This is a genomic window from Kitasatospora sp. NPDC057738, from assembly GCF_042798815.1.
Lineage (GTDB): Bacteria > Actinomycetota > Actinomycetes > Streptomycetales > Streptomycetaceae > Kitasatospora > Kitasatospora lactacystinica.
Window position 1 is genome coordinate 49,215 of record NZ_JBHVJT010000021.1, and the last position, 56,100, is coordinate 105,314.

Sequence of the window (56,100 nt, forward strand, 5' to 3'; positions counted from 1 at the left end):
TGCGGGATTGGCTACCTTCGTGGGTACCTTCGGGGTCGTTGGGAAGTGAAAACTGTTCTCGCCCGCGGGGCGGTCTTTTCTCCCCGTCTCTCCGGACCCGTCGCTTCAGGTGCTGCGAGGATCCGTCAGGCCCTCGGCGGTCCGGTGGACCGTCAGCAGGGGCCGTTGTCGGTCCAGACGCCCCACTGGCCGCTCAGGCTCGGGTCGTCGCCCCTGGTCCACCACTTGTTGGTGTAGTAGTGGCCCTTCCACGAGACCTTGGTGCCGCCGGCCGCGTAGGTGGTGTTGGTGTCCCAGCTCGGGGCGGCCGGGCAGGAGGCCGGCGTGGTCGGGGTGCCGGTCGGGGTGCCCGTGGGGGTACCGGTCGGCGTACCCGTGGGGGTACCGGTCGGCGTGCCCGTGGGGGTGCCGGTGGAGGTCGGGGTCGGCGTGCCGGTCGGCGGGGCCGGGCAGGCGGACGCGGAGCCGTTGGTGGCGCTCACCATCTTGTCGAACAGGGCGGTCTTGGTGCCCAGGTCGTACAGCGAGAAGGCGAAGGAGCCGCCGAGGCCGTTGCAGTGCGCGTAGTCGAGCTTGGCCTGGATGGACTTGGCGTCCTCACCGCTCCAGAAGGTGTTGCCGTCGTAGAAGTACGTGGCCTGGGCCCCGTCGTCCCAGAAGGTCTTGGACGGGTTGTCGACGAAGCCCGCGAGCTCCTTGTACATCTGGATGCCGGGGACGTTGCCGGACATCGCCGCGCCGGCCGCCGGCTGGGTGGCGGGCTGGTACAGGCCGTGCTTGCCGTTGTCCTTCACGCCGGTCCAGCCGCGGTAGTAGAACGGCACACCCATGTTGATCTTGTTGGCGGGGAAGCCGCCGGGGATGCCGTACTCCTTGTCACCGACCGTCCACGCCTTGATCGCGTTGTCGATCGAGTACTTCCCGTTGCCCGGCTTGGCCGGGGTCGACGGGTCGTCCGGGGTCGAGTAGAGCGCGGCCTGGTGGTTGGTCGGCCCCTGGGCGTCCCAGCCGCCGTGCATGTCGTAGGTCATGACGTCGAGGAAGGTCAGGTACTGACCGACCTTGTCGGTCTCGACGTTCATGATCTTGTCCTGGCCGGCGCCGACCGCCGCCGACAGGGCGTAGGTCTTCTTGTCCGCCGCGCCCTGCGCGTCCAGCTGGGTGCGGAACTCCTTCAGCAGGGCGGTGAAGTTCTGCTTGTCCGCCGGGCTGGAGAGGTTGCCGGTGTGGCCGCCGCCGCCCGGGTACTCCCAGTCGATGTCGATGCCGTCGAAGACGCCGGCCGCCGAGCCCGGGCCGCCGAAGCCGGCGTCGCTGGGCAGGTTGCCCTTGATGAACATGTCGATGCAGGACGACACCAGGTGCTTGCGCGAGGCGTCCGTGGCGGAGGCCGGCGAGAAGTACTTGGAGTAGGTCCAACCGCCCAGCGAGAGCAGGACCTTGAGGTTCGGGTTCTTCGCCTTCAGCTTCTTCAGCTGGTTGAAGTTGCCCGCGATCGGCTGGTTCCAGACGTCGCCGACGCCGTCGACCGAGATGTCCGCGCCGAAGCTCTTCTGGTAGTCGGCGAACGCGTCGCCCGCGCCGTCACCCGCGTTCGGGTTGTTGTCGTTCCCGTCGGCGGCCTTGGTGGCCTCGAAACAGCCCAGGTCGGTCGGGTGGATGTTGGCGAAGGAGTAGATCATGTAGTCCAGGTTCTTGGCGACGCCGGTGTCCTGGATCGTCTTGGGGTAGTACGCGTTCGCGTAGACCGACCACTGGTCGAAGTAGGCGACCTTGATGCCGCCGCTGGTGGCGGGCGCGCCGGTGGAGTTGGTGGTCGCGGCGTTGGCCGCGCCGCCGCCGGACAGCGCGAGGCCGGCGCCGAGCAGCAGGGAGGCGGTGGTGCCGGCCGCGATGGCGGCCATGCTCTTCGGGCGGCGTCGGCGGCCGCCCTGCGGCGCCGGGGTCCCGGCCCTTTCAATGCGTGAGCGCAGCATGGGTGCGTGACTCCTGGTTGTGGGGGTTCCCGTCGTCCCGGGGGCGCGCGTCCGGGGTGGGGCCGGACGACCGGGACATGACAGGTGTGGGTGGGGAATCGAGCGGGATCAGACCATGACGGACTACCGGGATGTGCCGAACCGGCGCCCGCGGCACGAGGCCGCCGACGCCGGTTCAGGGGCTCCCTGCACCTGGGCAATAAAAATGGACTAGACCAACTCACCCGTCAAGGGGTGCCGTTGGGCCTTGAGACCCGCTTAAGGTTCCACCCCCGCGCTGAACTGGGCCGCCGCACCCCGGGACAGCCCCGGAGTCAGTAGCGGACGGCGTTGGCCACCTCGGCCTTGACCGTGCCGGAGAGGTCCCGGTGGGCGTGCGCGGTGGCCTGGGAGCTCTGCCCGACCGCCACGTCCTGAATGGTCACCGCGGCCGCGTCCAGCACCTTGCCCGACTCGTCGGTGAAGTTCACCTGGATCACGTACCGGTACGACTGCTGCCCGTGGTTGGTGACGGTCAGCGGCACCTGCGGCTTGCCGTCCGAACCGGTGGTCACCGCCCCGGCGGTGACGTCCCCCTTCGCGTCCAGCCCGCCCTTGATCCCGGAGACGGCCGAGGAGGCCGCCGACACCGCCGCCGAGGCCTGCGCCTCGACCGAGGCGATCGCGGACCCCGCCCCGCCGGCCGCCGAACCCAGCGCCGAGGCGGCGGAGGCGACGGCGCTCGCGCCCTTCTCCACCGCGGACGCCGCCGCGGAGGCCACGCCGCTCACGGTCTTCCCGGAGGAGGAACAGCCCGCGAGCGCCGCCGCGCCGACCACCGCCGCGACCAACACCCCCGCCACCGCCCGGCGTTGGTGACGCACCGGTGGTGCGTCCAGGTCCTGCGCGGTGACCCTCGGCGGGGTCGGGGAGCTGGCTCGGGTGAGCGGCTGGCGGTTCATGCGGTCCCTCGTTTCCGGTCGGCGCCGGGCTGCCCGGCACACCTCCACGCCCACCCTCCGAGGGCCGCGGGGCCGCCGCCAGCAGGGCTGCTGCCTCCGGGTGAGCCGAGCCGGGACAGCGCGTCAGGACAGCCCCGAGCCCTCCTGGGAGTCCGACTCCACCGCAGCCCGCTCCTCGCGCAGCCGCACCAGGTGACGGCGCCGCGCGACGACGCCGTACGCCCCGGCGGCGCTCGCCACGAAGGAGGCCAGGCCGAGCCACGGCCGGTCGAAGACGTGGCCGGTCAGGTGGTCCAGCGAGTACCGGCCGGCGCCCGCCAGGCCGAGCGCCAGGCCGGTCGCACCGAGGAAGGCCGGGTACTCGTAGCCGCCGGACATCGCGAAGAAGCCGGCCGGGGCGTGCACCGACACCGCGCCCGCCATCGTCCCCGCCACCACCGCGCCGGCCGCCGGGGTGGCCAGCCCGGCCACCAGCAGCGCGCCGCCGCCCGCCTCGCCGAGGCCGGCCGCCAGCGCGCTCTGCCGGGCCGGGTGGAAACCCATCTGCTCCATGGCGTGGGTGGCGCCCTCCAGGCCGCCGCCCCCGAACCAGCCGAACAGCTTCTGGGTGCCGTGCGCGATCAGCACGCCGCCGACCGCGCCGCGCAGGGCCAGCAGGCCCAGGTCCTTACGGTTCAGGCACATGTCGCATCCTCGCTTCCGCGGCGGAGTGACCCCGCTCGGTGACAGTGGTGACGGTCCTGCCTCCATAGCAACCGAGGGCGCCCGTGCCTTCGAGCCGGGGCCGCCATCCGGGCGAATTCGGCCGCGACCGGGAATGACCGGGAATGAACCGCCGGCGGGTGATCCACGCCGCGCCCGGCCGCGGGGCGTGGCGGACCGGCCGCCCGGGGCCCCGAGGTCATGCTTGGCCCATGTTCGTCTTCAACCTGGGCAGCGCCTTCATCACCTTCTTCGCCGTGGTCGGCCCGCCGAAGACCCTGCTGGCCTTCGCCCGGCTGGCCGGGACCCGCAGCAACCGGGAGCTGCGCCGGCTGGCCGCGCTGAGCACGGCCATCGCGGCGGTGATCGGCCTGGTGCTCGGCTTCGGGGCCGACGAGCTGACCACCCTCTTCCACATCAGCGACCAGTCGCTCCAGCTCGCGGGCGGGGCGATCTTCTTCGTCTACGCCGTCGCCCTGGTCTTCGGCGTCCACCTCGGCTCGGACGCCGACGACGACGAACACCTGTCGAACCCGCTGGTGGACGGCATCCGCGAACTGCTGCTGCCGTACATCGCCAGCCCGCTCGCCATCACGGCCGTCCTGGTCGCCTCGCTCAACCAGGACAACCTGGGCTGGAAGGCCGCCGTCGCCGGGGCGTACGTGGCCGTCGCGGTGATCAACTACCTCTGTGTGGCGGTGCTCGCGCCGCTGATGCGACGCACCCACCGCACCTCGCTGGAGGTGCTGTCCCGGCTGCTCGGGCTGCTGCTGGCGGCGGTCGGCGTCGAACTGTTCCTGGAGGGCCTGGCCGGGCTGGGAGTGCACCTGCCGGACGGGCACTGAGCCCGCCACCGCACCCGCGCCAGGGCCCGACGGGCGCCGAACGGCGCTCACCGGCGCTGAACGGCGCCGAGCCCGGCGCCCGCCCGGGTCAGCCGGCCGCGAGGCGTGCCAGCACCTCGCCGATCCGCCCGCGGACCAGTGGATCGGCGACCAGCCCGTCCGGGCCGACCGCGCCGCGCTCCAGCGGAAGCCGGACGCAGGCCTCGTCCAGCACGGCCGCGCCGGTGTAGCCGAGGACGGTGCGCAGGGTGGCCTCGGCCCCCTGGCCGCGGCCCGGACCGGCGGCGTTGATCCAGCCGGTGGGCTTGTCCGAGATCTCGATCCCGCCGACCGTCCAGTCCAGCAGGTTCTTGAACGCACCCGGCAGCGTCCCGGCGTACTCGGGGGTGCAGACCAGCAGCGCGTCGGCCGCCTCGATCGCGGCCCGCAGCTCGGCCACCGGCTCCGGCAGCGGGTCGGTGTCGTGGTCCGGGTTGAAGTGCGGCAGCCCGGCCAGCCCGGCGTAGTACGTGGTCCGCAGGCCCGGGGCGGCCGCGGCCACGGCGGCCGCGGTGCGCAGCACGGTCTCGTTGGTGGAACCGGCTCGCAGGCTCCCGGGCAGCAGCAGGATGTGGCGCTCGTTCGGCATGCCGGGCAACCTACTCCTTGACGTCCGCGTCAAGGACAGCCGCCCGCCGCCCGCCGCCCGCCACCGGTCATCGGCACCGGCCATCGGCACCGGCCGTGGACCAGCGGCAACGACAGCGGCAGCGGCAGCGGTCAGCGCGGCACCACCGGCCGCCAGGGCACCGGACTGGAGAGGATCATCGAGCTGGACGGCTGGCCGTAGCTTCCGAGCCGGTCGCACACCGCCTCGAACTCGGCCATCGTCGACACCGCGACCAGCAGCACGCAGCACGCCCCGCCGGTGACCCGGTGCAGCTGGACCACCTCCGGCCAGGTCGGCACCTCCGGATCGCGCAGCACGCAGCGCGGGCCGTAGCACTGGATCTGGACCAGCGCGGTGATCGGCAGCCCGGCCCGGGTGAGGTCCACGTGGGCGTGGTAGCCGCTGATCACCCCCTCGGATTCCAGCCGGCGGACCCGTTCGGCCACCGCGGGTGCGGACAGGCTCACCCGGCGGGAGAGTTCGTTGTACGAGAGCCGGGCGTCGGCCTGGAGCTCGGCGAGCAGGCGGCGGTCAACGGCGTCCAAGGCGACCTCCCGGGTGGTCGGGATCAAGGGATTTCCATTCGTAAAGCGAATCGGCGGAACGCATCGCGAACAACAGCTCCGAAGGCGGTTGCGATGCCCGTCGACCATTCAAACGGGGGGCACCGCCGCCGCACAATGGGCACCCGGTGGAACCCGGCAGTCCGGCTGGTTCACCGGACCGGGCGATGCGGCCCGGAGGATCAGGAGGATCGGGATGGGGCACGACACGGTGGAGACACCCAACCTGTCGTTCGGTCGGGGCGGAGCACCGGGCCGGGGCACCCCGTACGCCCAGTACGTGCGCCTGGAGGAGCTGCACGGCCTGCAGCACCCGCGCAGCAAGGAGCCGGCCGAGCTGTCGTTCATCGTCGCCACCCAGGTGATGGAGCTGCTGTTCGACCTGCTGCGGCACGAGTGGACGCTCGCCCGGCAGGCACTGCGCGAGGACGACCTGCCCGCCGCGCTGGCCGCGCTGCGCCGGGGCACCCACGTGCAGGACGTACTGGTGGAGTCCTGGGACCTGCTGGCCACCATGACCCCGCACGAGTTCAACTCCTTCCGCTCGCTGTTCGGCGAGGCCTCCGGCTTCCAGTCCGCCGCCTTCCTGCGGCTGGAGTTCCTGCTCGGCAACAAGAACGCCGCGCTGCTGAAGATGTACGACGGGATGCCCGACACCCAGGCCGAGCTGACCGAGGCCCTGCGCTCCCCCGGCCTGTACGACGAGGCGCTGGCGCTGCTGGCGCGCCGCGGCCTGGCCCCGCACCGGGCGCCCTCCGAGGAGCGCCACCAGCCGTCCGCGGAGGTCGAGGCGGCCTGGCGGCGGGTGTACACCGAGCCGGAGTTCGCCGCGCTCCAGCCGCTCGGCGAGGCCCTGCTGGACGTGGCCGAGCGGGTCACCCGCTGGCGCCAGCGCCACCTCTCGGCGGTCAAGCGGACCATGGGCGGCAAGCCCGGCTCGGGCGGCTCCAGCGGACTGACCTGGCTGCGCAAGTCGGCCGAGCAGGACGTGTTCCCGGAGCTGTGGACGATCCGGGACGGGCTGTGACGGAGCGGGCCGTGACGGAGCTCGATGCGACAAAGCGTGATGCGACAGAGCGCGATGCGACGGGACGGGCAGGGACGGAGCGGGCTGTGAGCGAGGGGAACGAGAGGACGGGCATGACCACGCGCGAGGACTGCGCGGCGCTGGACGCCGTCGACCCGCTGGCGGCGTTCCGCAAGGAGTTCGCCCTGCGGGACGGGGTGATCTACCTGGACGGCAACTCGCTGGGCGCACTGCCGGTGCGCACGCCCGAGCGGGTGCGCCGGGTGGTCGAGGAGGAGTGGGGCCGGGAGCTGATCCGCAGCTGGAACGACGCCGGCTGGTTCGAGCAGCCGTACCGGCTGGGGCGGCGGATCGCGCCGCTGATCGGCGCCGGTCCGGCGGAAGTGGTCGTCTGCGACACCACCTCGGTCAATCTCTTCAAGGTGCTGTCGGCCGCGCTGCGGCTGCGCCCGGGCCGGCGCACCGTGCTCGGTGACGCCGAGGCCTTCCCCACCGACCTGTACATCGCCGAGGGCGTGACCGGTCTGGTCGAGGGCTCGCGCAGCGCGCTGATCCGCCCCGAGGAGCTGGACCGGCACCTGGACGGGGACGTCGCCGCGGTCGTCCTCTCCCACGTGGACTACCGCACCGGCGAGTTGCTGGACATGCCCGGCATCACCGCCCGGGTGCAGGCCGCGGGCGCCCTGATGATCTGGGACGTGTGCCACTCGGTGGGCGCGCTGCCGGTCGAACTCGGCGCCGCCGGCGCGGACTTCGCGGTCGGCTGCACCTACAAGTACCTCAACGGCGGCCCCGGTTCGCCGGCCTTCCTGTACGTCGCCGAGCGGCACCTGGCGGCCGGCCCGCTCCAGCCGCTGAGCGGCTGGTTCGGCCACGCCCGGCCGTTCGCCTTCGAGCCCGGGTACGAACCGAAGCCGGGCATCGGCCGGTTCCTCACCAGCTCGCCCTCGCTGCTCGGCCAGGCCGCCCTCGACGCCTCGCTGGACGTCTGGGAGCGGGTCGACCCGGCGGCGGTGCGGGCGAAGAGCCTGGCGCTGACCGACCTGTTCGTCTCGCTGACCGAGGGGCTGGACGGTGTCGAGGTGGCGACCCCGCGCGAGCACGCCCGGCGGGGCAGTCAGGTCGCGCTGCGGCACGCCGACGGCTACCCGGTGGTGCAGGCCCTGATCGAGCGCGGGGTGATCGGCGACTTCCGCGCACCGGACCTGATGCGCTTCGGCTTCACGCCGCTCTACGTGTCGTACACCGAGGTCTGGGACGCGGCCCGGCAGCTGGCCGAGGTGCTGGAGAGCGGTGAGTGGCGGGCGGAGCGTTTCTCCCGCCGGGGCGAGGTGACGTAGGCCGGGGACCGGGACCGGGCCCGCCTCCTTTGCCATTAATAATGCGCAGCATTAATCTTGCTCGCATGGCAAGGACATCGGCGGGCCACGAGACCCGCGAGAGGCTGCTGCGCGCGGCGGAGGAACTCTTCGCCGCCCGCGGTGTGGAAGCCGCCCTGACCAGGGACATCACCCGACTGGCCGGACAGAGCAACCCGTCCGCCGTGCAGTACCACTTCGGCTCCCGCGAGGGCCTGCTCGACGCGATCATGGCCGGCCGCCAGGAACGCGCCGAGCAGGCCCTCGCGCCGCGTCTGCCCGCCCTCGCGGACGCGGACCTGCCCGGACTGCTCGGCGCCCTGGTCGCGGCCGAGGCCACCGAGCTGCGCACCGAACAGGGCCGGCACTGCCTGCGGATCTCCGCGCAGGTCAGCCACAACAGCGGCGTCCGCACCCGGACCCCGCACCCGACGCTGGCCGGCGGCGGCTACTGGCGCCTGATCGAGCTGGTCGAGGACCGGATCTCCGCGCTGCCGGAGCCGATCCGGCTGGAACGGATCGACCTGGTCCTCACCCTGATCGGCGCGGCCCTCGCCGACCGGGCGCAGCAGTACCTCACCGGCTCCACCCCCCTGACGGACGAGGAGACCTTCCTCGCCGACCTGGTGACGATGTCCGCCGCCATGCTCTCCTCCCCCACCCCCCGAAGGAGCAGGTCATGAACGACCTCACCGGCAAGACCGTCATCGTCACCGGCGGCGCCCGCGGCCTGGGCGCCGAGGCCGCCCGGCTCGCCGTCGCGTCCGGCGCCAACGTGGTGATCACCGACGTCCTGGAGGAGGACGGCAGGACCGTCGCCGCCGAACTCGGCGAGCGGGCGCGGTTCGTGCGCCACGACGTGACCTCCGAGGAGGACTGGCAGCGCGTGGTGGACTTCGCGGTGGCGGAGTTCGGCGCCCTGCACGGCCTGGTCAACAACGCGGGGATCTCCACCGGCACGCTGCTCGCGGACGAGAGCGTCGAGCACTTCCGCAAGGTCCTGGACATCAACCTGACCGGCGTGTTCATCGGCATGAAGACCGCCGTCCCGGCGATGCGCGCGGCCGGCGGCGGCTCGATCGTCAACATCTCCTCGGCGGCCGGCCTGATGGGCCTGGCGCTGACCGCCGGCTACGGCGCCTCCAAGTGGGGCGTGCGCGGCCTCAGCAAGATCGGCGCGGTCGAGCTGGGCACCGAGCGGATCCGGGTCAACTCGGTGCACCCGGGCATGACCTACACCCCGATGACCGCCTCGGTCGGCATCCGGCGCGGTGAGGGCAACTACCCCAACACCCCGATGGGCCGGGTCGGCGAGGCGTCCGAGATCGCCGGCGCCGTGGTCTACCTGCTCTCCGACGACTCCTCCTACGTCACCGGCGCCGAGCTGGCGGTGGACGGCGGCTGGACCGCCGGCCCGACCGTCAAGTACGTCATGGGGCAGTGAGCCCCGCGGCCGCCCGGGCCGCCGTGACGCAGGTCATGTCCGGGCCGAGTTCGACCGGCATCACCTCCGGGGAAGCTTCCGACCGACGGAACGTCATACCCTGGGGAGGTAGCGCGTGACCCTCGCACTCGGCCCGCTCAAGCCCGAACCTGCCCCGCTGCTCCTCGGCCTGGCACTGTTCTTCCTGCTGCTGTGGCTGCTCGGCCGCCACCTGCTCCCCCGGATCGAACGAGTGCAGTCCGAACGCTGGGAGGCCACCGAGGGCCGCACCGAACGCGCAGAAGCCCTGCTCGCCGAGGCCGAGGCCACCCGGGAGGCCCGCCTGCGGGAGCTGGCCGAGGCCCGCCACGAGGCGGCCCGGATCCGGGAGGAGTACTCCGAGCGCGGCGCGGCGGCGATGGTCGCGGCCCGCGCGGAGGGCATCCGCGACCGGGACGAACTGCTCGCCACCGGTCGCGCCCGGATCGCCGCCGACCGGGCCGAGGCGGCCCGCCTGCTGCGGCAGGACGTCGGCGAGCTGGCAGTCGCCCTGGCCGGCCGGGTGATCGGCGAACCGGTGGACGCCGTCGCCGCACAGCGCCGCACGGTGGAGCGCTTCTTCGAGGCGAACTAGCGGAGCCGGCCGGCTCTCGCCGACCCGCCGTCGGCCCGCCGTCAGCTCATGGTCAGCTCCTCGTCAGCTCCTCGACCAGCGCGCGGTACGCCGCGAAGGCCGGCTTGGGCGTGTAGTCGTCGCGCACCAGGCCGAAGTGCGGGAACAGCCCGGCGCCCGCACTGTCCGCGTCCCGCAGGGCGAAGAACGCGTATCCGGTGACATTGAGTTCGGTGGCGAGCCCGGCGACCGTCCGGACCACCTCCGCCACCACCTCGGCCTGCCGCGCCTCGCTCCGCCCGGGGCCGGTGGGCCAGCCGTTCTCGCAGATCCGCAGCGGAACACCGGGCCCGATCCCGGCTCCGGGCAGCGTGTCCCGGCGGAAGCCGGTGAGCACCGCCCGTACCGCGTCGGCGAGTCGACCGGGTGGGACGGGACGGAAGACGTCCGGGAAGAAGTCCAGGCCGACGTAGTCCAGGGCACGGTGGAAGCGTTCGTCGGCGAGCCGGCCGAGCTCGGGCCAGAAGGTGTCCGCGGGGTCGAAGGAGGGCACCGCGTTGAAGCCGACGGCCAGCCGGTCGAATCCCCGGGCCAACGCCTCCTCCTTCGCCGCGATCACGCCCTCGACCAGCGCCCGGCGGACGTTGGGGATGCTGCCGTCCACGGGCGGGAGGTCCAGGTTGGGCTCCTCGCAGATCTGGAGCAGCCCGAGGCGGTGCCCCTCCGCGCGGACCGTCCGCCGGACGAAGTCCAGCCAGCCCGCCAACTCCCCGCCGCGATCCCGGTACTGGACCACCAGGTCGAGCCGGCGTCCCTCGACGGCGTACTGCTCGGGCCGCGCGGGGGTGTGCTCGCCGCCCGGGTACGAGCGGTAGGCGCGGACCAGGAACTCCGCCGCACCGCACTGGAGTTCGCGCAGGGCGGCGGTGATCCGCGCCGGGTCGTCGGGGCGGACGGGCGCGATCACGCCGGTGTCGTCACCGGCCAGTCCGCCGGGGTAGATGCCGAAGGTGAAGGTCATGCCGTCACCGTAGCGGATATTTTTGGTGTCACTGTAACTTTGGAGTGACACCATGCACTGCGGATAGGATCCGGCCATGGGACTTCGCGAACTCAAGAAGCAGCAGACCCGGGAGCTGCTCTCCGACACCGCCATGGGCCTGTTCGCCGAACGCGGCTTCGACCGGGTCACGGTGGTCGAGGTGGCCCGGGCCGCCGGGGTCTCGCCGAACACGGTCTTCAACTACTTCCCCACCAAGGAGGACCTGTTCTTCGACCGGCAGGAGGAGGTCGTCGCCCACCTGGCCGAGGTGGTCCGGCGCCGCCCCGCGGGCAGCCCGGCCGTGGACGCCGTCCGGGCCGACCTGCTGGCGGCCTTCGCGAGCGGGGAGCCGACGGTCGGGCTGCACCCGGGGATGGCGGCGTTCTGGCGGATCGTCGAGGACAGCGCCGCACTCCGGGCCCGGCTGCTGGAGCTCGGCGAACGGGCCGAGGCGGCACTCGCGGCCGCCCTGGCCGAGGAGTCGGGAGCCGCACCGGAGGACCCGCTCCCCCGGATCGTGGCCGGAGCCGTCACCGGGGCCCACCGGGCGGTGCTCGGCGAGATCCGGCGGGCCATGGTGGCCGGGGAGCCCGCCGAAGCCGTGCGGGCCCGGGTCGAGGCGGCGGTCGACCGGGCCTTCGGCCTGCTCGCCTCGGGCCTCGCCCACTACCCGGCGCAGCGGTAGGCGGCCGGGCCGGGGCCGGGGAACGGCGCGCCGGAGGAAACGGGAGACGCGAACGGGGCCGCGAAGGGGACGGGCCCGGGCCGGGGGCCGGGCCCGGGGCGGGGCCGGGCCTGGGGCGAAACCGGGATGGCGCAGGCCGCCCGGTCGAGTCGACCCGGGCGGCCTGCGCCGCTGTTCGGCTGTTCGGCTGTTCGGCCCCTCAACTCTTCAGCCGTACGGACCGTCAGCCGTGGCGGCCGCGACGACGGCGGGCGGCCAGCACGGCCAGGCCGCCGAGGCCGAGCAGGCCGACGCCCGCCACGCCGAAGACCACCGGGGCGTTGCCCGCGCCGGTGGAGGGCAACTCACCGCCGCCACCGGGGTGGTGGCTGGTCGGCTGCCCGGTCGGACGGTGACTGGTCGGGGCCGGACCGGCACTCGACGTCGTCGCACTGGCCGACGGCGAGGTGGGCGCGGGCGAGGTCGGCGACGGGGACGTGGGGGTCGGAGAGGTCGGCGACGGCGACGGCGACGTGGGGGACGGTGAGGTCGGCGAGGGCGACGTCGGGCTCGGAGACGTCGGGGACGGCGAGGTCGGCGAGGGCGAAGGCGTCGGTGAGGTCGGCGACGGGCTGGGCGTCACGACGCAGTCCGGCAGGTCGCCGTCGAACGGGTAGCTGTGGATCTCGTAGCCGCCGGTGCCGGTGTGGATCAGGTTGCCCGCCAGGTACACCCGGCCGTTCATGCCCGGCTGGGCGATGGTCGTGGTGCCGCCGGGGTTGCCGGCCATGACCGAGCCCTGGAACTGGGCGCTGCCGAGGATCTGCGCCGAGGTCGCGGTCGGGAAGTTGTACATGAGCTTCGAGCGCATGTCGGTGGTCTGGTCGCCGGCCAGCCCGGTACCGGTGTAGGTGTTGATGATCGGGCTGTCCCCGAGCATGTTCACCACGACGGTGGCGCCGGCCGGGATGTTGTTGAAGACCAGGCCGATCTGCCCGCCGGACGGCGAGGCGAGGTTCTGGGTGACGTTGAAGACCTGCTTCATGCTGGTCCCGTCACCGGTGAAGGTCGCCTGACTGGAGGAGATGTCGACGGTGCCGGTCGCGGTGGCCCGGCCGACGCAGTCGGAGACCTCCTCGATCTGGGTCAGCACCGTCTGGTACGGCGCGGCGGCGTTCGGATCCTGGATCGACTCGCCGGTGGGGTCGATGTTCACGGTGCCGGTGACGGAGCCCGCGTGCCGCAGGTTGCCGAAGGCCGGCCCGTGCGAGTCGCTGCCGCCGATCAGGATCGCGTTGCCGGTCACCACGTCGACGTTGCCGCCGGTGGTCACGAAGTCGCTGCCGTTCGGCGGCACCACGCGCGAACCGACACCGACGACGCCCATGTTGTAGATGCCGCCGCCGTTCTTGTCGACGGTCAGGTTCCCCAGCGCGACGATCTTGCCCTCGGCCTCCGCGGCCCGGCCGTTCACGGTGTAGTTGCCACCGGTGAAGACGTTGATGGTGGAGTCGCGGCCGGTGAAGTCGCCGTTGTTGGGCGGCGGCCAGGTGGCGGGGCAGTCGGGTCCCGTGCAGGCGCCCAGCGGCGGGGCCAGCGGAGCGGCCGAACCGACCGTCAGCACCGCGGCCAGCGGCAGCGCGGTGACGGCGGTCGCCACCGCGATCCTGACGGCCCGGCGCCCGCGCGTCGCCGGGGTTCTCACGGCGGTCGTTCTGTGATCCGGCGAACCGGTGGCCTGATCCATCGACAATTCCTCCGTGCACGAGAAAAGGGCGAGACCGGATGACCCGCCACGTTCCATATGATCTGCTGGCGATCCCATAGATCCGGGATATCCAATACCAAAACGGACTTATCGCAGCCTACAGACCCTCAGATCGGATCTGAAACTCATACGTACGGAGCAGGGATCCCCAGGGCGGGCGCCGACCGGCGGCGAGGGCCTAGGTTGGGAGGCATGACCACCGAGGCCCAGGAACAGAGCGCGCCGCTCGTCTCCGTCGCGTCCGCCGACGCCGTACTGCGGCACCCCGAGGCGGGCGAACACCTGCTGACCGCCATGGAGCGGGAACGCGCCGCGCGCTTCCGGCACGAGTCCGGTCGGATCGACTTCACCGCCGGGCACCTGCTGGTCCGGCTCTGCGCCGCCCGGCTGCTCGACGTACCGGTGGCCGGCCTCGTCCTCGCCCAGCAGTGCCCGGACTGCGGGCTCGCCGACCACGGCAAGCCCTACCTGCCGGACCACCCCGGGGTGCACGTCAGCCTGTCGCACACCCGGGGCGTGGTCGCCGCCGGCGCCGGGTTCCAGCCGGTCGGGGTCGACGTCGAGCTGTCCGACCGGGGCGGCTCGCTGCGTTCGGTCGCCCGCCGGGTGCTGGCCCCGGCCGAGCTCGCCCTGGTCGAGGCCGACCCGGAGCCGGAGCAGGCCTTCCTGCGGCTCTGGGTGCGCAAGGAATCGCTGATCAAGATCGGACGGGCCACCCTGGACACCCTCGGCCGGGTCGACCTCTCCGCCCTGCCGCTGTCCGTCCCGCCGGGCCCGCCGCTGCGCAGCCGGTGGGAGGACCTGCACCTGCTCGACTGGACCGACCCGGAGCACGCCGCCGCCGTGGGCGCCGTCAGCACCGCCCCGCCCCGGATCGTGGAGCTCACGGCGGCGGGCTGAACGGCCGGGCCGGAGGGGGCTCGACGCCGGGCCGGGACGGGACAGGACGGGCGCCGGGACGGGACGGGACGGGCGCCGGGCCGAGTACCGGGCCGGAGCGGGCTCCCCGGCGCCCACCCGCGCGGTGGGCCGGGAAATAAGCGGTGTTAGCGTGCCTGGTCGTGGGCACGCCGAACGCGGGTGCCCGCCCACCAGCTGCCCACCGGATCCAAAGGGTGCCCCGCCATGGCCAAGTTCCTGCTGAGCCTGCACGTCCTCGTGTCGGTCCTGTTCATAGGCCCGGTCGCGGTGGCCGTCAGCATGTTCCCGCGCCGGGCGAAGGCCGCGCTGGCCGGAGGCCCGGACCGGGCCTCCGACGCCGGCGTGCTGCGCGTGCTGCACCGGATCACCCAGGTCTACGCGCTGCTCGGGGTCGCGGTGCCGGTGCTGGGCATCGGCCTGGCCCAGGTGATGGACGTCCTCGGGCAGTCCTGGGTGATCGTCTCGATGGTGCTGACCGCGATCGCCGCGCTCGCCCTGCTGCTCTTCGTGCTGCCCGGCCAGCAGGCCGCGGTGGACGCGCTCGAACTCGACCCGTCGGACGAGCAGCACACCAAGGCCGTCGGCGGCCTGAAGATGCTGCCGATGACCGCCGGGGTGTTCAACCTGCTGTGGGCCGTGGTCGTGGTGCTCATGGTCATCCGCCCGGGGTCGAGCACCGGCGTCTGAGGCCCTGCTCCCCCGGCCCCTCCCGCTCTCCCGGTTCCTCGCGGCTTCTCCCGGCTTCCCTTGAGCTCTCCGGTCCCCTGCTCCCGCCGCGCCCTCCCGACCGTCGCGCCCCCTCCCGCCGACCGGGCCCGTTCGAGTACCGTCCTGGGCCATGACGATCATGGCGGGCATGGGCAGCCCGACGGGAACCGGCGTCGGCCCGCTGCTGCGCGGCTGGCGGGAACGACGGCAGCTCAGCCAGCTGCAACTGGCACTGCGGGCGGACTCCTCGGCCCGCCACCTCAGCTTCGTCGAGAACGGCCGCTCCCGGCCGAGCCGCGAGCTGGTGCTGCGACTGGCCGAGCAGCTGGACGTCCCGGTGCGCGAGCGCAACACCCTGCTGCTGGCGGCCGGTTACGCCCCGCACTACCGCGAGACACCGCTGGACGACCCGTCGATGGCCGCGCTGCGCGGCGGGCTGGAACGGCTGCTGGCCGCCCACGACCCGTACCCGGCGGTCGTGGTCGACGGGTCCTTCCGGGTGCTGGCGGCCAACCGCTCGCTCGGGCTGCTCATCAACGGCGTCGCCCCTCACCTGCTGGAACCGCCGTTCAACGCGATCCGCGTCACCCTGCACCCCGACGGGCTGGCTCCGCGCATCGTCAACCTGCCGCAGTGGCGGCAGCACCTGCTGGAGCGGATGGAACGGCAGCTGGAGCTGGTCCGCGCCGAGCCGCTGCGCCGGCTGTACGAGGAGGTCCGAAGCTACCCCGAACCGCCCGTCGAGGACCCGGCGGGTGGACCTGACGGGAACGGACCGGCCGGGAACGGTCCGGCCGCGGGCGGACCCGTCACGGGCGGACCGGCCGTCGACGGGTTCCCGTTCGCGCTGCCGATGCGGATCCGGCACGAGGGACGGGTGCTCTCCTTCCTCTCCACCATCGCGACCTTCAACACGCCGGTGGACGTCACCGTCTCCGAGCTGGCCATGGAGACCTTCCTCCCCGCCGACACGGAGACGGCACGGTTCCTGCAGGCCGCCGTCGGGCCCGAACGCTAGGCCCGCTCGCGGGCCTCCCGCCGCAGGGCGGTGAACTGGAGGACGGCGAACAGGGCCACCGCCGCGGCCTGCACCGGGATCCAGACGGACCCGGCGGTGGTCGGCTCCAGCCACACCTCCATCGCGACCAGGCTGAGCACCACCCAGGCGAGGTTGACGTCGATCACGGTCCGCACCCCGAGCACCGGCGGCCGCCGGCGTGCGGCCAGCGCGCCGACCGCGAGCGCGTAGCCGAGGAGCAGCAGCCCGACATCGACCAGGGTGGTGCGGCCGGCGCCGAGCAGTTCGCCGAGCGGGCCGGAGAGGGCCAGGTAGGCCAGGCCGTTGCCGCCGGTGACCAGGGCGTCCAGGGCGAGGGCGCCGCGCACCGTCCGGGGCGAGAAGACGGAACCGGGCCTGGCGGGGGTGAGGGTGTTCACGTGGGCGGACACGGCGGATCGCCTCCTGTCGGGGGTGGGAGCCCGGGACCGTGGCGGCCGCACCGGGTGCCACCACCCTGCCCGGTGCGGCGGCGGCCGTCGATTACCCCGCGGGTAACGGCCGTCGCGCACCCGGCGGGAATTGTCAGACACGCCCTACGGCCTCCGGGGCGGCTGCCGGAGCAGCACGCCCGCCCGCTTCACCGCGCGGGCGGTGATGGTGGTCTCGGCGCGGGCGACGCCGAGCGGGCCGAGGACGTCGGTGAGGAAGCGGTACAGCTCGCCGTGGTCCGGGCAGAACACCGTGGCCAGCAGGTTGGCCGGACCGCTGGTGGCGAACACCCCGTGCACCTGCGGGTGACGGGCCAGCGCCGCCCCGACCTCGGCGATCCGGCCGGGCGGCACGTCCAGCCAGAGGTTGGCGTCCACGGCCATGCCGAGCAGCCGCGGGTCCACGGTGGCGTGGGTGCGCAGCAGCCCCGCCCCGTCGAGCCGGTGCAGCCGGCGGCGCACCGTGGACTCGGGCGCGCCGACGGCCGCGGCCAGCACGGCGTGGGACTGCCGGGCGTCCTCGCCCAGCCGCTCCAGCAGCGCGCGGTCGAGGCCGTCCAGCGGCGGGGGTGCGGCGGGGCGCGGGACGGCGGGCCGGGCGAGCGCCTCGGCCTCCTCCTCGGTCAGGTGCCCGGCCTGCCACTGCCCGGCGTCGGCGAAGGCGTGCAGCACCGCGTGGGTGGTGGTCTCGGTGACGGCGCCGGTCGCGGGCAGCTGCCCGTACAGCAGCCGGTCGCGGGAACCGGCGTCGGTGAGCATCACGGCGCCGACCTCGTGGCCGCCGAGCATCACGTCGACGAACGGGACGTCGGGGCGGTCGGCGAGGGCCTGGGCGATGGCGTCCACCCGGCCGCTCAGCACCCGGACCCGCAGCAGCAGCGCGCCCACGGCCGCGTCCTCGACGTCCGGCAGCCGGACCACCCGCAGCACCCCGGCCTGCCGCATCCGGCCCAGCCGGCGGGTGACCGTCCGCGCGGACACGCCCAGGACCTCGGCGATCCGGCCGGGCTCGGCCCGTCCGTCCACCTGGAGGGCGCACACCAGGCGGCGGTCGAGGACGTCCAGCACACTGTCCGGATCGGCGGTGGAGAGGTCCATGGTGTCCGATCCCCGTCACCCTCGGCGGCTTCTGCGTCCTGTTCGGCAGCCCTGACGGTACTCCTTGTCCCGGGCGGCCGGAGCACACCGGCCCCGAGCCCCGGCCGGAAGCTCCGGTCGGAAGCTCCACTCGGGCGCCGGCCCGGGGGCTCCGGTCGGGGCGCCGGCCCGGGGTGAGGAATCGAGGAGGAGTCACCGTGACGAACGAACTGTGGACGCTGGCGGAGGGTGTGGAGGCCGCGGTGCGGGAGGTCGGTGCGGGGCTGGCCGCACGCCGGTCCGCCGACCCGGTCACCGCCCGGACCGCCGAGGAGGCGGCGGCCCGCTTCGCCGAGCTGGACGGCCCGGCCGCCGCCGTACTGCGGGAGCGGCTGACGGCGCTGCACCCGCAGGCCGGCTGGGTGCCCGAGGAGCTGGACGGGTCGGTGCCCGCCGAGGGCGAGTGGTGGCTGTGCGACGCGACCGACGGCGCGGTGCAGTACCTGCTCGGGCAGCCGCACTGGGCGGTGACCGCCACGCTGGTCCGGGACGGCGCGGCGGTGCTGGCCGTGGTGCACGCCCCGGAACAGGACGGCCGCACCTACCGGGCGGTGCTCGGCGGCGGCGCCGAGCTGGACGGACGGCCGATCGCGCCCCTGGAGCGGGAGTTGGCCGTCACCGTCGCCGCCACCAGCCAGCCGCCCCGGGTGGCCGCCGACCCGGTGGCGCTGCGCCGGGCGGGCGAGTCGCTGTCCGCGATGGCGGGTGCCGTCCTGGCGGTGCGCAACCTCGGCCCCACCGCGCTCCAGGTGGCCCAGGTCGGCTCCGGCCACCTGGCGCTGTTCTGGGAGTACGGCCTCGACGCGGGCAACCTGCTGCCCGGCGCGCTGATCGCGCGCGAGGCGGGCGCCGCGGTGACGGACGCCGCCGGGTCGGCCTGGACGACCGGCTCCGACGGCTTCCTCGCCGCCGCGCCCGGGCTGCACGCCCGGGCGCTGGAACTGCTGCGGACAGTGCGGTGATCAGTCCTCGGGCTTGATGCCGAAGAGGGCGGCCGCGTTGTCGTGGCAGACCGCCCGCAGCCACTCCTCCCCCAGCCCCAGCCCGGCCAGCGCCTCCAGCTGGTGCACGTACCGGTACGGGATGTTGGGGAAGTCGCTGCCGAGCAGGACGCGCTCCCGGAGCCCGCGCAGGCGCGGCAGCTCCCCGCGCGGGAACGGGACGTCGGCCTCGGCGAAGTCGGTGAACGCGATGGTGGTGTCCAGCCGGACGGCCGGGTGGCGCTCGGCCAGGTCGAGGAAGCCGCGGTACTCGGGCATCCCGAGGTGGGCGACCACCAGGACCAGACCGGGGTGCCGCTCCAGCACCGCGCCGATCGGGCCGGGGCCGGTGAACCTGCCCGGCACCGGCCCGGACCCGCAGTGGGTGACCACCGGGGTGCCGGTCTCGGCGAGCAGCCCCCAGACCTCGTCCAGCAGCGGATCCGCCGGATCGTAGCCGCCGACCTGGAGGTGCGCCTTGAACACCCGGGCACCGTCCTCGATCGCCCGGGCCACGTAGCCGGGCGCCCCGGGCTCGGGGAAGAAAGTCGCGGTGTGCAGGCACTCCGGGGTGCGGGCGGCGAATTCGGCGGCCCAGGCGTTCAGCCAGCCGGCCATGCCGGGCTTGTGCGGGTAGAGCATGGACGTGAACGCCCGGACGCCGAAGTCCCGCAGCCGGCGGACCCGTTGTTCCTCCGCCTCGCGGTAGGTGATCGGCCAGGGCCGGTTCACCAGCGGACCGGCCGCGTCGAAGTACGCCCACACCTTGTCGAGGACGTTCTTCGGCATGAAGTGGGTGTGCACGTCGATCAGCCCGGGCAGGCCGAGCTCCTGCCAGAACCGCCGTACGCCGTCCGCTTCCTGACCGCCCGCCCGGTCCTGGTCGTTCTCCCGACCCTGGTCGCTCGCGCGGTCCTGGTCGCTTGCCCGGTCCTGACCGCTCACACGATCACCGGGCGGGCGCGGTCGATGATCGCCGCGGTGTCGACCCCGGCCGGCAGGGTGCCGAAGGCCGCGCCGTGGTCGCCGCCCAGCCGGCTCGCGCAGAACGCGTCGGCCACCGCCGGGCTGCCGTACCGGACCAGCAGCGAGCCCTGGAACGCCAGCGCCATCGACTCGACCAGCCGGCGGGTGCGGTACTCCAGGTCGCCCAGGTCGGTCAGCTCCTTGCGCAGCGCGGCGACGGCCGCGTCCAGCCGGCGGTCCGCGCCCGCCGCGGCGTCGAGTTCGCCCAGGAAGGCCTCGACGCTCTCCGGACGCTTGGCCATGGCACGCAGCGCGTCCAGGGCGGCGACGTTGCCGGAGCCCTCCCAGATCGACACCAGCGGCGCCTCCCGGTAGAGCCGGGGCATCCCGGACTCCTCGACGTAGCCGTTGCCGCCCAGGCACTCCAGCGCCTCGGCGGAGTGCGCCGGACCGCGCTTGCACACCCAGTACTTGGCCACCGCGAGGCCCAGCCGCCGGACCAGCGCCTCGTTCCCGTCCCCGGCGAGGGTCAGGTCGGTGGCCCGGGCGAGCCGCATGGCCGTGATCGTGGCCGCCTCGGACTCCACCACCAGGTCGGCGAGCACGTTGCGCATCAGCGGTTGGTCGACCAGCGCCTTGCCGAACGCCCGCCGGTGCAGGGCGTGGTGGACCGCCCGGGTGGCGCCGTAGCGCATGCCGGAGGCCGCGCCGATGGTGCAGTCCAGCCGGGTCATGTTGACCATCTCGATGATGGTCGGGACGCCCCGGCCCTCCTCGCCGACCAGCAGGCCGACCGCGCCGTCGTACTCCAGCTCGGCCGAGGCGTTGGACTTGTTGCCGAGCTTGTCCTTGAGCCGCATCAGCTGGAGGCGGTTGCGGCTGCCGTCCGGCAGGACGCGCGGCAGCACGAAGCAGCTGAGGCCGCCCGGGGCCTGGGCGAGGGTCAGGAAGAGGTCGGACATCGGCGCCGAGGTGAACCACTTGTGGCCGGTGAGCCGGTAGGTACCGTCGGCGTGCGGAACGGCGGTGGTGGTGTTGGTGCGGACGTCCGAGCCGCCCTGCTTCTCCGTCATCGACATGCCGGCGATCAGCCCGCGCTTGGTGCGCGGCTCGCGCAGCCCGAAGTCGTACTCCCGCGCGGCCAGCAGCGGCTCCAGCTCGGCGGCCAGCGCCGGGTTGGCGCGCAGCGCCGGGACGGCGGCGTAGGTCATCGAGACCGGGCAGGTGTGACCGGCCTCGACCTGGCCCCAGACGAAGAACCTGGCGGCACGGGCGGAGTGGGCACCGGGGCGCTCGTCGCGCCAGGGCGCGGCGTGCAGGCCGTACGAGACGGCGGTGCGCATCAGCTCGTGCCAGGCCGGGTGGAACTCGACCTCGTCGATGCGGTGGCCGAAGCGGTCGTGGGTGCGCAGCACCGGCGGGTTCTCGTTGGCCAGCCGGCCCCACTCGGCGGCCTGCTCGGAACCGGCCAGCCGGCCCAACTCGCGCAGCTCGGGCTCGGCCCAGCCGGCGTCGGCCCGCCGGAGGGCGTCGAGCAGGGTGGGGTCGGCGGCGGTGTCGTGGCCGTACGGCAGGGGCACCTGGTTGGTGACCTCATGCGTCGCTGTCATCGCGTCCTCCCAGGGCACGCAGGGTGAAGGAGACCAGGGCGGGGACCACCGCGGCGCTGTCGCTCCTGATGGCGCCGCCGGCGGTGCTGCTGGTGGTGGTACTGCTGCTTTGGGTGGTGCTGCTGGTGGTGGTGCTGCTGCTTGTGGTGCCGTCGCCGCGCTCGGGCGGCCCGGCGGCGGCGACCGGTGCGGCCGCGAGCGGGCCGGCCAGGGCCTCGCCGGCCGCGCCGACCAGGGCGGCGGCGGTCAGCACCGGATCCTGCTCGGGCAGTTCGCCGCTCGCCACGGCGGCGGCGATCTCGGTGGCGATCACGTCCCGGAACGCCCGCCGGAAGACCAGGCGCTCCTCGTCCACGACCGCGTCGGCCGGCTCGACCAGCAGCGCGTACGCCAGCCGGGGCGCGCGCAGGGCACGGGCGGCGAAGGTCTCGACCACGGCGGCGATCCGCTGCCGCGGCGTGTCCCGGAGGGCGACGGCGGCGTTGACCGCGTCGATCTCGTGCGTGACCACCCGCCGGAAGAGCTGCACCGACAGCTCGGCCTTGCCGGAGAAGTGCTGGTAGAGGCTGCCGGTGGCGATCCCGGCGCGATCCGCCACGGCGGCCATCGTGCAGCCGCCGTAGCCGCGCTCGGCGAGCAGGCCGACCGCCGACTGGAGCACCGCTTCCCGCTGGGCGTCCAGGCGGGCTTGTACGGCGGGCGTGCGTCGGTAGGCCATGGAAGTATTGAAGCACTGATTCACTGCTTCGGGGAGGGGGCCGGCCAGGCCGTTCCCGGGCCCCGTTTCGCGCCCCGCGTCTCAGCCTCGCTTCCCGGCCCCGCGTCTCAGCCTCGCGTCCGCGCTTCCGGGACGACGCGAGGAGGCCGCCCCCTGGTACGCGGGGGGCGGCCTCCTCCTCGTGCTTCGTGGCGCGGCCTACTGCGCGCGAGCGCTACAGCGGGCGGCGCTCCTGCTCCAGCCGCTGGCCCTCGACGTCGAGCGGGCCGAACTCCGCGCCCGCCTGCGGCGACTTGGCGAGCGAACGGGCGGCGTCGGGGTCACCCAGGCCCGCCCACTCCAGCACCTTGGCGGTGGCCTCCGCCGACTGCGCGGCCGGCAGCTGCTCGATCTTCGAGCCGTGGTTGCCACCGGGCACGGTGTAGACGTAGCTGTCCTCGCTGCCCCGGCCGAGACGGAACGGCTTGGCGCCCCACGGGTCGTTGCCGCCGTAGACGTACATGATCCGCTCGCCCTCGCGCTTCACCCAGCGGTCGATGTCGGGCATCGCGTTCGGGTTGAAGACGGTCGGGATCTCCTTCGGCACGTAGCTGCGGACCGAGTAGAGCTCCTTGTAGTCGTAGTGCAGCACGCCATTGAGGTGCGAGACGTCGAAGAACGGCGCACCCAGCTCGGTCGCGGCCTGGTAGTAGTACGCGGTGTACTTCGCCAGCGACTGGTCGCTGTTGCCGGTGATGCCGGACTGCGAGTCGAACCAGGCGTACAGCTCGTCGTCGGTCGCGGTGGCGGCCACCGGGACCTTGGCGCAGTCGGCCTCCAGGCTGTACTGCCAGAACGCCCAGACCACGTCCAGCACGCCGGCCTCGTACGCACGGTCCGGGGTGCCGAGGGTGTTGAAGGTGGACCCGGCCGCCGTGTTGTCGGCGACGAAGCGGGCCTCCAGCCGGTCGCGGCGCACCAGCAGCTCACGCTGGGCGGCGTTCAGCCTGGCCCGGCACTCGGGGGTGCCGACGGTCCGGAAGAACTCGCTGTACGCCGCGTAGTCGTTGACGTTCGTGTTGTTCGGCGCGACGTAGGCGATCGTGCCGGCAACGTCGTCCGGGTAGAAGCGGCGGTAGAAGGTGGAGGACATGCCGCCCTTGCTGGCGCCGGTGGACAGCCACTCCTCCTGGTAGATCCGCTTGAGCGCGGTCACCAGCCGGTGCGAGTCCGCGGCACCCTGGCGGATGCCGGCCTTGGACCAGTCCGCCGGGTTCGGGCGGGAGGGGGTGAAGAACCGGTACTCGATGGACACCTGGTTGCCGTCCACCAGCCGGGTCGGCTCGGTGCGGGACGGGTTGGTGCCCAGGGTGTAGCCGTTGGTGTAGAAGACGGTCGGGCGGTCGTAGCCGCGGTGCAGCAGGCTGAAGCGCTGCTGGAAGGTGCCCAGCCAGGGGCGGTTGTGGTCGATCGGCTGGGTGTACGTGGCGATGAAGTAGCGGTGACCGGTGGTGGTCGGCTTCTCCTCGGTGATGGTCACCCCGGGGATCGCCGCCAGACGGTCCTTGATGTCGGCGGTCGGGTCGTCGGCGGGGCTCCGGCCGTGGCGGGACCCGTTGCCCTGGCCGTCCTGCGCCCCCTGGGCACCCTGCGCGCCCTGGCTGTCGGCGGCGGACGCCGGGCTCGCCAGGCCGCCGAACGCGAGCAGCGGTATCAGCAGGGCCGACACCATCAGCCTTCTCACGGTGGTGGTCATCAACTCTCCATCTGTTCAACTGACATGAATGCCGCCTGCCGGTGCGGCCGTGCGGCGCGGGTCGCGCTGGTCGTGCTGGTCGTGCTGGTCGTGCTGGTCGCGCTGGTTGTACGGATAGTGCAGGTGGTGCGGTGGCCGACCGATGGACGGCCGAATGGGCCACCCGCCGTTCGCGGATGGCCCATCGGGAGAAACGTGCTGGTCAGCGGGGTTGTCCTGACTGCCTACGGGCGGGGCAGGGTGCAGCCGGGGAGGGTGAGGTCGAAGCGGTTGCCGGCGGCGAAGCAGGCCGGGATCCCGTAGGTCTCCTGGGCGTAGCCGATGCCAGGACGAACCGTCACGGCACCGTTCTGGTCGACCTCACAGGGGTTGTCCAGGGTGCAGGTCTCGCCGCTCTCGTTGATCGTGTTGTTGACGGCGACCACCTGGCCGGTCGAGGCGTCGACCACCGGCGAGCCGGAAGTGCCGCCGATCACGTTGCAGGTGGAGGTGTAGCGGACCGAGTCCTTGAAGGTCCAGTCGGCTTCCTTCAGTCGGTAGGCGAAGCCGTCGACCGAGCAGGAGTAGATCTTCTTCCAGTAGCCGGAGACGACCCGGATCGAGGTGCCCTGGACCGGGTGGGTGGCGGCGAGGGTCAACGGGGCTATCCCGTACCGGGACTGGATCGACGCGTAGGTGGTGTTCAGCTGGTAGATCGACACGTCGGTGTCGGTCATCGCGCCGTAGACGATCTTGGTCGCACGCAGCGTGGCCGCGCTGCCGCCGCTCGCGTTGAGCAGGGTGAAGCTCCGACTGGAGGACCGGTTGAGGACGACCTCGCCCGGACCGGGCATACCGGTCTCCAGGCAGTGGCCGTTGGAGAGCACGAGGGCCGGGTCGCTCGCGGCCGAACCGGGCATCCGCACCAGCGAGCCGGAGCAGTTGCTGAGCGCGACCGTCCCGGCGAAGGTGACGGCGGCGACAGGCTTGGCGGCGGGCTTGGCGGCCGTGGCTGCGGCCTGAGCCGGAACGGCTCCGACGAAGGCGGTGGCCCCGGCGACCAGGAGTGTGGCAACCGTGCCTATGAGCGGCTTCTTCATGAGAGACCTCTCGGTGTGGGGGAGGGTCCACGGGTGGGGGTCCACCAAAGCTGTCGCGGACATGACCCACTGTCAAGAGTCAAAGCAACACCAAGAACCTCCCAAGACGCATTGGCCGGTTACCGCCGCCGCTCGGCACGCGACTCCGCACGCGACTGGGCACGCGGTCCGGAGCGCGGGCCGGAGTACGAACCGGGGGTGCGGACCGGGGGTGCGGACCGGCACGCAGTCCGGGACGCAGGCCGAATCGCGGCCGGATCCACAGCCGGCTCAAGGGCCGCGCGAGCCGGTCGCGGGCCGGGTGGCGGGCCGGGTGGCGGGCCGGCCGGGCCGGAACGCCGCCGGATCCACACCCCACCGCGGGCCGGCCGCACGCCGGCCACGCGTCCCCGCCGGCCGGTCAACTGCCGCGCCCGTACGGTCAACCCGCCTGCCAGCGCTCCCGGCCGAGGCTGATCAGGCGCAGCTGGAAGCGCGCGGTGGCGGCGATCCTCTGCTCCCGCGCCGGGTCCGTCTCCAGCGCCTCCAGGAAGGCGGCGGCCGTGGAGACCATGTGGTCGACGTACAGCTCGGCGAGCATCCGCAGGTCCCGCTCGCCCCACCCCCGTGACTCCGGCTGCGGCGCCAGGGCGGCTCCCACTTCGGCGGCGAAGCGGCCGAGTTCGGCGTCGATCGCCTCCCGCACCTGCCGGACCCCGCCGTGCCGCTCACGCGCCAGGAAGCGGACGTGCCCCCGGTGCTCGCGGACGTGTCGTTCGATCACGTCCACCGCACGGTCGATCAGCTCCTCGGCACCACCGGCCTCGGCGAGCACCGCACGGATCATGATGTGCAGGCTGGCCAACGACTCCTCGACCAGTGCCACCCCGAGGGCCGCGAGGTCCGGGAAGTGCCGGTAGAAGGCGGCCGGGGAGAGCCCCGCCTCGCGGGTGACCTCGCGAACACCCAGGCTCGCCAGGTTCTGATCGGCCAACAGGTGCAGTCCGGCGTCCAGCAAGGCCCGCCGACTCTGCTGCTTCTGGACCTGCCTGGCCCCAACGGTGTGACTCACGCCATTCAGTAAACAATCGTTTGCTGAACTTGGCCAGCCGAGCGTACAGTGGGACCGAAGTCAGTGAACACTTGTCAACCGAAATCGGCGCAGTCCCAGCCGCAGCCGAAGGAGCCAGTCGTGATCCTGTTCTCCGCCCTGGTCGCCATGGGTGTCCTGATCGGCACCGCCGCCCACACCTCGCTCCCGGTCTTCCTCGCCGCCTCCGCCGGCATCACCGCCTGGCTGCTCGCCTTCGGCGCCCGCGAGGGCATCGCCCGCCTCCGGCACCGCTGACCCGGCCGCTCCGCGGACCGCACCCGCGGCCACTCCACAGAGAGGACCCGCACCATGAGCACCGTCACCGACCACCCGGCCGCCTCGCTTCCGGCCACCGTCCGGCGGATCGTCAGCCGCCCGGCGAGCCGCGGCCAGGCGACCGACCGCCAGGCGGACATCCGCCGGACGACCGACCGTCAGGGACCTGCCCGCCAGGGAACCGGCCGTCAGGAACCGAACCGCCAGGGAACCGCCGAGGCCGACGGCCTCGCCATCGCCTCCTTCCTCCTCGGCCTGCCCGGTCTGCTGCTGTTCAACATCGTCCTCGGGCCGATCGCCATCACCCTGGCCACCCTGGCGTTGGTCCGCGGCACCAGCCGGCGCGGCCGCGCCCTCCTGGGCCTGGCCCTCGGCATCGCCTCACTGGCGATCCTCGCCATCACCCTCGTCACCTCCCACGGGGTGCTCATCGACATCGGCTCCTGAATCCGGCCCAACTCCCCTTCCGCTCCTGGCTCCTGTACTCGCCCCTCGCTGCTCTCCGTTCCCGATCCACCCTTCGCCCTTGATGCGCCCAGCGATCAACCCAGCGATCAACCCGGTGATGCGCCCAGCGATGCGCCGACGGTTCTCGTGGCGGCTCACTCGGCGGATCCCGACGGCCGGAGCGACTGTTCGAACGACTGATCCCGTCAACCCGCCCCGTTCCCCCGGCCCGCCCCGTAGGGTGGGCCCCATCGGCCGGACGACCTCAGGGGGCAGGAGTGACTACGGAGAACCGCAGCGACACACAGCCGGAACGACCCACCCCAACGGGTGGACGGCTGCTCGCCGTGAGCGATCTGCACATCTCCTACCAGGAGAACCGCGACCTGGTGGAGAAGCTCCAGCCCTCCCATCCCGGCGACTGGCTGCTCGTCGCCGGTGACGTCGCCGAGCTCACCACCAGCATCGAGTGGGCCCTCGGCCTGCTCGCCGAGCGCTTCGCCCGCGTGGTGTGGGTGCCCGGCAACCACGAGCTGTGGACCCACCCCGAGGACCCGGTCCAGCTGCGCGGGGTGGCCCGCTACGAGCACCTGGTGGAACGCTGCCGCCGGCTCGGTGTGGTGACCCCCGAGGACCCGTACCCGGTCTGGGAGGGCCCCGGCGGTCCGGTCCGCATCGTCCCGCTCTTCCTCCTCTACGACTACACCTTCCGTGCGCCGGGCACGACCACCAAGGAGGCCTCCCTCGCGGCCGCCTACGAGACCGGCGTCGTCTGCGCGGACGAGCGGATGCTCTACCCGGACCCGTTCCCGGACCGCGACTCCTGGTGCCGCGAGCGCGTCCGGCTGACGGAGAAGCGGCTGGCCGCCTGCGACCCGGACGTCCCGCTGGTCTTCGTCAACCACTACCCGCTGGTCCGCCAGCCCACCGATGTCCTCTGGTACCCCGAGTTCGCCCAGTGGTGCGGGACCGAGCTGACCGCCGACTGGCACACCCGGTTCAACACCGCGGCGATGATCTACGGCCACCTCCACATCCCGCGCCGGACCACCTACGACGGCGTCCCGTTCACGGAGGTCTCGCTCGGCTACCCGCGCGAGTGGCGCAAGCGCGGACTGCCGAACCCCCTGCTGCGGGAGGTCTTCCCGCAGACGGCGGACTGAGCATCCGGTTCGGCCGCTCCCACCTCCTTCTCCACCGCACCCGCTCTGCCAGGTCCCGTTCCACCGCCTCCTACTCCGTCGCGATCGCCCGCAGGATGTCCAGCCGCGCCGCCCGGCCCGCCGGGCGGAGTCCGGCCACCGCGCCCGCCAGCAGCCCGGCCACCAGGACCACGGCCAGCTGGAGGGGCGGTATCGCGAACGATCCCGTCCCGGCGCTGTCCGAGGCCCGCACCAGGGCCCAGCCGAGGAAGGCTCCGAGCCCCAGACCGCCGACCGTCCCGAAGGCCGCCACCAGCACCGACTCCCAGCGCACCATGCCGCGCAGCTGGGCGCCGCTCTGACCGACCGCCCGCAGCAGCCCCAGCTCCCTGGTCCGCTCGTGCACCGCCAGCGTCAGGGTGTTGGTGATGCCCAGCAGCGCGATCAGCACCGCCAGCGCCAGCAGCGCGTAGACCACCGAGAGCATCGTGTCGACGCCGGAGGCCGCGCTCTTGGCGTACTCGGCGCGGTCCTGCACCTGCGGGCTGCCGTACGGGACCAGCGCCCGTTCCACCGCCGCCTTGCCCGCGGCGGCCGGCACGCCGTCGCGCAGCCCGACCGCGACCATGGTGTCCGCGTCCTGCCCCCGGTGCGGGGACCAGGCCTGTCGGGTGATCAGGTAGTCCCCGGCCAGGCTGCCGCCCTCGTACAGGGCACGGATCGTGAACGGACCGCTCGCACCGTCGGTGAAGCCCACGGTGACGGACTGTCCGAGGCGCCAGCCGCGCTGCTGCGCCTCGCTGCGGGAGACCGCCAGCCCGTCCGTACCGAGCGCGGCCAGCGAGCCGTCGACCCGGCCGAGGTCCACGATCCCGGACAACCGGGCCGGGTCGGTCACGTCCAGCGTCCGGCCATGCCCGTCGATCCGGGCCACGCCACGGCCGAGCCCGACCGTCTGCCGCACCTCGGGCAGGGCGGCCAGGGCGTCCGCCACCTTGGGGCTGATCCCGCTGCCGCCGGCCCCGAACGAGGCGGTGGTGACGGCGAGATCGCCCGCGAAGGACCTGCTCACCGTGGAGTCCAGGGTGGCCTTGATCGAGGCGCCGAAGACGGTGAACAGCGTGACCACCGCGACCCCGATCATCAGGGCGCTCGCGGTGGCCGCCGTCCGGCGCGGGTTGCGGGCCGCGTTGCGCCGGGCGAGCACCCCGGAGACCCCGCGCAGCCTGGGCAGCGGCGCGCCCAGCGTCCGCACCGCGAGGGCCGCGGCGACCGGGCCGAGCACCACCATGCCGGCCAGTACCGCCAGGGCCCCGACGGCCGTCAGCAGCACGGACGGGCCGTCCGTCGCCCCGAGGACGGCCACCGGCACTCCCCCGGTCAGCAACAGGCCGCCGAGCACCACCCGGACGGCGCCCGAGCGCCCCTGCGCCGCCCGGTCGACCCCGGTCTCCCGCAGGGCCGCGAGCGGAGCCGTCCGCCCGGCCCGGACGGCCGGCAGCAGCGCGGATCCCACCGCGACCAGCGTGCCGACCAGCAGCGGCAGCAGGACGGCGGCCGTGCCGATCACCATGCCGCCGGTCGGCAGGGCAAAGCCGAGTGCGGAGAAGAGCGCCTTGAGTCCGGCGGCCACCCCGATCCCGCCCAGCAGCCCGCCCAGCGAGGCCAGCAGGCCGACCGCCAGCGCCTCCGCCAGGGTCGCCCCGAGCACCTGGCCGCGCACCGCCCCGAGTGCCCGCAGCAGCGCGTTCTCCCTGGTCCGCTGGGCGACCACGATGGCGAAGGTGTTGTGGATGGTGAACGTCGCCACCAGCAGTGCGATCCCGGCGAAGACCAGCAGCAGCGTGGTGAACATGGTCAGGAACCGCCCGGACACCAGTTGGGTGGACTCCTGGGTGGCCGCCGCGCCGGTGATCGCCTGGACGCCTGCGGGCAGCTGCGGGGTGATCCGGTCGACCAGCTCCCGCTGGGAGACCCCGCCCGCGGCGCGGACCTGGATCGAGCCGGCCTGCCCCTCTCCCTTGGGCGTGAGGTACCGCTCGGCGTCCGCGAAGGTCATCGCGGTGAAGGTGCTCGGCCCCATGCCGTCCGCGTCCGCCCCGAAGGTGGCGATGCCGACGACGGTGACCGGCACCGGATCGGGGGTGCGCAGCACGGTGGTCGAGCCGACGCGCAGCCCGCCCGACTTCGCCGCGCCCCGGTTCACCACCACCTCGCCCGGGGCGGCCGGCGCCCGGCCCTCGGCCAGCCGGTACGGATTGAGCCGGCCGTCGACCAGCCAGTTGCCCGCCAGGGTGGGCGGGCCCTGACCGCCGATCGGCTTGCCGTTGCTCCCGATGAGCTGGCCCGCACCCTGGACGGACGGCTCCGCGGCCGCCACCCCCGGCACGGTGCGCAGCCGGTCGGCGAGCGTCACCGCCACCGGTGCCCGCACCCCGCCGACCGTGCCCGCCGAGTCCAGCACGTCGGTGCTGCGGACCACGACGTCGGTGCCGGCGTTGGCGTCGGCGAAGAGGGTGTCGAAGTTGGCCCGCAGGGTGTCGCCGAGCACCATCGTGCCGGTCAGGAAGCTCACCCCGAGGAAGATGGACAGGAGGGTGCCGGCCAGCCGCCGTTTGTGGGCGCGCAGCGAGCGCAGGCTGAGCCGGAGGGGAACGGCGTTCACGACCGCCCCCGTTCGAAGGCCTTCATCCGGTCCAGCACCAGGGCGGAGGTGGGCTGCCGCATCCGGTCCACCAGCCGTCCGTCGGCGAGGAAGAGCGCCTCGTCGGCCCAGCCGGCGGCCGTCGGGTCGTGGGTGACCATGACCACGGCCCGGCCCATCTCGTCCACCGCCCGGCGCAACAGGCCGAGCACCTCGCCGCCGCTGCGGGAGTCGAGGTTGCCCGTCGGCTCGTCGGCGAAGACCACCCGGGGCCGCCCGGCCAGCGCCCGGGCCACCGCGACCCGCTGCTGCTGGCCGCCGGAGAGCTCGCTCGGACGGTGCCGCAGCCGGTCGCCGAGTCCGACCACGTCGACCAGCGTCGCCAGCCAGGCCTGGTCCGGGGCGGCCCCGGCCAGGTCGAGCGGGAGGGTGATGTTCTCCAGGACGGTGAGCGTGGGCACCAGGTTGAACGCCTGGAACACGAAGCCGATCCGCTCCCGGCGCAGCAGCGTGAGCCGCCGGTCGTTGAGCGGGCCGAGTTCGGTGTCGCCGATCCAGGCGCTGCCGGCGGTGAGCCTGTCCAGCCCGGCCGCGCAGTGCATCAGGGTGGACTTGCCCGAGCCGGACGGGCCCATGATCGCGGTGAACCGCCCGGCCGGGAACTCCACCGTCACGTGGTCCAGCGCGCGGACCTCGGTGCCGCCGACGCCGTGCCCCTTCACGGCGTCGGCGACCCGGGCGGCGGTGCCCCGTACGACGTCCAGGGTGGTCACCTGGCGCCACCTCCCTTGGCGTCGTCCCGCGGCGACTCGCTGAGCACGGCCCGCTTGGCGCGGTACTCCTCGGCGTCGATGTCCCCCTCCGCGTAGCGCCGGCCCAGGACGGCCAGCGGATGCTCCGCCGCAGCTCCGGCTCCGGCTCCGGTTCCAACCCCGTACCCGTACCCGAACCCGCAGCCGTGCCGCCGCCAGACCGTGCGGCGCAGCACCGCGATCACCAGGACCACCACGGCGATCCAGATCAATGGGATCAGCAGGATCCATGGGCCGGGGCCGTGCCAGTCGGCCAGCTGGGTGTACATGGTGGTTCAACTCCTCGGTGGTGGGCCTCCAGGACCTCGGGTGGTTCCCGAGGTGACTGGAGCGTCCCGCAGCGAGGTCTCATCACGCGTCCTACCAGCAGCGGCAGTTGGGATACTCCCGGGAGAGTAGGAACCACCCGCGACACGCGGGGCCGGAAGCAGCCGCGCGACGGCGACGCCTCCGGCGCACCCGCCCCGTGGACCGCGACCGCCCATGGACCAACCACCCGTGGACCAACCGCCCATGGACCAACCACCCGTGGGCCAACCGCCCATGGACCGCAACCGCCAGGAGCGGATCAGCCCAGCCAGCCCGGCCGCACCAGCCCCGACTCGTAGGCCAGCACCACCAGTTGCGCCCGGTCCCGCACGCCGAGCTTCACCATCGCCCGGCTGACGTGCGTCTTCGCCGTCAGCGGGCTGACCACCAGCCGCCGGGCGATCTCCTCGTTGGACAGCCCCATCCCGACCAGGGCCAGCACCTCGCGCTCCCGCTCGGTCAGCATCGAGATGTCCGAGAGCCCCTCCGGCACGGCCTCGGGCGCCTTCGACCGGGCGGCGAACTCGCCGATCAGCCGCCTGGTGACGCCCGGCGAGAGCAGCGCGTCCCCCGCGACGGCGACCCGGATCGCCCGCAGCAGTTCGGCCGGCTCGGTGTCCTTGACCAGGAAGCCCGCGGCCCCCGAGCGCAGCGCCTCGAACACGTACTCGTCCAGCTCGAAGGTGGTCAGCACGACCACCCGCACGGGGGACAGCGCCGGGTCCTCGGCGATCCTCCTGGTCGCCTCCAGCCCGTCCATCCGGGGCATCCGGATGTCCATCAGCACGACGTCCGGGACGAGTTCACGGGCGAGCCGCAGCGCGGCCTCGCCGTCGTCCGCCTCGCCGACCACCGTCAGGTCGTCCTGGAGGTCCAGCAGGGCCCGGAAGCCCGCCCTGACCAGCAGCTGGTCATCCGCCAGCAGTACCCGAATCAATCGCTCTCCGCCTTCGGTGTCGGCAGCTCCGCCCGGACCCGGAAGCCGCCGTCGGGCAGCGGCCCCGCGGCGATGGTGCCACCGAACGCCGCCGCGCGTTCCCGCATCCCGACCAGCCCGCTGCCCGACCCGCCCGCGTCCGCGAGCACCGCCGGCCCCGGGTCCTCCACCCGGACCACCAGCACGGCCGGGTCCGTCCAGTCCAGCACCACGACCGCCTGGCGGGCCGCCGAGTGCCGGACCACGTTGGTGAGCGCCTCCTGGACGATCCGGAAGGCGGTGAGGTCGACGGCGGCGGACAGCGCGCGCCGCTCGCCGCGCTCCTGCACCTCCGCCGCCAGGCCCACCCGGTCCGCCTGCTCGGTGAGTTCGTCCAGCCGGTCCAGCCCCGGGGCCGGTCCGCGCGGCGCCGCCCCGGGCCCGCGCAGCGTCGCGAGCACCTGGCGGACCTCGCCGAGCGCCTCCTTGCTGGTCGACTTGATGGTGACCAGCGCGCCGCGGGCCTCCTCCGGCCGACGGTCGAGCAGCGCCAGCGCGACCCCGGCCTGGATGCTGATCAGCGACAGGCTGTGCGCCAGGATGTCGTGCAGCTCCCGGGCCATCCTGAGCCGTTCCTCGTTGGCCCGGCGCTCCTCCAACTGCTGCTGGTAGGCCCGGTGGGCGGCGATCCGCTCGCGCCGGAACCGGACCAGCTCGCCCCCCGCCATCACCAGCAGCAGCCAGGCCAGCAGCCCCAGCTCCTGCAGCCAGACGCTGCCGGACGGCGGGGCCGCGCGCTGCCAGCCCTGCGGCAGGACGAAGGTGCCGAGCAGGTGCACCAGGTAGACGCCCCCCGCACCGGCCCAGGCCGCCCGGCGATGGCCGGAGCCGATCGCCACGCAGCAGGCGATCAGCCAGCTCACGAAGGCCGGCCCGTACGGGTACCCGGCGGCCAGGTACCCGGCGGTGACCACCGAGGTGCCGGCCACCACCGCGACCGGCCGGCGCTCGCGCAGCACCAGCAGCGCCGGCCCGAGCAGCAGCAGGAGGTAGCCGAAGGCGTCCAGCGGGGCCCGCCCGTGCTGGTTGTGCCCGGCGAAGGTCGAGCCGACCACCTGGAGCACCGCGACCGCCGCGGCCGTCCCGAGCGGGTAGCCCGCCTTGGCCGCGCGCACCCACGGCGGGCGCCACGGCTCGGGCGGCTCCTCCGGCGGCTGCGCCGGTGGCCGCTCCACCGAGGGCGGCTCGGTCGGCGGGGACGTGGGCGGCATCATGCCCACAAGCTAGACCGCGACGCGTCCCCGCGCGTCCTCCAGCAGTGGCGTTCGGGCGTACTCCCGCTGGAGTACGCCCGCCCCGGTCGTCCTCAGTCCCCCGCGGCGGCCGAGCCGGCCCGGGCCTTCGCCTCCGCCTCCTCGAAGGTCGCCGACGCCTCCGGCCGCGCCAGCGTCACCACCAGCTCCCCGTCGCTCACGTCCGCGATCAGCGTGTCCCCCTCCCGCACCGAACCGTCCAGCAGCAGGTTGGAGATCCGGTTGTCCAACTCCGACTGGATCGTCCGGCGCAGCGGCCGGGCCCCGAACTCCGGCTGGTAGCCCCGGTTGACCAGGTACTCCTTGGCCGTCCCGGTGACGTCCAGCTCGACGTCCTGGGCCCGCAGCCGGCGCCGGCTGCGGTCCAGCAGCAGGTCCACCACCGAGAGCAGGTCCTTCCGGGTGAGCGCGTGGAAGACGATCACCTCGTCGATCCGGTTGAGGAACTCCGGCCGGAACTGCTGCCTCAGGTCGCGCATCAGGTCGTCACGGATCTCGTCCACGTTCCCCGCATGGTCGAGGATCCGCTGGGAGCCGATGTTGCTGGTCATGATCACCACGGTGTTGCGGAAGTCGACCGTACGCCCCTGGGAGTCGGTCAGCCGCCCGTCGTCCAACACCTGGAGCAGCAGGTTGAAGACGTCCGGGTGCGCCTTCTCCACCTCGTCGAAGAGCAGCACGCTGTACGGCTTGCGGCGCACCGCCTCGGTCAGCTGCCCGGCCTCCTCGTAACCGACGTACCCGGGCGGGGAGCCGACCAGCCGGGAGACGGTGTGCTTCTCCTGGAACTCGCTCATGTCGAAGCGGATCATCCGGTCCGGGTCGCCGAACAGCAGCGCCGCCAACGCCTTCGCCAGCTCGGTCTTGCCGACGCCGGTCGGCCCGAGGAAGAGGAAGGAACCGGTCGGACGGTCCGGGTCACCCATCCCGGCCCGGCCGCGCCGCACCGCCTGGGCGACGGCCGTGACCGCCTCGTCCTGGCCGATCACCTTCTCGTGCAGGTGCTCCTCCAGCTTGAGCAGCCGCTCCTTCTCGGTCGCGTTCAACTCCGCGACCGGGATGCCGGTCCGGGAGGAGAGCACCTGCGCAATGTCGTCGGCCGTCACATCGACGACCTCCTCGCGGGACTCGGCCATCGCCGCCAGTTCGTCCTCGGTCTGCCGCAGCTCGGTCTTCAGGTTGGCGGCCCGGACGAACTCCTCGTCCGCGACGGCCTCGTCCAGCTCCCGCTTCAGCTTGGTGATCCGGTCCTGCACCCCGGTCGCCTCGGTCGACCCGCTCAGGCTGCGCAGCCGGACCCGCGCGCCGGCCTGGTCCAACAGGTCGATCGCCTTGTCGGGCAGGAAACGGTCGCTGACGTACCGGTCGGAGAGCGTCGCCGCCGCGTCCAGCGCCTCGTCGGTGAACCGCACCTGGTGGTGCGCCTCGTACGCGTCGCGCAGCCCGTGGAGGATCTCGACGGTCTCCTCGACGCTCGGCTCGGGCACCAGCACCGGCTGGAAGCGGCGCTCCAGCGCGGCGTCCTTCTCCACGTGCTTGCGGTACTCGTCCAGCGTGGTCGCGCCGACCACGCTCAACTCGCCGCGCGCGAGCGCCGGTTTGAGGATGTTGCCGGCGTCCATCGAGCCCTCGCCACCACCGCCCGCGCCGACCACGGTGTGCAGCTCGTCCAGGAACAGGATCACGCTCTTCTCGGCCGCGGTGACCTCGTCGATCACGTTCTTCAGCCGCTCCTCGAACTCGCCCCGGTACTTGGAACCCGCCACCAGCGCGGTCAGGTCGAGGGTGACCACCCGCTTCTCCCTGAGGCTCTGCGGCACGTCCCCGGAGACGATCCGCTGGGCCAGGCCCTCGACGATCGCCGTCTTGCCGACGCCCGGCTCACCGATCAGCACCGGATTGTTCTTGGTCCGCCGGGAGAGGATCTCGACGGTCTGCTCGATCTCCTCGGCCCGCCCCACCACCGGGTCCAACCGGCCCGAACGCGCCTCCTCGGTGAGGTCGCGCCCGTACTCGTCCAGCGTCGGCGTCTCGCTCGGGCGGGCACCCGTACTGCTGCGCTCGCCGCCGGTGCCGCGCCCCTCCAGCACCGACTTCAGCGCCTCCTGCGAGGGCGCCGCGTTGCGCAGCGCCACCCCGGCCCCCGAGCGCTCCTGGTCGAGCAGCGCGCCGAGGATGTGCTCCGGGCCGATGTACGAGGCGCCCGCCGCCTGCGACTGGGCGTGCGCGGCGAGCAGCGCGCGCTTGGCCGAGGGGGTGAGCGCCGGCCGGCCGTCCACCGCCTCGGCATCGCCCGCGGGCAGGGCGTGCTCCAGGTCCCCGGAGAGCCGGTCCGGATCGATACCGGCCCGTTCCAGCATCCGGCGCGAGGGTTCCACCCGGGTGGCCGCCCAGGCCAGGTGCGCGGTGTCGAGGTCACTGGAGCCGTCCTCGGCCGCCCGCCGCGCGGCCAGCGCGAGCAACTCCTGCGAGGACTCGCTGAGCAACCGCCCGATCGGCACCCGCTGCACGGCGGGCGGGGAAGCCAGCGGGCTCATCCCGAAGAACCGGCTGAGCAGATCGGAGAACGGATCGTTCGATCCGAACGGGGGCACGGTCACGGCGCTTCACCTCTCCCAAGCGGTTTGCAGCCACACAAACACAGGCCGCGGCACCTCGCCTGTCGAGCCGGACGGCGCCGCCACCCGGCGAGCCCGGGCCTCGCCGCCGGGCGGGTCGTGCGGGCGGACATGCGGGCGGACATGCGGGCGGACGGACGTGCGGCCGGACGTGCGGCCGGACGTGCGGACGGACGTGCGGCCGGACGTGCGGCCGGACGTGCGGCCGGTCGTGCGGGCGGGCGGACGTACGGGCGGCGGACGTACGGGCGGGCCCGACACGGAACCGTTCACGGGGCCGGGAACGCGCGTTCACCCGATGACCTGATCCAGCAGCACACCGCCGCTGTACGTCACCCCCATCGCCAGCAGCCCGCCCACGACATTGCGCATGATCGCCCGCCCCGGCCCCGCCCCGCCCAACCGGGCGCTCGTCCAGCCCGACACGGTCAGCGCGACCACCACCGCCACCACCGTCACCATCAGCCGCCACGACTCCGGCGGCAGCAGCACCGCCAGCAGCGGCACCAGCGCACCCAGCGTGAACGCCGCCGCGCTGGCCAGCGCCGCCTCCCAGGGGTTGGTCAACACGTCCGGGTCGATGCCCAGTTCGGTCTGCGCGTGGGCGGCCAGCGCGTCCCGCTCGGTCAGCGCCGTCGCCACCTCCCGGGCCAGGCCGTCCTCCAGCCCGCTGCCCCGGTAGTAGTCGGTCAGCTCGTCGAGCTCCCCCTCCGGATCCTCCGCGAGCTCCCGCCGCTCCTGCGCCAACGCGGCCCGCTCGGTGTCCCGCTGGGTGCTGACCGAGACGTACTCGCCCGCCGCCATCGACATCGCCCCCGCCAGCAGCCCGGCCACCCCCGCCGCGAGCAGCGCCGTCCGGGAGCCCTCCGCACCCGCCACACCCGTCACGAGGCCGGCCGTCGACACCACGCCGTCATTGGCCCCCAGCACGGCCGCGCGCAGCCAGTTCAAGCGCGAGGAAAGCTCCGCCCGCGACTCCCCGACCTGCTCAGCCATCCGCCACCGCTCTCAGGGGTCCGCCCGGTCCCCCCGATCCTCGCCCGCCACCCCCACCCCCGCCACCCGCGGTACCCCCCGCCCCCGGCACCCGGCACCCGGCACCCGGCACCTCAACGGCGGCCCCCACGACACCTGCTGACCCGCTGACCCGCTACCCCAGTACCGGCGCCAGCGCCCGCCGCAGGTCCTCCGGTCCCCGGTAGCGCACCCCGGTCATGCCCAGCGCCACCGCCGCGTCCACGTTCTCCTGCCGGTCGTCCACGAACAGGCACCGCTCCGGCACCACCCCGGCCCGTTCGGCGGCGATCTCGTAGATCCGCCGGTCCGGCTTGGCACTGCCCACCCGGGAGCTGTTCACCACGGCGTCCGCCAGGTCCGTCAGCCCCAGCAGCACCAGGTCCTCGTCCAGCCACGCCGTCGCATTGGTCACCAGCACCACCCGGCAGTGCTCCCGCACCTGCCGCAACAGCCCCACCACCGCCTCGTCCGCCCGGAACGGCGAGTTCGCGAACGCCTCCGCCAGCCCCCGCGCCTGCTCGCCCGTCACCCGCCCGGCCAGCCCCCGCGCGATCGACTCCACCCACTCCGCCCTCCCGATCCGCCCCAGCAGCAGCGGCAGGTCGTTCTCCGGCGCGAACCCGACCTCCGCCGTACTCCCCTCACCCACCCCCGCCGCCCGCTCCAACGCCGCCACCTCGGCCCCGTCGAAGAACCGGATCACCCCGTCCACATCGCACAGCACCGCATCGAACGCCCTGGTCAACATCCCCCCTCCCTACCACCCCGGCCCACCACCGCCACCCGGCAGCCCCCACCCCCGACCGGCGAAGGGCCCCAGGCCCGGCGCACCGCCAGGACCCGGAAACGGCCGAGGGCCGGTCCGGGAGGTGGTACCTCCCGGACCGGCCCTCGTGGTGGTGGGGCCGGACGGTTTCGAACCGCCGGCATCTGTTCCCCGGGCCATCGCACCGCCGGCACCCGCAACCGACCGTCGCGCAGCACCCGGTCTGGCGAGCCGGTCGCAGGCGGCCGCTCAGTCGAGAAGGATCTCCTCGGGCCTGCGGTTGAACACTTCGAGTGAGCGACTGTGCAACAGGGCATCGACGCATGTCATGAGGTCGCCGCCGTGATCCTGGCCTGCTATTTCGTACAGCTCCTTGATCAGGTCCTGCCCGTTGATCAGCACCACCGGATACTGGTCCTCGACCATCTCCAACTGCGCCGGCTCCGAGTAGGAGCCGGTGGTGACGTACACGCCGATCCATCCACGCCTGAGCCTGGCCACTACTCTGGCAATCTGCTCGGCAGATACCAGGCTGTCCGGCCTGATGCACTTCGCCTGCCCCAGAACGACCAGTTTGGTACCGGCCAGACCGCTGCCGATATCCAACCGACCGACGAAGTCCGCCCCGCCGTCCCCCGACCGACGGGTCAGCCACCCTTCGTTGTACTTGTGACCGGACGCCCGCATCACCTTCGCGGCGACGACCGCGGCCAAGACCTCGAACGCGTGCTTGTCGTTGTCGAACCGCTTGTAGACCGCCTGGAGGTCCGCCTCGACCGAGCTGCCCGGAGTCGGCCGTTGGTCACGAACCTTGACGACCTGCGACCGTGCCACTCGCCGGCGCACCTTCGGCAGCACCGAGTGACCGTGCTTCACCCACTCCCGCCATGCCGCGGGCGCCAGTTTCAGGACCTCGGCATCGGTCCGATCGGGGTCACGCCGCGCGGTGATCCAGTCCCAATCCAGTTTGTCGTCCTCCGCAGTGAGGTCGATCACCGCAAGATCGAAGGCGTAGTTGGTGAACGTCGTCCGCGCCGGCCCACCCCACTGGACCACGCGCTCCGTCCGCTCGAGCAGGGCGACGCCACAGAACTGGACATGCCCCTTGACCTTGCCGTTCTTCGGCACCGACCGGAACAGCAGCAGCGGCGCTGCACCGGCCCTCTCCTCAGCCGTAGGCGCTTGGTGGCAGCCGAACGCCTCCAGCAATGCCGCGTTGCCCGTGGTGGTACCGACCGGCTTCGCCGTCTCCGGCTTGTGGTCACCGAAGTAACGAACATGCCCGTTGTCGATGTCGAACACGTCGTGCCACGGCGTCTGTTCCGATCCTGCCTTCCACGGACTCGACCGGATCATCACCGCCGGCCGCCGCATCCCCTGGTCCGCCTTGACCTTGGCCATCGCATTGATCCCCGCTTCGAGCAGGGCCCGCTTCTGACCGGGACTGTCCGTGACGAAGTAGAAGTTGTCGAACCCGTCGACTGTCGCCGGTGCCGTGTCCTTCGAAGCCGTGTACCGAAGCACGTCACCCACACGCAACGAACGTCCCACAGCGCCCCCTCGACGAACAGACCGGACTGCCCGCGATCTTGGCACGCTAGTACGACAATAGGCCCGCTGTCTCCCTCGATGGGCGGCGGAACAGGAGCACAGAAACGATCAAGGGCCAGTTCGGGAGGACGCTGCCTCCGAACTGGCCCTTCTCCATCTGTGGGCGCGGACGGTTTCGAACCGCCGACATCTGCTTTGTAAGAGCAGCGCTCTACCACTGAGCTACGCGCCCCCTGCCGTATGCCCGGTGGGCGTACGACGAGTGCCTAGGGTACCTGGTCCCGGGAGGTGGTGTGGGCCGGGTGTCCGGTGGGGTGGCGGGTGGGCGGGGGTGCGGCGGGGTGCGGGGCCGTGAGGTGGATGGGGTGGGAGGGGGTGCCGGGCCGGTGGGGGGATCGGGGAGAATGGAGGCCGGATCAGCGGGTCGGAGCAGGGAGCGCGCAGTGACGGTGGCCGGCGGGAGCGGGCGGGGGCGGCGTCGGGCGGGGAGTGCGCTGGCCGACGCGTTGGTGTTGCCGGTGGTGCTGGCGGGTGCGCTGGGGGCGGTCGGGCTGGCCTCGGCCGGGACCGGCGGCTGGTGGGGCCGGCGCGGCGGCGGTGAGGGCGGACGGGCACAGGCCCGGGAGGCCCGGGCGGCGGCCCAGGAGGCGTTCTACGAGCTGGAGGAGACCCAGCGCGAGGTGCAGCTCGCGGTGGAGACGGTCCGCGCGGCGGAGGAGGGCCAGGCGGCGCAGCGCGCGCTGGCCGACCTGGCGGCGATCTCCGGCCGGGTCGACCAGGTCACCGTGAACTACCTCGCCGCGCTCGACGCCCACAACCTGGACAGCGAGACCCTGGACGCGGGCACGGCCGCGCAGGCCAAGCGCCAGTTGGAGGACGTGAAGGGCCAGCTGGGCTCGGCCCGGGCGGAGCTGAACGACTTCCTGCGCCGGCTGCAGCCGACCGTCCAGCACGCCGAGCAGCAGCTGATGCGGGTCACCCCGGCGGTCGAGCAGGCCAAGCGCGCGCTGCTCGCGGCCACCACCGCGCTGGACGAGGCGCGCGGCGCCGGCCTGCGGGCGGACGACCTGGCGGCCCGGCTGGCCGAGCTGGCGCCCGAGCTCGGCCGGCTGAACGAGGGCCCGGCACGGCACGGGGTCGCGGACACCCTGCGGCGCGCGGACGACGTGAAGCACCGCGCCGAGGCGATCGCCGCCGACGCCGGGCAGTTGCCGGAGCGGGCGCGGGAGATCGACCGGCGGGTGGCGAGCCTGCGGACCCGCATCCAGGCACTGGAGACCAAGGCCGCGACGGTCGAGCCCGCTCTGAGCGAGCTGCGCCGCCGGTTCAGCACCGCCTGCTGGCAGGACCTCCAGCGGGTGTCGGACCAGGTCGCGGAGACCGGCCGCGCCGCCGAGCGCAAGCTCGCCGAGGCCGCCCGGGCGCGGGACGAGCAGCGCTGGGCGGACGCCACCGCCGCGATCGGGACGGTCCGCGCGCTGCTGGAGACCGCCGACGGCTCGGTGTCCGCGGTGAACGACCGGCTGCGGCAGCTGAACGAGGTGCAGCACGACCCCAACCGGGAGATCGAGCGCGCCCGTTTCGCGATCCGGGACGCGCAGCGGCTGGCGATGGCCGGGCGCAGCGCGCCGGACCCGCGGCACGCCGCCCCGCTGGACGAGGCGGTGGCCCGGCTGGACCGCGCGGTGGCCGCACTGGAGGCGGCGGGCCGGCACCCCGACTACTGGCACTTCCTGACCGAGCTCGCGGGCGTGCGGGACACGGCGGCGCGGGTGATCGAGCTGATCCGCGGGGACCTCGGCGGTCACCGGTAGGACCGGTAGGACCGGTAGGACCGGGAACGCCGGTGGCACCGGTAGGACCAGGAGGACCAGTGGCGCCGGAACAGGGCTCCCGGCAGCCACCCCCGCTGGGTACGCTGCCGGTATGCCACGCTACGACTTCCGCTGCCGCTCCTGCGGCGCCACCTTCGAGCTCCGCCGCCCGATGGCCCAGGCCAACGACCCCGCCGTCTGCCCGCAGGGCCACGAGGACACCGTGAAGCTGCTGTCCACCGTCGCCGTCACGGGTGGCGCGGCCGCCGCCCAGCAGGCCCCCGCCGCCGGGGGCGGGGGCGGTTGCTGCGGGGGCGGTTGCTGCGGCTGACCGGGGCCGGTCCCGGTCAGACCCCGACCGGCAGGGCGGACGCTCCGGCGAGGAACCGCCGGACGATCTCCTCCCCCGCCGTCACCCCCACCTCCGTCAGGGCGGTGACGCCGGGGGCCGTCCAGCCGCTGTCGGCGAGTTCGCCGTGCCCCGGACGCCAGCCCGCGTCCGCCGCGAGCAGCAGGTCCGCGTCGAGCAGTGAGTCCCCGGCCGCCAGCACCGTGTCGGCGCCGGCGCGCCGGACGACCTCGGCCAGCGCGGCGCTCTTGGTGAGCGGCGCGGGCACCGCGTACACCTTGCGCCCCTGCAGGGAGACCGTCCAGCCGCGTTCGGCGCACCAGCCGGTCAGCTCGTCGAGCCAGCCCTCCGGCAGCGCGGCGCGCTCGACCACCAGGTAGGCGAACAGCTCGTCGGCGACCCGCCGCTTGTGCGTCCACTCCGGGTCGGCGCAGAGGGCGAGCCGCCGGGTCACCTCCTCCAGCGGGGCCGAGCCGGCCGCTATCCGCGTGGTGATCTCGGCCCGCCAGTCGCGGTCCGGCACGCCGTCCACCAGCAGTTGCCCGCCGTTGGCGCAGATCGCGTACGCGGGGACCCAGTCCGGTGTCGGGCCGGGCAGGTTGACCCGCCCGTACTGCTCCGGTGTCCGGGTGGTGGCCGGGACGAAGCAGACCTCCCGGGCGAGGTCGGCGAGCAGCCCGGCGGCCCGCTCGGTCATGAAGGACAGCGGCCGCCCCTGGTACACCTCGACGCAGAGCAGCCGCGGCGCGAGCCGGTCGGGCTCGGCCAGGGCCATGGCCCGTTCGGAGTAGATCAGCGTCCGGTCGAGGTCGCTGGCCACCAGAACACCCATCAGGAATCCCTCCCCGTAGTCTCGGTCGCGACGCGCCCATCGGTGAAGGCACGCCGGTCGGTCGCGGCACGCCGGTCGGTCACGGCGCTCCCGTCGGCGCCGGGGCGCACGTCGGCGCCGGGGCGCACGTCGGCGCCGGGGCGCACGTCGGCGCCGGGGTGCCCGTCGGTGCCGCGGTGCCCGTCGGTCACGGCACGCCCGTCGTCCCCGGTCGCCCCGCGGCTGTAGCGGGGGTGGATCAGGCCGACGCAGGTGTACGGCAGGCCGTCCACCTCCTCGACCTCGACCCCGCGCTGGGCGGCGAGCAGCCGGACGTGGTCGAGGTCCGCGCCGGCGCCGCGCCGGGCGAGGATCCGCCAGGGGACGCGCCGCAGCAGCACCCGCGTCGTCTCGCCGACGCCGGGCTTGACCAGGTTGACGTTGTCGATGCCGTACTCGGCGCTGATCCGCTCGACCGCGGCCCAGCCGGCCCAGTCGGGCGCCCGCTGCGGGTCGTCGGCGAGCCGGCCGGCACCCTCGGCCACCGCGGCACGGACCTCGCCGAAGCGGGCGGCCACCGCGTCCAGGAAGGCCGCCGAGACGTCGCTCCCGGCCAGTTCGGCGTAGTGCTTGGCGCCGTGGAAGTCGTCCGGCCCGATCAGCCCGGCCCGCAGCACGGTGCGCGAGACCAGCCCGGAGACGGTGGAGTTGAGGCAGGCGGACGGGATCAGGAAGTCGTCCCGGGTGCCGTACGTCCGCACGCAGCGGCCCGGGTCGGCCAGCACCGCGAGGTCCGGGTCGAAGTCGGTGCCGGCCAGCGCGCCGGCCAGTTCGCGGGTGATCGCGCCCTTGCCGGTCCAGCCGTCGACGAACACCACGTCCTGCGCGCGGTGGTGGGCCGCCAGGTACCGCAGCGCGACCGGGTCGATGCCGCGGCCGCGCACGATCGAGACCGCGTAGTGCGGGACGGACAGGCCGTGCGCGAAGGCCAGCCAGCGCCGGACCAGGATGCCGACGGGCGTGCCGGCGCGGGCCAGCGAGGCGAGCACCAGCCCGGGGCCGCGCTCGCGCAGCAGCGTCTCGGCGACGGTGCCGACGGCGAGCGCGATCCGGGCGGCGGAGCCGCGCAGTGCCTGCTGGAACAGCTCCTGGTACTCGGGGCTGGGCTGGTACTCGACCGGCAGCGACTCGGCGTAGTGCGCGCCGCCGTTCTGGACGGCCTCCTCGCGCTCCTCGGTGGGGGCTTCGAGCGCGACCCCGGAGAGGTCCTTGAGCAGCCAGGCCACCTCCTCGGCCGGGTACGAGGAGAACGCCGGCCCGTACAGCGGCACGGGCAGCGTCGACGACGGCAACGGCGACGTCAAAGGCAACAGCGACGGCGAAACGGACCGCGGAACGGACCGCGGAACGGGCCCAGCCGGCGCGGCACCCCCGGCCACCGGCCGGTGCGAGGGCAGCACGGCGAGCACCACCCGGTCGGTCACCTGCCGCAGCTGGCCGAGCAGCGCCCGCTCGCCCTCGTGCAGCGCCGGGGTGTCGGCCATGTCGTCCACCACCAGCACCACCGCGTCGAAGCGCCGCGCCGGGTCGCTGCCGGGGGCGACGTTGTACGCGTAGCGCTCGGGCGAGCCGCCGTCCTGCGGGTCGTCGTGGGCGGGGAAGGCGAGCCGGGTGCGGATGGCGTAGCCGGGGTCGTCCACCGCCAGGACGGGCGAGCGGGTGGTGGTGGAGAACCGGACGCGGTTGCCGCCGAGCCGTTCGTCGAGGGCGTCGGCCAGGCGCAGCGGCGCGTACATCAGCTCCTCGAAGCCGAGCACCAGCACCCGCCGTGCCCCTGCGGGCAGGGCCTCGGCCAGCTGTCCGGCGAGTCGGGGCAGTGCGGCGTCCAGCCGGGCGCGGTCGCGGGCGGTGAAGCCGTGCCGGCCGCCGTCCGGGAGTCCGGTGGGCCAGTCCAGCTCGATCCGGGCCAGCGGCGCCGCGGGGGCCGCCGGTGGCACTTCCTCCGGTGCCGCCGCGGCGATCAGCCGCTCGGCCCGGGCCACGACGTCCTCGGGCAGCTCGACGGTCCCGCTCGCGGTGGCCACCAGGTCCAGCCGGACGCCGAGTTCGGCGGCGGCCTCGTCGAGCCGGCGCCGGTCGGCCGCGGAGCGCAGGTCCACCAGGGCGACCACCACGTAGTGGCCGCGGGGGTGGCGGGCGTGCAGGTCGCGGATGGTGTTGAGCACCGTGCGGCCGGTGGAGAACTCGTCGTCCACCAGCACCAGCGGCCCGTCCCCGGCGAGGAGTGCGGGGTCGGCGGGGAGCAGCAGGTGCGAGGTGGCGTGCGAGTGCTCCTCCTCGAAGCCGCCGACCGGGGCCAGGCCGGGCACCGCTCGGCGGGTGGAGTGCAGGTAGGGGGCGTCCAGGCCGTCGGCGACGCTGTGGCCGAGGCCGGTGGCCGTCTCCGCGTAGCCGAGCACGACGGCGCGCGCGGTGGCCGCGGCGCCGAGCAGTTCGCGGACCCGGCGGCCGAGTTCGAGCCCGGTGCCGTGGACCACCGAGGGCCGCTGCGGCACGTGCTTGCCGAGCACGTTGGAGACCAGCAGGTGGGCGCGCTTGGGGTTTCCCGAGCGCAGCGCCAGGCCGACGAGTTCGGGGAGGCGCTCGGATCCGGTCAGCGCGATCCCGGCCCGGTCGGCGACCCAACGGCCGGTCCACGTCTGCGGTGTTGCTGTCACTGCTGGTCCTGCCTTCGATGGTGCGCTGGTGCGTTCGTGCGTTCGTGCGTTCGTGCGTTGGTACGTCGGTGCGTTGGTGCGTCGGTGCGTCGGTGCCCGCCGCTCACGGATCCGTCATATCCCCGCCGGGGGAACCGGAGGGAACGGCTCGGGTTCGGTCGCGGAAACAGTCAGCCGCACAGGCAGGCCGACAGCAGTTCCGCGAAGCTCACGTCCTCCCGGGCCACCCCGAACACCTCCGCCCGCAGCAGCACCCGCTCCGCCCAGGCCCGGTGCGGCCGGGCCTCGTTCATCTTGTTGGTGTACGCCGAGCGCAGTACCCCGCCGCCGTCCTGCTCCTGCCGGAGGATGTCCCGGGCGTCGCAGTACTCCTCGTGCGTGACCACGGAGAGGGCGTGCACGGCCGGCACATGGCTGGGGTGGATGCAGGTCTTGCCGAGCAGGCCGTTGGCCCGGTCGAGTTCGACCTCCCGGATCAGTCCGTCCAGGTCGTGTTCGATGATCCGTCGGCGGACCTCCTCCCCGGAGGCCCGCAGTGCCCCGGCGGTCCCGGCAGTCCCGACAGCTCCGGCGGTCCCGGCGGTCCCGGCCGCAGCCCCGGCCGCGACGGAGACGGACGCCCCCGCGAACGGGGTCCGGCGCAGCTGCGGCTTGAACATCCGCTCCTGCACCGGGAAGTACTCCCAGACCGGTCCGGTGACGGTGTACCCGGTGCCGTCCGCCCGGCCGAGCACGTTGACCACGTCCCCGATCACCGACGCGACCAGCGCCACGTCGTACGCGGTGAGGTCGGGCGAGCGCCGCAGGCCGTACGCGGAGCAGAGGTCGGTGACGCCGAGCCGGACGGCGAGCACCCGCTCGCGGTGGCCGGCGAGCAGGTCGGCGATGCCGAAGAGCTGGTCCCGCCTGGTCTCCAGGTGGGCGAGTTCGGGCGACTCCAGGACGGGCATGGCGAACAGCCGCCGCCCGGTCGCGGCCTCGGCGGCGGCCAGCGCGGCCAGGTACTCGCCACCGTTCTCGGGGGTGAACTTCGGCAGCACGAAGCCGCTCAGCAGTTCGACGGCCGGTCCGAGGCGCCGGGCCAGGTCGAGGATCTGGGCGGCGGTGCGGACCCTGATGAAGAGCAGGGGGTGGCTCTGTGCACAGGAGGTGAAATCCTTGACCAGGTCATTCAGTTGCTCGACCAGGTTCCGCTCGCCCGCGTCCACCTCGTGGTCGGCGATCGCGTCCTCCAGGCAGAGCACCATCGACACCACGCCCCGACCAGCGAGTTTGCGGATGTCGGCGGCCAGGGCGGGTCGGGTGGCCGGGCTGTAGAGGGTGCCGCCGAGGGCGGTGGCGAGCACCGTCGGCTCGCTCCGCACGTCGAACGGGCGCGGCTGTTCCAGGAAGAGCCGGCCGCGTACGTCCTCGGCGAGGTGGCCGAAATGGCGCAAGGTGCTCTCCTCCAGGAAGTGGACCGGCCCCTGACCGGTTGCCGACGACACCCTGGTCAACCGGCCGACCGGGCGCCTTGGTTCCCGGGGCGCCTCCGCCGGGCGCCCCTGCGTCGAAACCCCGGGGACCTTTCGACCGCCCATCGTACGGACGGGATCCGGCCGGTCCCGGTTCCCCGGCACTGAACTCCCGGAACATCCCGGTCCACTTGGACGATCATGGGCGGAACGGCGGCGAACCCCGGAAACGACGGCGGCAAACCTCGGAAAGCGCAAGTCTTGGCAAAGTCCGACCCGGCACGGACCGGTCCGGTCACGTTGTCCGAAGGGGTGGCGAACAGGCAGGATGGTCGGCTATGACGCACGTGATGGCCAAGGGCGCCAACATCGCACTGCCGGCGGCGGCGGTCCGCGCCGTGCTGCGCTGGAGCGCCACGCCCGGTGCGCCGGACGTGGACGCGTCGGCGCTGCTGCTCGGCGCCTCCGGCAAGGTCCGCTCGGACGCCGACTTCGTCTTCTACAACCAGCCCCGCCACCCCTCCGGCCTGGTCCGCCACCTGCCCAAGCAGCAGACCTCCGGCGGCGCCGAGATCATCGACACGATCGAGGTCGAGCTGGGCAAGCTGCCCGCCGAGGTGGACCGGGTGGTGCTGGCCGGCTCCTCCGAGGGCGGACCGTTCCGCGCGGTGCCGGGGCTGCGCCTGCTGCTCTTCGACGCCACGGCCGGCGAGGGCGTGCCCGCGCTCGCCGAGTTCGGGATCGACGACGCCGAGAACGTCACCGCCCTGGTCGCCGGCGAGCTGTACCGCCGGTCCGGGTCCTGGAAGTTCCGGGCGATCGGCCAGGGCTACACCTCCGGGCTGATCGGTCTCGCCACCGACTTCGGCATCATGGTGGACGACGAGGCGGAGGCCGACCAGGTGCCCGCCCAGGTGCCCGTGTCCACCACCCCGTCCGGCACTCTCGACCCGCGCAGCACCGCGATGCCGGACCCGCGCTCGACCACCCCCGAGCCGGGCACCTTCACGCTGGCCCCGGCCGTCCCGCTGTCGCCGCCGGCCCAGCCGCCCGCCCCGGCCCAGCCGCCCACCCAGCCACCGGCCACCGCCCCGGCCCCGGCCACCGCCGCCACGAGCGCCTCGCCCGCACCGGCGACCCCGCCGCCGCCCGCGGCCCCGCCGACCATGCCCCCGCCGCCCACCGCGCCCCCGGGCCACCAGCCCGGCACCGGCTACGGCTACCCCCAGCAGACCGGCCCGGCGTACGGCCACCCCCAGCAGCAGCCCGCCGGCGGCTACGGCTACCCGCAGCCGGGCACCGGCCAGCAGCCGTACCAGCAGCAGCCGGGCGGTTACGGCTATCCCCAGCCGAACCAGCCCGTCCCGCCGCAGCAGCAGCGCCCCGCCGGCTACGGCTACCCGCAGCCCGGCACCGGCCAGCAGCCGCCCGTCCCGCCGCAGCCGCCGACGGCCCAGCCCCCGGCCTCCACCGGCGAGGAGTTCGCGCTGCCCCCGCAGGGCCCGCAGTTCCAGCCCCGCTGACGCCCCCGGCGGGGCCGCCCGACAGCCCCGGCCCCGCCGAGACCCGGACCCGGCCCCGCGCGACCCCGGCCCCAGCCCCGTCCCCGCCGCGGAACCGCCGAGCCGCGGCCCCGGCCCGGCACCACCACCGAACCGCCGACCGCCGACCGTCGTCAGTCGCTCTTGTACCCGCGCTGCCACTGCATCCCGAAGCCGTACAGCCGGTCGATGTCCGCCTGGAACCCGTTGACGTACCGCACCTCGCGGCGCACCGTCAGCTGGTTGTCCCCCGAGTTCTCGATCAGCACCACCGCGCAGGAGCGCGCCGCCCGGGCCCGCTCCTCCAGCTTGATCTCGATCCGCGGCCCGGTCTGCGGCACGATCGTGACCACCGCGTGCGACTGCTCGAAGGCCGGCGTGCCGTCGTAGATGTAGACGAAGATCAGCAGCCGCTTGAACTTGTCCTTCTTCTCCAGGTTGACGTACATCGTCTCGCCGGACGGCGCCCCGTACTGGTCGTCGCCGCTGAGCTTGATGTACGGCGCGTTCTGGAGGTCTCCGAAGAGCCCGCCGAGCGGCTGCACCACGCCGGTGCTCCCGTCGGAGAGCTCGTACATGCAGGCCAGGTCGAGGTCGACGTTCGTCGGCTCGGTGCCCTGCGGCGAGTCCGGGTCCTGCGGCCGCAGGATCCGCGGGCTGAAGAACCGCTTCACGGACTCCCGGGTGCTCGGCCGGGCGGCGCCTCCGGCGCTCATCGTCCAGTGCAGGTTGACGTAGAGGTAGCCGGTGGTGGCGGCCGACCCGGTGATCGCGTGCTGCGGGGCCGACTTGGTGAGTATGACCTTGTGCTGACCGCCGGGGTTGTCGAAGGTGTAGCTCTTGTCCCCGCGCAGGTACTCCCAGATCGAGACCATGCAGTCCTCTCCCCCTGCTCCCGCCAGGCGTTCTGACGGTCCGCCGACCAATGATCGGGCATCGGCCCGGCCGTCGGATACCCAGTCCGCCCCCTCCTCTACCCAACCGGGCCCGACCGGCGGGTCGATTGGCGGGAGGAAGCCGCCCTCCCGTAACATGCCGCCCCTTCGGACGCGATATCGTCTAGCCGCACAGGTGTCCCGTCCGCCCCTGCGCGGGCGCGGCGGGCCCGTCGTGCGGCGACGAACGAACCGTCAGGCAGCTCCCGCTCGGCGGGCCCTGACCGCCTGTGTCGCGCTGTGATCCTGTCCCCTGCGGAAACCCGAGGCCCGACCCGCAATGAACCTGACCTCCATACAGCTGGTCTGGACCGTCGTCGGCGGCGCAGCCCTGCTGTTCGTCGCCGTCCTGATGGCGACGCTGCGATTCAAGAGCTCGAAGAAGGACGAGTCCGGCGACTCCTGGGAGCGCAGCGAGGAGCGCCGTCGGCGCAAGGAGATGATCTACGGCATCTCCTCGTACACGCTGCTGTTCTGCTGCGCCGGTGTCGCGGCCGCCCTCTCCTTCCACGGCCTGGTCGGCTTCGGCAAGGAGAACCTGGGTCTGTCCGGCGGCTGGGAGTACCTCGTCCCGTTCGGTCTGGACGGCGCCGCGATGTTCTGCTCGGTGCTCGCCGTCCGCGAGGCCAGCCACGGTGACGCCGCGCTCGGTTCGCGCCTGCTGGTCTGGGTGTTCGCGATCGCCTCGGCCTGGTTCAACTGGGTGCACGCCCCGCGCGGCGTGTCGCACGACGGCGCCCCGCAGTTCTTCTCCGGCATGTCGATCTCGGCGGCGATCCTGTTCGACCGGGCGCTGAAGCAGACCCGCAAGGCCGCGCTGCGGGAGCAGGGCCTGGTGCCGCGCCCGCTGCCGCAGATCCGCATCGTCCGCTGGCTGCGCGCCCCGCGCGAGACCTACGCGGCCTGGTCGCTGATGCTGCTGGAGAACGTCCGCAGCCTGGACGAGGCGGTCGACGAGGTGCGCGAGGAGCGCCAGGCGAAGCTGGACGCCAAGGCCCGCGCCCGTACGGCCGACCGCCGCGAGCGGGCCGAGCTGAAGGCCATCTCCCGGCAGGGCGGCATGCTCGCCCGGACCCGCGGCGGCCGCCAGGTTCCCGCCCTCACGGCTGCCGGAGACGGCCCGAGCGCTACGGAGCCTGCCCTAGCCGCGGGATCCGACGCCACCACCTCGACCTCGGCCTCGCTCCTGTCCGGCGACTCGCCGGAGCCGGCCGCGCTGGACGCCGGCCGCCGCCCCCGCGCCGCCGTCGGCTCCTCGTACTCGTCCTCCTCGTACTCGTCCTCCTACTCCTCGTCCTCGTACTCGTCGTCCTCCTCCGGCACCGGGTCGTCCCGCAGCGGCTCGGCCATCGACCTGACGGCCGACGACGACACCCTGTCGATGCCGAAGCTGGACTCGCTGGAGCGCAAGCTGCGCGCGATCGAGCAGCAGCTCGGCTGACCCCGGCACCCCGCGGCCACGGTCGCGGACCACGAGGAACGGCCGCCCCCGGGAAATCCCGGAGGCGGCCGTTTCGCTTGCCCTGCGGACTACTTTCCGGTGCCGACCAGCTCCGGTTCCTCGTCCGCGCCCTCGCGCCGGTTGCGCAGGATCGACGAGCCGAGCGCCAGCCCGATGAAGGCGACGCCGATCAGCCCGGTGACGATCTCCGGGATGTGGTACTTGATCCCGATCAGCAGGATCGCCGCCAGCGCGCCGATGGCGTAGTGCGCGCCGTGCTCCAGGTAGACGTAGTCGTCCAGGGTGCCCTTGCGGACCAGGAAGACGGTCAGCGAGCGGATGTACATCGCGCCGATGCCGAGGCCCAGGGTGATCTGGAAGATGTCGCTGGAGATGGCGAACGCGCCGACCACGCCGTCGAAGGAGAACGAGGCGTCCAGGACCTCCAGGTAGAGGAAGAGGAAGAACGCGGCCTTGCCGCCGACCTGGACGATCGACTTGCCGGCCTTCTCCGCCTCCTCCTCGCGCTCCTCCTCGGCCTCCAGCCCCGACTCGAAGATCGAGGAGAGGCCGTTGACGGCGAGGTAGGTGACCAGGCCGAGGACACCGGCGAGCAGAACGGTTTCCGCGTGCTCCCCGGCGAAGAAGTTGGAGGCGAGCAGCAGGGCGACCAGGGCGACGACGGTGGAGAAGGCCTCCAGCTTGCCGACCTTCTCCAGCGGGCGCTCGATCCAGGCCAGCCAGTTGTAGTCCTTCTCCTCGAAGATGAAGTCGAGGAAGATCATCAGCAGGAAGACGCCGCCGAAGGCCGCGATGGCCGGGTTGGCCGCTTCCAGGTACTGGCCGTAGGTGAGGCCCTCGTAGGTCTTCTCGGAGTGCAGCGCGAGGTCGATGACCGTCGTGGGGCTGAGCTTCGCGGTGAGGCCGACGACCAGCAGCGGGAAGACCAGGCGCATGCCGAAGACCGCGATGAGGACACCGACGGTCAGGAAGATCTTCTGCCAGTACGGGTTCATCCGCTTCAACACCGTGGCGTTGACCACCGCGTTGTCGAACGACAGGGAGATCTCCAGGATGGAGAGCATCAGCACGATGCCGAAGCCTTGGGCTCCCCAGAGCAGGCCGGCCGCGATCAGGCCGATGACGGTGATCGCGAACGACCAGCCGAATGTGCGGAGGAACACGGGAGTTGGCTACCTTTCGGGTTCTGGCCGTGCCGGGGGCGGCCTCGTCCCCGAGACGTCCTGACCGGGCCCGGCCCGGTCAGGTCACCCCCGCACTGCCCTCTGTTCTCATGATCGGGTCGGGTACGACAAGTCCGATTTCCGCCTTTACTGTACGTTCACGCCGAAGTCGAGCGCGATGCCACGCAGGCCGGAGGCGTACCCCTGACCCACCGCGCGGAACTTCCACTCGCCCGCGTAGCGGTACAGCTCACCGAAGATCATCGCGGTCTCGCTGGACGCGTCCTCGGACAGGTCGTAGCGGGCGATCTCCTGGCCGTCGACCGAGTTGACGACCCGGATGTAGGCGTTGCGGACCTGACCGAAGTTCTGGAGCCGCGCCTCGGCCTCGTAGATCGAGACCGCGAAGATCACCTTGTCGGCCTGCGCCGGGACGAGGTCCAGGCTGACCAGGACCACCTCGTCGTCACCCGTTTCGTCGCCGCCGGTGAGGTTGTCGCCCTGGTGCTCCACCGAGCCCTCGGGGCTCTTGAGGTTGTTGTAGAAGACGAAGTACTCGTCACCGAGCACTCGCCCGCCACCGCAGATCAGGGCGCTAGCGTCGAGGTCGAACGGGGCGCCCGTGGTCGAACGGGCGGACCAGCCGAGGCCGATCTGGACCTGCGTCAGGTTCGGCGCGGCCTTGGTGAGCGAGACGTTGCCACCCTTGGCGAGCGTGACCACCATGACGTTCTTCCTCCCTTGCTTCTCCCGGGGCGCCATCCAGGTGTAGTCCCCCGCGGCCCCGGCCGACCGGTTCTGGTCGGCTGAACTTCCTGAACTCACATCCTCGCAGTGCGAGGAACCGCCTCGGCACCGGGCCGGACGAAGCCGGGGCGGCCCCGGACCTCGGAGGTCCGGGGCCGCCCCGGGAGAACGGCGCGCAGCCCGCGCCGCAGGGCGCCGGCGCGGGCTCAGACGTTGACGCCGAAGTCCTGCGCGATGCCGCGCAGACCGGAGGCGTAGCCCTGGCCGATGGCGCGGAACTTCCACTCCACGCCGTTGCGGTACAGCTCGCCGAAGACCATCGCGGTCTCGGTGGAGGCGTCCTCGGAGAGGTCGTAGCGGGCCAGCTCCGTGTTGTCGGCCTGGTTCACCACGCGGATGAACGCGTTGCGCACCTGGCCGAAGTTCTGGCCGCGGGTCTCGGCGTCGTAGATCGACACCGGGAAGACGATCTTCTCGACGTCCACCGGCACGCCGGCCAGGTTGACCTTGATCGCCTCGTCGTCGCCCTCGCCCTCGCCGGTCAGGTTGTCACCGGTGTGCTCGACCGAGCCGTCCGGGCTCTTCAGGTTGTTGAAGAACACGAAGTTGCCGTCCGAGGTGACCTTGCCCTGGGCGTTGCACAGCAGGGCGCTGGCGTCCAGGTCGAAGTCCGCGCCGGTGGTGGTCCGGACGTCCCAGCCCAGGCCGACGACCACGGCGGTGAGGCCGGGTGCCTCCTTGGTGAGCGAGACGTTGCCGCCCTTGCTGAGGCTGACTCCCACTAGTCCTCCAAGAATCGGGAGGCACGTCCAGTGGTGCCCCCGGTGGTGCGGTCCGGGGCGGCGGGAGGCCCATCGGCTCCCGCATCCCACCCCGCCAACGGCCCGAGCGTAGTACGGGGTTCCCGTCCGCACCCCTGATCAGGCCGGACACGGCCCCGGGGCACTCGGCCGGCGGGTGCCCCGGGGCGCTCACGACCCGGCCGAGGCGCGTGCGGGGCCCGGGCGGGGGTCTCAGAGCGCCGCGAGGACCTTCAGGTACTCCTGCTCGTCCCGGGCGTCCGGGAGGCCGTTGACGACGCTCCAGCGCACCGTGCCCGTGGTGTCGATCACGAAGGTGCCGCGCAGCGGGCAGCCCCGCTCCTCGTCGAGGACGCCGTAGGCCCGGGTGACCTCGCCGTGCGGCCAGAAGTCGGCCAGCAGCGGGAACTCCAGGCCCTCCCGGTCGGCGAAGACCCGCTGGGAGAACTGCGAGTCGCAGGAGAGGCCGAGCACCTGCACGGTGTCGTTCTGCAGGCCCGCCAGCTCCCGCTGGATCGCGCCCAGCTCGCCCGTGCACACACCGGTGAAGGCGAACGGGTAGAAGACCAGGACGACGTTCCGCCGGCCGCGGAAGTCGGAGAGCCGGACGGCCTCGCCGTGCTGGTTGTTGAGCTCGAAGTCCGGAGCCGGGGTGCCGACCTCGATGGCCATGAGCGGGACCTTTCTGACGCGACCGCGCCGCGCGGCGGGCGCGGCGGGCCACATCCTCGCATTCGTTTACGGCCGTTGCGCCGAACGGATGAGGCGGGTGGCCGCGGCCCGCCGCACGTGCTTCGGAGACCGCTCAGCGCTTGGCGCCCTTCGCCGTGGACTTGGTCGCGAGCCTGGTGGCCGCCCAGTCCTTGACGATGTTGATCGAGCTGGTCTGGGAGAGGCCCGCGGTCTTGGCCGCGTCGCTGATGTCGGAGGCCTCGATGTGGCCGTCCCGCCCGGTCTTGGGCGTCATCAGCCAGATCAGGCCGCCTTCAGCGAGGTACTCCAGCGCGTCGACGAGGGCGTCGGTGAGGTCCCCGTCGTCGTCGCGGTGCCACAGCAGAACGGCGTCGGCGACGTCGTCGTAGTCCTCGTCGACGAGATCCGTCCCGATGAGCTCCTCGATTCCCTCGCGGAGCTCCTGGTCAGTGTCGTCGTCGTACCCCAGCTCCTGGATGATCTGGCCCTCTTCGAAGCCGAGACGGGTCGCCGGGTTGGACTTGTCCGCGGGGTCCGCGGTCGCGCTCACGGGAATAACCTCCAGTATTCGGCCCGGCATCCATGCCGGGGCTGTGGCCGTAGTCCACACGGGCGCGGCGGTTCGCGCAAGTACCCGACCCCCGATCCCCTCCAAAGGTTGACGTGTCGCAGGGGGACACGCCGCGCGAGGTGGCGGGAATCACACCGATTTGCCCTTTTCTGCATGGTCCAAGGATGCTTCGGGTGGTCCCGGCCCACAGGCCGTACGCACGCCCGAGATGCGAACGGCATTCGGGTCCGCGCGTGCGCGGGCGTAGAGTCTCCTGTTGGCCCTCACCCCGGCCGCCCGCCATCGGGCGGACGGGACACCAGGTCGGACCACCTCTTTTCGTAACACCCGGGGGTGTGCGGAGCGGACGAAGACGCCCGCACCGCACGCCGCCAGACCGGGCCGCCCGCCGGGCGGACCGGTTACCGATCGGTAGAGATGACGGATCTCCGAGCGCGGTAGCACGATGGAGGCGGCGCGACACACCTCAGTTTCGACCGACAGTGAAGGAACAGCGTGGCTTCCGGATCCGATCGCAACCCGATCATCATTGGCGGCCTTCCGAGTCAGGTCCCGGACTTCGATCCCGAGGAGACCGCGGAATGGCTGGAGTCGCTCGATGCGGCCATCGACGAGCGGGGGCGTGAGCGTGCCCGTTACCTGATGCTGCGGCTGATCGAGCGCGCCCGCGAGAAGCGTGTCGCCGTGCCCGAGATGCGCAGCACGGACTACGTCAACACCATCGCGACCAAGGACGAACCGTTCTTCCCCGGCAACGAGGAGATCGAGCGGAAGATCCTCAACGCGACCCGGTGGAACGCGGCCGTCATGGTCTCCCGGGCGCAGCGCCCGGGCATCGGCGTCGGTGGCCACATCGCCACCTTCGCCTCCTCCGCGTCTCTGTACGACGTCGGCTTCAACTACTTCTTCCGCGGCAAGGACGGCGAGGGCGAGTCCGGGGACCAGGTCTTCTTCCAGGGCCACGCCTCCCCCGGCATCTACGCCCGCGCCTTCCTGCTGGACCGGCTCACCGAGCAGCAGCTCGACGCGTTCCGCCAGGAGAAGTCGAAGGCCCCGTACGGCCTCTCCAGCTACCCGCACCCGCGGCTGATGCCGGACTTCTGGGAGTTCCCGACCGTCTCGATGGGCCTCGGCCCGCTCGGCGCGATCTACCAGGCCCGGATGAACCGCTACCTGGAGCACCGCGGGATCAAGGACACCTCCGACTCGCAGGTCTACGCCTTCCTCGGCGACGGCGAGATGGACGA

The 56,100-nt window shown here is 73.1% G+C and carries 52 protein-coding genes and 1 tRNA gene (1 of these 53 cut by a window edge); 19 read left to right on the forward strand and 34 right to left on the reverse strand.

Annotation, left to right across the window (positions count from 1 at the left end):
• Window positions 1-152: 152 nt before the first annotated feature.
• The 3 genes from ACFVGO_RS14215 to ACFVGO_RS14225 all read right to left on the reverse strand — a co-directional run bounded on the left by ACFVGO_RS14215 (window position 153) and on the right by ACFVGO_RS14225 (window position 3,601).
• Window positions 153-1,976 (reverse strand): glycosyl hydrolase family 18 protein, encoded by a 1,824-nt coding sequence (locus ACFVGO_RS14215; protein WP_380631987.1) that lies wholly within the window; start codon window positions 1,974-1,976, stop codon window positions 153-155.
• 314 nt (window positions 1,977-2,290) lie between these two features.
• Window positions 2,291-2,917, reverse strand: coding sequence for a hypothetical protein (locus tag ACFVGO_RS14220; RefSeq protein WP_359907169.1), 627 nt, complete (start codon window positions 2,915-2,917; stop codon window positions 2,291-2,293).
• A gap of 123 nt (window positions 2,918-3,040) precedes the next feature.
• A complete protein-coding gene (locus ACFVGO_RS14225; RefSeq protein ID WP_359907172.1) occupies window positions 3,041-3,601 on the reverse strand; it encodes a DoxX family protein in 561 nt (186 codons plus the stop codon).
• Between the two features lie 230 nt (window positions 3,602-3,831).
• Here ACFVGO_RS14225 and ACFVGO_RS14230 point away from each other — a divergent pair, with 230 nt between their 5' ends.
• Window positions 3,832-4,464, forward strand: coding sequence for a MarC family protein (locus ACFVGO_RS14230; protein WP_359907175.1), 633 nt, complete (start codon window positions 3,832-3,834; stop codon window positions 4,462-4,464).
• Between the two features lie 88 nt (window positions 4,465-4,552).
• Here the strand turns inward: ACFVGO_RS14230 and ACFVGO_RS14235 are convergent, their stop codons facing one another.
• On the reverse strand, window positions 4,553-5,092 hold the full coding sequence (locus ACFVGO_RS14235; protein ID WP_359907178.1) for an NADPH-dependent FMN reductase: 540 nt from the start codon (window positions 5,090-5,092) through the stop codon (window positions 4,553-4,555).
• Between the two features lie 131 nt (window positions 5,093-5,223).
• Entirely contained in the window at window positions 5,224-5,685 is a 462-nt protein-coding gene (locus ACFVGO_RS14240; protein ID WP_359907181.1) for an Lrp/AsnC family transcriptional regulator, read from the reverse strand.
• 187 nt (window positions 5,686-5,872) lie between these two features.
• Here ACFVGO_RS14240 and ACFVGO_RS14245 point away from each other — a divergent pair, with 187 nt between their 5' ends.
• From ACFVGO_RS14245 to ACFVGO_RS14265, 5 genes are all read left to right on the forward strand, one after another.
• Entirely contained in the window at window positions 5,873-6,703 is an 831-nt protein-coding gene (locus ACFVGO_RS14245) for a tryptophan 2,3-dioxygenase family protein (protein WP_359907183.1), read from the forward strand.
• Window positions 6,704-6,816: 113 nt separating this feature from the next.
• A complete protein-coding gene (gene kynU, locus ACFVGO_RS14250) occupies window positions 6,817-8,043 on the forward strand; it encodes a kynureninase (protein ID WP_380631991.1) in 1,227 nt (408 codons plus the stop codon).
• Window positions 8,044-8,108: 65 nt separating this feature from the next.
• Window positions 8,109-8,744 carry a TetR family transcriptional regulator gene (locus tag ACFVGO_RS14255; protein WP_380631993.1) on the forward strand — a complete coding sequence of 212 codons (636 nt, stop codon included), beginning with the start codon at window positions 8,109-8,111 and terminating at the stop codon, window positions 8,742-8,744.
• The gene (locus ACFVGO_RS14260) at window positions 8,741-9,505 is read left to right on the forward strand and encodes an SDR family oxidoreductase (protein WP_380631995.1); all 765 of its coding nucleotides are present in this window, start codon (window positions 8,741-8,743) and stop codon (window positions 9,503-9,505) included. The genes ACFVGO_RS14255 and ACFVGO_RS14260 overlap by 4 nt, the downstream gene beginning before the upstream one ends.
• A gap of 115 nt (window positions 9,506-9,620) precedes the next feature.
• Window positions 9,621-10,118, forward strand: coding sequence for a F0F1 ATP synthase subunit B (locus tag ACFVGO_RS14265; protein ID WP_359907193.1), 498 nt, complete (start codon window positions 9,621-9,623; stop codon window positions 10,116-10,118).
• Window positions 10,119-10,170: 52 nt separating this feature from the next.
• Here the strand turns inward: ACFVGO_RS14265 and ACFVGO_RS14270 are convergent, their stop codons facing one another.
• On the reverse strand, window positions 10,171-11,118 hold the full coding sequence (locus ACFVGO_RS14270; protein ID WP_380631997.1) for a hypothetical protein: 948 nt from the start codon (window positions 11,116-11,118) through the stop codon (window positions 10,171-10,173).
• Between the two features lie 76 nt (window positions 11,119-11,194).
• On the opposite strand from ACFVGO_RS14270, the gene ACFVGO_RS14275 reads away from it, so the two are divergent.
• A complete protein-coding gene (locus tag ACFVGO_RS14275) occupies window positions 11,195-11,824 on the forward strand; it encodes a TetR family transcriptional regulator (RefSeq protein ID WP_359907199.1) in 630 nt (209 codons plus the stop codon).
• Window positions 11,825-12,047: 223 nt separating this feature from the next.
• Here ACFVGO_RS14275 and ACFVGO_RS14280 read toward each other — a convergent pair whose 3' ends face one another.
• Window positions 12,048-13,463 carry a choice-of-anchor A family protein gene (locus tag ACFVGO_RS14280; protein ID WP_380632000.1) on the reverse strand — a complete coding sequence of 472 codons (1,416 nt, stop codon included), beginning with the start codon at window positions 13,461-13,463 and terminating at the stop codon, window positions 12,048-12,050.
• Between the two features lie 300 nt (window positions 13,464-13,763).
• Here ACFVGO_RS14280 and ACFVGO_RS14285 point away from each other — a divergent pair, with 300 nt between their 5' ends.
• The 3 genes from ACFVGO_RS14285 (at window position 13,764) to ACFVGO_RS14295 (ending at window position 16,218) form a co-directional block, all read left to right on the forward strand.
• Window positions 13,764-14,471, forward strand: a complete 708-nt coding sequence (locus ACFVGO_RS14285) for a 4'-phosphopantetheinyl transferase superfamily protein (protein WP_359907205.1) — start codon at window positions 13,764-13,766, stop codon at window positions 14,469-14,471.
• A gap of 225 nt (window positions 14,472-14,696) precedes the next feature.
• Window positions 14,697-15,179, forward strand: coding sequence for a hypothetical protein (locus tag ACFVGO_RS14290; protein WP_359907208.1), 483 nt, complete (start codon window positions 14,697-14,699; stop codon window positions 15,177-15,179).
• Between the two features lie 151 nt (window positions 15,180-15,330).
• Complete coding sequence (locus ACFVGO_RS14295; RefSeq protein WP_380353423.1) at window positions 15,331-16,218, forward strand: helix-turn-helix domain-containing protein; 888 nt, start codon at window positions 15,331-15,333, stop codon at window positions 16,216-16,218.
• Here ACFVGO_RS14295 and ACFVGO_RS14300 read toward each other — a convergent pair.
• Complete coding sequence (locus ACFVGO_RS14300; RefSeq protein ID WP_380632040.1) at window positions 16,215-16,637, reverse strand: hypothetical protein; 423 nt, start codon at window positions 16,635-16,637, stop codon at window positions 16,215-16,217. The two genes, ACFVGO_RS14295 and ACFVGO_RS14300, sit on opposite strands and share 4 nt — an antisense overlap.
• Window positions 16,638-16,793: 156 nt before the next feature.
• The gene (locus ACFVGO_RS14305) at window positions 16,794-17,786 is read right to left on the reverse strand and encodes an Lrp/AsnC family transcriptional regulator (protein ID WP_380632003.1); all 993 of its coding nucleotides are present in this window, start codon (window positions 17,784-17,786) and stop codon (window positions 16,794-16,796) included.
• A gap of 197 nt (window positions 17,787-17,983) precedes the next feature.
• Between ACFVGO_RS14305 and ACFVGO_RS14310 the strand changes: the two genes are divergently transcribed.
• Window positions 17,984-18,787 (forward strand): inositol monophosphatase family protein, encoded by an 804-nt coding sequence (locus tag ACFVGO_RS14310; protein WP_359907219.1) that lies wholly within the window; start codon window positions 17,984-17,986, stop codon window positions 18,785-18,787.
• Here ACFVGO_RS14310 and ACFVGO_RS14315 read toward each other — a convergent pair whose 3' ends face one another.
• The 6 genes from ACFVGO_RS14315 to ACFVGO_RS14340 form a co-directional block, all read right to left on the reverse strand.
• Window positions 18,788-19,627 carry an amidohydrolase family protein gene (locus tag ACFVGO_RS14315; protein ID WP_359907261.1) on the reverse strand — a complete coding sequence of 280 codons (840 nt, stop codon included), beginning with the start codon at window positions 19,625-19,627 and terminating at the stop codon, window positions 18,788-18,790.
• A 119-nt stretch (window positions 19,628-19,746) separates the two neighbouring features.
• Window positions 19,747-21,381, reverse strand: a complete 1,635-nt coding sequence (locus ACFVGO_RS14320; RefSeq protein WP_380353430.1) for an acyl-CoA dehydrogenase family protein — start codon at window positions 21,379-21,381, stop codon at window positions 19,747-19,749.
• Complete coding sequence (locus ACFVGO_RS14325; RefSeq protein WP_380632006.1) at window positions 21,365-22,099, reverse strand: TetR/AcrR family transcriptional regulator; 735 nt, start codon at window positions 22,097-22,099, stop codon at window positions 21,365-21,367. The genes ACFVGO_RS14320 and ACFVGO_RS14325 overlap by 17 nt, the downstream gene beginning before the upstream one ends.
• Window positions 22,100-22,313: 214 nt before the next feature.
• Window positions 22,314-23,834 (reverse strand): S28 family serine protease, encoded by a 1,521-nt coding sequence (locus tag ACFVGO_RS14330; protein ID WP_359907227.1) that lies wholly within the window; start codon window positions 23,832-23,834, stop codon window positions 22,314-22,316.
• A 224-nt stretch (window positions 23,835-24,058) separates the two neighbouring features.
• The gene (locus ACFVGO_RS14335) at window positions 24,059-24,913 is read right to left on the reverse strand and encodes a serine protease (RefSeq protein ID WP_359907230.1); all 855 of its coding nucleotides are present in this window, start codon (window positions 24,911-24,913) and stop codon (window positions 24,059-24,061) included.
• Between the two features lie 421 nt (window positions 24,914-25,334).
• Window positions 25,335-25,964, reverse strand: a complete 630-nt coding sequence (locus ACFVGO_RS14340) for a TetR family transcriptional regulator (protein WP_380632009.1) — start codon at window positions 25,962-25,964, stop codon at window positions 25,335-25,337.
• Between the two features lie 120 nt (window positions 25,965-26,084).
• On the opposite strand from ACFVGO_RS14340, the gene ACFVGO_RS14345 reads away from it, so the two are divergent.
• From ACFVGO_RS14345 to ACFVGO_RS14355, 3 genes are all read left to right on the forward strand, one after another.
• Window positions 26,085-26,240: a hypothetical protein gene (locus ACFVGO_RS14345; RefSeq protein ID WP_224277104.1), complete on the forward strand. Its 156-nt coding sequence runs from the start codon at window positions 26,085-26,087 to the stop codon at window positions 26,238-26,240.
• A gap of 54 nt (window positions 26,241-26,294) precedes the next feature.
• Window positions 26,295-26,708 carry a hypothetical protein gene (locus ACFVGO_RS14350; protein WP_380632011.1) on the forward strand — a complete coding sequence of 138 codons (414 nt, stop codon included), beginning with the start codon at window positions 26,295-26,297 and terminating at the stop codon, window positions 26,706-26,708.
• 347 nt (window positions 26,709-27,055) lie between these two features.
• Entirely contained in the window at window positions 27,056-27,871 is an 816-nt protein-coding gene (locus ACFVGO_RS14355) for a metallophosphoesterase family protein (protein ID WP_380353439.1), read from the forward strand.
• A gap of 70 nt (window positions 27,872-27,941) precedes the next feature.
• On the opposite strand, the gene ACFVGO_RS14360 is transcribed toward ACFVGO_RS14355, so the two are convergent.
• From ACFVGO_RS14360 to ACFVGO_RS14405, 10 genes are all read right to left on the reverse strand, one after another.
• Window positions 27,942-30,515, reverse strand: coding sequence for an ABC transporter permease (locus tag ACFVGO_RS14360; protein WP_380632014.1), 2,574 nt, complete (start codon window positions 30,513-30,515; stop codon window positions 27,942-27,944).
• Window positions 30,512-31,267: an ABC transporter ATP-binding protein gene (locus ACFVGO_RS14365; protein ID WP_380632016.1), complete on the reverse strand. Its 756-nt coding sequence runs from the start codon at window positions 31,265-31,267 to the stop codon at window positions 30,512-30,514. Before ACFVGO_RS14365 ends, ACFVGO_RS14360 begins: the two co-directional genes overlap by 4 nt.
• Window positions 31,264-31,575 carry an SHOCT domain-containing protein gene (locus tag ACFVGO_RS14370; protein ID WP_380632018.1) on the reverse strand — a complete coding sequence of 104 codons (312 nt, stop codon included), beginning with the start codon at window positions 31,573-31,575 and terminating at the stop codon, window positions 31,264-31,266. The genes ACFVGO_RS14365 and ACFVGO_RS14370 overlap by 4 nt, the downstream gene beginning before the upstream one ends.
• Before the next feature lie 299 nt (window positions 31,576-31,874).
• Complete coding sequence (locus ACFVGO_RS14375) at window positions 31,875-32,552, reverse strand: response regulator transcription factor (protein ID WP_359907250.1); 678 nt, start codon at window positions 32,550-32,552, stop codon at window positions 31,875-31,877.
• A complete protein-coding gene (locus tag ACFVGO_RS14380) occupies window positions 32,549-33,805 on the reverse strand; it encodes a sensor histidine kinase (RefSeq protein ID WP_359907252.1) in 1,257 nt (418 codons plus the stop codon). Before ACFVGO_RS14380 ends, ACFVGO_RS14375 begins: the two co-directional genes overlap by 4 nt.
• A gap of 92 nt (window positions 33,806-33,897) precedes the next feature.
• On the reverse strand, window positions 33,898-36,444 hold the full coding sequence (locus ACFVGO_RS14385; protein ID WP_359907255.1) for an ATP-dependent Clp protease ATP-binding subunit: 2,547 nt from the start codon (window positions 36,442-36,444) through the stop codon (window positions 33,898-33,900).
• 309 nt (window positions 36,445-36,753) lie between these two features.
• Window positions 36,754-37,458, reverse strand: a complete 705-nt coding sequence (locus ACFVGO_RS14390) for a VIT family protein (RefSeq protein ID WP_359907257.1) — start codon at window positions 37,456-37,458, stop codon at window positions 36,754-36,756.
• Window positions 37,459-37,612: 154 nt separating this feature from the next.
• Window positions 37,613-38,227, reverse strand: a complete 615-nt coding sequence (locus ACFVGO_RS14395) for an HAD family hydrolase (protein WP_380632021.1) — start codon at window positions 38,225-38,227, stop codon at window positions 37,613-37,615.
• A gap of 267 nt (window positions 38,228-38,494) precedes the next feature.
• Window positions 38,495-39,778 carry a restriction endonuclease gene (locus ACFVGO_RS14400; protein WP_380632023.1) on the reverse strand — a complete coding sequence of 428 codons (1,284 nt, stop codon included), beginning with the start codon at window positions 39,776-39,778 and terminating at the stop codon, window positions 38,495-38,497.
• Between the two features lie 178 nt (window positions 39,779-39,956).
• Window positions 39,957-40,028 (reverse strand) — tRNA-Val (locus ACFVGO_RS14405).
• A 172-nt stretch (window positions 40,029-40,200) separates the two neighbouring features.
• On the opposite strand from ACFVGO_RS14405, the gene ACFVGO_RS14410 reads away from it, so the two are divergent.
• Both ACFVGO_RS14410 and ACFVGO_RS14415 read left to right on the forward strand, forming a co-directional pair.
• Entirely contained in the window at window positions 40,201-41,610 is a 1,410-nt protein-coding gene (locus ACFVGO_RS14410; protein WP_380353456.1) for a hypothetical protein, read from the forward strand.
• Between the two features lie 112 nt (window positions 41,611-41,722).
• Window positions 41,723-41,941 (forward strand): zinc ribbon domain-containing protein, encoded by a 219-nt coding sequence (locus ACFVGO_RS14415; protein ID WP_359914456.1) that lies wholly within the window; start codon window positions 41,723-41,725, stop codon window positions 41,939-41,941.
• Between the two features lie 16 nt (window positions 41,942-41,957).
• On the opposite strand, the gene ACFVGO_RS14420 is transcribed toward ACFVGO_RS14415, so the two are convergent.
• From ACFVGO_RS14420 to ACFVGO_RS14430, 3 genes are all read right to left on the reverse strand, one after another.
• On the reverse strand, window positions 41,958-42,791 hold the full coding sequence (locus tag ACFVGO_RS14420) for an HAD family hydrolase (RefSeq protein WP_380353462.1): 834 nt from the start codon (window positions 42,789-42,791) through the stop codon (window positions 41,958-41,960).
• A complete protein-coding gene (locus tag ACFVGO_RS14425; RefSeq protein WP_380632026.1) occupies window positions 42,791-45,487 on the reverse strand; it encodes a phosphoribosyltransferase domain-containing protein in 2,697 nt (898 codons plus the stop codon). Before ACFVGO_RS14425 ends, ACFVGO_RS14420 begins: the two co-directional genes overlap by 1 nt.
• A gap of 170 nt (window positions 45,488-45,657) precedes the next feature.
• On the reverse strand, window positions 45,658-46,923 hold the full coding sequence (locus tag ACFVGO_RS14430; protein WP_380632028.1) for an HpcH/HpaI aldolase/citrate lyase family protein: 1,266 nt from the start codon (window positions 46,921-46,923) through the stop codon (window positions 45,658-45,660).
• Window positions 46,924-47,279: 356 nt separating this feature from the next.
• Here ACFVGO_RS14430 and ACFVGO_RS14435 point away from each other — a divergent pair, with 356 nt between their 5' ends.
• Entirely contained in the window at window positions 47,280-48,464 is a 1,185-nt protein-coding gene (locus tag ACFVGO_RS14435; protein WP_359914467.1) for a TerD family protein, read from the forward strand.
• 152 nt (window positions 48,465-48,616) lie between these two features.
• On the opposite strand, the gene ACFVGO_RS14440 is transcribed toward ACFVGO_RS14435, so the two are convergent.
• Window positions 48,617-49,357 (reverse strand): Tellurium resistance, encoded by a 741-nt coding sequence (locus ACFVGO_RS14440; protein WP_359914470.1) that lies wholly within the window; start codon window positions 49,355-49,357, stop codon window positions 48,617-48,619.
• Window positions 49,358-49,697: 340 nt separating this feature from the next.
• On the opposite strand from ACFVGO_RS14440, the gene ACFVGO_RS14445 reads away from it, so the two are divergent.
• Window positions 49,698-50,858: a DUF2637 domain-containing protein gene (locus ACFVGO_RS14445; RefSeq protein ID WP_359914472.1), complete on the forward strand. Its 1,161-nt coding sequence runs from the start codon at window positions 49,698-49,700 to the stop codon at window positions 50,856-50,858.
• 89 nt (window positions 50,859-50,947) lie between these two features.
• Here the strand turns inward: ACFVGO_RS14445 and ACFVGO_RS14450 are convergent, their stop codons facing one another.
• From ACFVGO_RS14450 to ACFVGO_RS14470, 5 genes are all read right to left on the reverse strand, one after another.
• On the reverse strand, window positions 50,948-52,042 hold the full coding sequence (locus ACFVGO_RS14450; RefSeq protein ID WP_359914475.1) for a DUF475 domain-containing protein: 1,095 nt from the start codon (window positions 52,040-52,042) through the stop codon (window positions 50,948-50,950).
• A gap of 147 nt (window positions 52,043-52,189) precedes the next feature.
• A complete protein-coding gene (locus ACFVGO_RS14455; protein WP_359914478.1) occupies window positions 52,190-52,768 on the reverse strand; it encodes a TerD family protein in 579 nt (192 codons plus the stop codon).
• A 227-nt stretch (window positions 52,769-52,995) separates the two neighbouring features.
• Window positions 52,996-53,571, reverse strand: a complete 576-nt coding sequence (locus tag ACFVGO_RS14460) for a TerD family protein (protein WP_359915653.1) — start codon at window positions 53,569-53,571, stop codon at window positions 52,996-52,998.
• A 231-nt stretch (window positions 53,572-53,802) separates the two neighbouring features.
• On the reverse strand, window positions 53,803-54,261 hold the full coding sequence (locus tag ACFVGO_RS14465) for a peroxiredoxin (protein WP_359915651.1): 459 nt from the start codon (window positions 54,259-54,261) through the stop codon (window positions 53,803-53,805).
• 133 nt (window positions 54,262-54,394) lie between these two features.
• Window positions 54,395-54,832 carry a DUF3052 domain-containing protein gene (locus ACFVGO_RS14470; protein ID WP_359913037.1) on the reverse strand — a complete coding sequence of 146 codons (438 nt, stop codon included), beginning with the start codon at window positions 54,830-54,832 and terminating at the stop codon, window positions 54,395-54,397.
• A 516-nt stretch (window positions 54,833-55,348) separates the two neighbouring features.
• On the opposite strand from ACFVGO_RS14470, the gene aceE reads away from it, so the two are divergent.
• Window positions 55,349-56,100, forward strand: the beginning of a protein-coding gene (gene aceE / locus ACFVGO_RS14475; RefSeq protein ID WP_359913040.1) for a pyruvate dehydrogenase (acetyl-transferring), homodimeric type. Its footprint extends 1,999 nt past the window's final position; the window shows 752 of its 2,751 coding nt (coding positions 1-752); it begins with the start codon at window positions 55,349-55,351; its stop codon lies beyond the right edge, outside the window.

What these genes read in the sequence shown, in the direction of transcription:
- ACFVGO_RS14215 (WP_380631987.1), bottom strand. Translation starts at nt 1,976, where the DNA reads ATGCTGCGCTCACGCATTGAAAGGGCCGGGACCCCGGCGCCGCAGGGC.
- ACFVGO_RS14220 (WP_359907169.1), bottom strand. Translation starts at nt 2,917, where the DNA reads ATGAACCGCCAGCCGCTCACCCGAGCCAGCTCCCCGACCCCGCCGAGG.
- ACFVGO_RS14225 (WP_359907172.1), bottom strand. Translation starts at nt 3,601, where the DNA reads ATGTGCCTGAACCGTAAGGACCTGGGCCTGCTGGCCCTGCGCGGCGCG.
- ACFVGO_RS14230 (WP_359907175.1), top strand. Translation starts at nt 3,832, where the DNA reads ATGTTCGTCTTCAACCTGGGCAGCGCCTTCATCACCTTCTTCGCCGTG.
- ACFVGO_RS14235 (WP_359907178.1), bottom strand. Translation starts at nt 5,092, where the DNA reads ATGCCGAACGAGCGCCACATCCTGCTGCTGCCCGGGAGCCTGCGAGCC.
- ACFVGO_RS14245 (WP_359907183.1), top strand. Translation starts at nt 5,873, where the DNA reads ATGGGGCACGACACGGTGGAGACACCCAACCTGTCGTTCGGTCGGGGC.
- kynU (WP_380631991.1), top strand. Translation starts at nt 6,817, where the DNA reads ATGACCACGCGCGAGGACTGCGCGGCGCTGGACGCCGTCGACCCGCTG.
- ACFVGO_RS14255 (WP_380631993.1), top strand. Translation starts at nt 8,109, where the DNA reads ATGGCAAGGACATCGGCGGGCCACGAGACCCGCGAGAGGCTGCTGCGC.
- ACFVGO_RS14260 (WP_380631995.1), top strand. Translation starts at nt 8,741, where the DNA reads ATGAACGACCTCACCGGCAAGACCGTCATCGTCACCGGCGGCGCCCGC.
- ACFVGO_RS14270 (WP_380631997.1), bottom strand. Translation starts at nt 11,118, where the DNA reads ATGACCTTCACCTTCGGCATCTACCCCGGCGGACTGGCCGGTGACGAC.
- ACFVGO_RS14275 (WP_359907199.1), top strand. Translation starts at nt 11,195, where the DNA reads ATGGGACTTCGCGAACTCAAGAAGCAGCAGACCCGGGAGCTGCTCTCC.
- ACFVGO_RS14285 (WP_359907205.1), top strand. Translation starts at nt 13,764, where the DNA reads ATGACCACCGAGGCCCAGGAACAGAGCGCGCCGCTCGTCTCCGTCGCG.
- ACFVGO_RS14290 (WP_359907208.1), top strand. Translation starts at nt 14,697, where the DNA reads ATGGCCAAGTTCCTGCTGAGCCTGCACGTCCTCGTGTCGGTCCTGTTC.
- ACFVGO_RS14295 (WP_380353423.1), top strand. Translation starts at nt 15,331, where the DNA reads ATGACGATCATGGCGGGCATGGGCAGCCCGACGGGAACCGGCGTCGGC.
- ACFVGO_RS14305 (WP_380632003.1), bottom strand. Translation starts at nt 17,786, where the DNA reads ATGGACCTCTCCACCGCCGATCCGGACAGTGTGCTGGACGTCCTCGAC.
- ACFVGO_RS14320 (WP_380353430.1), bottom strand. Translation starts at nt 21,381, where the DNA reads ATGACAGCGACGCATGAGGTCACCAACCAGGTGCCCCTGCCGTACGGC.
- ACFVGO_RS14325 (WP_380632006.1), bottom strand. Translation starts at nt 22,099, where the DNA reads ATGGCCTACCGACGCACGCCCGCCGTACAAGCCCGCCTGGACGCCCAG.
- ACFVGO_RS14330 (WP_359907227.1), bottom strand. Translation starts at nt 23,834, where the DNA reads ATGACCACCACCGTGAGAAGGCTGATGGTGTCGGCCCTGCTGATACCG.
- ACFVGO_RS14335 (WP_359907230.1), bottom strand. Translation starts at nt 24,913, where the DNA reads ATGAAGAAGCCGCTCATAGGCACGGTTGCCACACTCCTGGTCGCCGGG.
- ACFVGO_RS14350 (WP_380632011.1), top strand. Translation starts at nt 26,295, where the DNA reads ATGAGCACCGTCACCGACCACCCGGCCGCCTCGCTTCCGGCCACCGTC.
- ACFVGO_RS14370 (WP_380632018.1), bottom strand. Translation starts at nt 31,575, where the DNA reads ATGTACACCCAGCTGGCCGACTGGCACGGCCCCGGCCCATGGATCCTG.
- ACFVGO_RS14380 (WP_359907252.1), bottom strand. Translation starts at nt 33,805, where the DNA reads ATGATGCCGCCCACGTCCCCGCCGACCGAGCCGCCCTCGGTGGAGCGG.
- ACFVGO_RS14390 (WP_359907257.1), bottom strand. Translation starts at nt 37,458, where the DNA reads ATGGCTGAGCAGGTCGGGGAGTCGCGGGCGGAGCTTTCCTCGCGCTTG.
- ACFVGO_RS14395 (WP_380632021.1), bottom strand. Translation starts at nt 38,227, where the DNA reads ATGTTGACCAGGGCGTTCGATGCGGTGCTGTGCGATGTGGACGGGGTG.
- ACFVGO_RS14410 (WP_380353456.1), top strand. Translation starts at nt 40,201, where the DNA reads ATGGAGGCCGGATCAGCGGGTCGGAGCAGGGAGCGCGCAGTGACGGTG.
- ACFVGO_RS14415 (WP_359914456.1), top strand. Translation starts at nt 41,723, where the DNA reads ATGCCACGCTACGACTTCCGCTGCCGCTCCTGCGGCGCCACCTTCGAG.
- ACFVGO_RS14420 (WP_380353462.1), bottom strand. Translation starts at nt 42,791, where the DNA reads ATGGGTGTTCTGGTGGCCAGCGACCTCGACCGGACGCTGATCTACTCC.
- ACFVGO_RS14435 (WP_359914467.1), top strand. Translation starts at nt 47,280, where the DNA reads ATGACGCACGTGATGGCCAAGGGCGCCAACATCGCACTGCCGGCGGCG.
- ACFVGO_RS14440 (WP_359914470.1), bottom strand. Translation starts at nt 49,357, where the DNA reads ATGGTCTCGATCTGGGAGTACCTGCGCGGGGACAAGAGCTACACCTTC.
- ACFVGO_RS14445 (WP_359914472.1), top strand. Translation starts at nt 49,698, where the DNA reads ATGAACCTGACCTCCATACAGCTGGTCTGGACCGTCGTCGGCGGCGCA.
- ACFVGO_RS14455 (WP_359914478.1), bottom strand. Translation starts at nt 52,768, where the DNA reads ATGGTGGTCACGCTCGCCAAGGGTGGCAACGTCTCGCTCACCAAGGCC.
- ACFVGO_RS14465 (WP_359915651.1), bottom strand. Translation starts at nt 54,261, where the DNA reads ATGGCCATCGAGGTCGGCACCCCGGCTCCGGACTTCGAGCTCAACAAC.